Source organism: Acetobacter musti, from assembly GCF_011516835.1.
In the GTDB taxonomy this organism is placed as follows: Bacteria; Pseudomonadota; Alphaproteobacteria; order Acetobacterales; family Acetobacteraceae; genus Acetobacter; species Acetobacter musti.
The window spans coordinates 55,759-113,429 of record NZ_WOTB01000013.1 but is presented as its reverse complement, the minus strand read 5'-3'; the positions used below and the strand labels follow the sequence as shown (position 1 = coordinate 113,429).

The following is a 57,671-nucleotide window of genomic DNA, read 5'->3' as shown; positions in this document are numbered from 1 at the left end:
GGCGCTGCTGTATCGTCTGGATGAGGCGCTGCGTTATGCGACGCAGCTGCCGGTGACGATTGCGGAAGATCCGCTGTCCTGCGTGGCGCTGGGCACGGGGCGGGCGCTTGAGGAGATGAAGCGGCTGCGCGACGTGCTGACAACGATGTATTAATGAAAAGAATCAATGCATTCTCTGAAATCCTTTGGCACAATGCGGGTGGTTTCCGCCTGAGACTTTTTGTCCGGTAATTTTTTCTCCGGGGCGTTTTGCCTGACTTCCGGGGCATGGGTATGAGGGCGGCATAGCCGGAGCTGCGGGGGGTTCCGGCGGGACGTGGATTCCCCGTTTTAAGGATGACGTCATGAGGATGGGCCAGGGCCCCGGAATGAGACGAGCGGCCTGGCGGGCCGCCGATTCCGGGCCGGTATCTGGCTGGTGTCCATCCGGGAAAGGGCTGGCTGGCCGGTATCGCGCTGGCCGCTCTTTCATTATCCGGTGTCTGGCCGGGGGACGTCCATCCGCGGTGGATCGTCCTCCCCTGCCCTTTCCGGCGCATTTCCCTGCCGGACCGGTTCATAATCTCTGTGGCTGTTCCGCTGAGGGGCGGATGGCGTGATTCCTGTTTCAATTCAGATCAGGCAGGCGCTGGAGCGGGTCTGGCTGCCGGTGATGCTGCTGCTTTCGATGGCGATGATTCTGCTCGGGTGGGCGAACCAGCGTCTGACGAATGCGGCGCGCATGGCCGTCGCGGATGTGCTGTCGCCGGTCTGGGCGGTGATTGCGGAGCCGGGCGAGCAGCTTTCCGCGGCGCTGTCGGAGCTGCGGGGGATCGGGCATCTGGCGCAGGAGAATGCGCGGCTGCGGACGGAGAACGAGACGCTGCGCGGCTGGTACGACGTGGCGGTGTCGCTGACCGAGGAAAATCAGACTCTCAAGACCAATCTGCACTGGATGCCCGATCCGGTGCCGTCTTTCGTGACCGGGCGGGTCGTGGGGGACGCGGGCGGGCTGTATTCGCATGCGGTGCTGATCGGGGCCGGGCCGCAGAGCGGGGTTCGGGTGGGCAATGTCGCGCTGGCGGCGGACGGGTTTGTCGGGCGGGTGACGGAAACAGGCGGTCATTCGGCGCGGATTCTGCTGATCGACGATGTGGCGAGCCGGATTCCGGTCACTCTTGAAACGAGTCATGGCACGGCGATTATGGCCGGCGACAATTCCACGATGCCGCGTCTGATGTATTATGCGCAGGACAATCATCCGATCGAGGGCGAGCGTGTGGTGACATCGGGGCAGGCCGAACTTCTGCCAGCGGGGCTGCCGGTGGGTACGGTGCATTATATCCGGGCCTCGACGCCGGTGGTGGCTCCTTATGCGCGGCTGGATCATCTGACGATCCTGCGGGTGTTCGACTTCGATTCCGGAACGATCGATTCGCCGGACGCGCCGGGCCGGGTGCCTGTGGCGCCGCTTCGCCAGCGGGGCGCGGCCACGGGGCAGGATAATCCGATGGACGGAATGACGCTGGGTGGTGTTGTGGACGGGCTCAGCGGGCGCGCGGCGGCCGGTGCGGCGCGGTCTTCGGCGGCCGGGCCTGTGGACGGGCCGGACGGTGAAAACGGTGTGACGACGGAGGGGCCGGCGGCTGCGGACGGACAGGCGAACGGGTGGGAAAGTGGGACCGGCACTGAGCCGGAGACAGGATCGGCGACGGGGGCGGCGACAGGATCGGGGGATGGCGACGACGGGAGGCAGCGTCAGAACGGGGCCGGGGCATCGGTGCCGGCTGGTGACGGCAGCGCGGCTCCCGCTGTGAATCAGGCTCGTCCGGGGCGTGGGTGAGAGAGTGCGCTGATGTCTGTCGATCCCTATTCCCACTGGCATCCGGACCAGTCTTCCGGTCCTGCGCTGGCGCAGCGGCTGGACCGGCTGGCGCGTCGTCTTCTGCCTGGCGGGGTGACGGCGCTGATGATTGTGATCCTGGCGGCTCCGAGCGGTATTCCGGGCGCGACGGCGCTGTTGCCGGGGCTGGTGATGTCGTCGGTGTTTTTCTGGTCCGTGTGGCGGCCGGCTTCGATGTCCGCTCCGGTGGTGTTTCTGATTGGTCTGCTGATGGATCTGATCGGGTTTGCGCCGCTCGGGGTGGATGCGTTTGTGCTGCTGCTTCTGCACGGGATTGCGGTGCATACGCGGTTTGGGCTGATGGGACTGAGTTTTCTGGCGATCTGGGTGGTTTTTTCGGTGCTCGCGGCGGCGGCGTGCTGGCTGCTCTGGCTGCTGATTTCGGTGTTGTCGCTGAATGCGATGCCCACGGCGCCGGCGGTGTTCGAGACGCTTCTGGCGGTGGGGATTTATCCGCCGATGGCGGCGGCCGGAAGCTGGCTGCACAGGCGGGTCTGGAATCCGGAGCCTCAGGCATGAGCGGGCGTATCGTGGGCGGACCTGTCGGGGCGGGACGTGGCGTGATCGGGCGTATCATGAGTGTGCGCGTTGTGGCCGGGCGTAATATGGCGGCGCGTATGATGGCCGGGGCGCGTCCGGGCGTTGTGGCGTCGGGATGGCGGGACAGGCCGCGGGCGGGGATGCGCGGCTGATGATGTTCCGGCGTAAAAAGGAGAAGATCCGGCGGCTGATGCCGGAGAAGGAGCAGAAGGACCCCGGTCGTGGCGTGTTCACGCGGCGGGCGCTGCTTCTGATGGTGGCGCAGACGGCGGCGCTGGGAACGCTGGGGAAGCGTCTGTATGATCTGCAGATCAGCGATGGCGATCATTTTGCGAAGCTGGCGGACCGGAACCGGACGAGCAAACGGCTGCTGGCGCCGCCGCGCGGGCTGATTGTCGACCGGTTCGGCGTGGTAGTGGCGGCGAACAGGACGAACTGGCGCGCGCTGCTGCTGCCGGAAGAGACGACGGACGTGCAGGGCACGATCGACCGTTTCTCGGCGCTGGTGCCGCTGGATGAGCGGGATCAGTCACGGCTGGGGCGTGAGATTCGGCACAAGCGGAAATTCGTGCCGGTGATGCTGCGTGAGTTTCTGTCCTGGGATGAGATGGCGCGGATCGAGCTGAATTCCCCTTCCCTGCCTGGCGTTCTGATCGATGTGGGCACGACGCGGTCCTATCCGTTCGGGCCGCTGCTGGCGCATTCGGTAGGGTATGTGGCGCCCTCGAACGAGCAGGATGTGGCGAAATCGACGCTGCTGGCGTTGCCGGGAATGCGGATCGGGCGCGCGGGGATCGAGCAGAGTCAGGATGCGCTGCTACGCGGGCAGGCCGGATCGGTGGAGATGGAGGTCAACTCCGTCGGGCGGGTGATGGCGGAGCTGGACCGGCAGGAGGGCACGCCGGGGGATGAGGTCGGGCTGACGCTCGATGTCGGGCTGCAGCAGACGATTCAGAACCGGATCGGGGATATGGCGGCCTCGGCGGTGGTGATGGACTGCCGCAACGGCGAGGTGCTGGCGATGTGCAGCACGCCGTCCTTCGATCCGTCGCTGTTCGACAGCGGCGTCAGTAAGGCGCAGTGGGCGGAATGGACGAACGACCAGCGGACGCCGCTGATCGACAAGACGGTGGCGGGTGTTTATCCGCCGGGCTCGACGTTCAAACCGGCGGTGGCGATGGCGGCGCTGAGCAGCGGGGCGATCACGCCGACGGACCGGTTTTTCTGTCCGGGTCATTTCGATATGGGCGGGGCGCGGTTCCATTGCTGGGCGAAGCACGGGCATGGCTCGATCGATCTGCATCTGGCGCTGAAATATTCCTGTGACGTTTATTTCTACGAGGTTGCGCACCGGATCGGGATGGACACGATCGCCGGGACGGCGCACGCGCTGGGGCTTGGGACCGAACTGGGGATCGAGCTGCCGCATCAGCGGCCCGGGCTGATTCCGACGCCGGAATGGCGGCAAAAGCATAAGCATCACTGGAATGGTGGTGACACGGTGGTGAGCGGCATCGGACAGGGTTTCGTGCAGGTGACGCCGTTGCAACTGGCGACCTATACCGCCCGCATTGCGACCGGGCGCGCGGTTCAGCCGCATCTGGTGCGGGCGGTGAACGGCGATATCGGCGGTCAGGTCGATCCGCAGCACTGGCCTGAGATGGCGATGGAAGCGAAATATTTTCAGGCGATCCGCGAGGGAATGTTCGCGGTGGTGAATGAGCAGCACGGGACGGCGCCCAAGGCGCGTCTGACCATTCCGGATGTGCAGATGGCGGGCAAGACGGGGTCGGCGCAGGTCCGGCGTGTTTCGCGGGCGATGCGTGAGAGCGGGCATTTCAATTCGGCCGAGCTGCCATGGGAATACCGGCCGCATGCGCTGTTTATCTGTTTCGCGCCCTATGATGCGCCGCGTTATGCGGTGTCGCTGGTGATCGAGCATGGCAATGCCGGCGCGGATGTGGCGGCGCCGCTGGCGCGGGATATTATGACGGACACGCTGCTACGCGATCCGGTCAATCACCGGACGCTGCCGGGACAGACGGTGGCGGATGCGGAGATGGCTCCGGGGATATAGACGGGAGGCTGCCCTGCGCCTGGAAAGAGGCGTGGCGACCTCTTTGGCTCTTCCGTGTGAATAAAGACGTTGTGTACTTTGCGGATACAGGCGAGGTGGCTTTAGCCCGAACCCTGCAAGGGGACACAGTTCCTTTGATCCCGCCCTGTTAAAATAAACGGGGGAAAGGCAGAGCCCTGTTTTGTCTCCTGTTTGCAAAAGACATAAACGTCTTAATAAAACGGGCGAAAGGGATTGCGGCTCTTTGCCGGTGTTCTTGCCAGTCTTCTGGACGATCTTCGGGGCAGAGGTCCGGAAGACGGCAGGGTCTGATTACCGCAGGGTTTGAGGGACGGGATTTTCTGAATGGGGGGACTGGCATTGGACTCGCGCAAGCCGTTGAGGCGTTTCCGCAAGCGGCTGCTGCGGGCCGAGCCGAGTTTCCGGATCCTGTCGAAGCTGTGGCGGGTGAGCTGGCTGTATGTGCTGCTGATCTGCGGGCTGGCCGGGGTTGGGTATGTCGCGCTGTATTCGGCGGGGGGCGGGTCGGCGAAACCGTTTGCCGGGCCGCAGGCGATGCGGTTCGGCTTCGGTCTGGTCATGATGATCACGGTGGCGATGCTGCCGCCGAAGGTTCTGGTCCGGATTGCGGTGCCGCTTTACGTGGTGTCGCTGGCGTTGCTGGTGGTGGTGCTGCGGGCGGGGCATGTCGGCAAGGGCGCGGAACGCTGGATCATGATCGGGGGGACGCAGGTTCAGCCCTCGGAATACGCCAAGGTGGCGCTGGCGCTGATGCTGGCGACATGGTTTTCGCGTGTGTCTTATGCGCGGATGAGGAATCCGCTCTGGCTGATTCCGCCGGCGGTGATGGTTCTGGTGCCGGTGGCGCTGGTGCTGAAGGAGCCCAATCTCGGGACAGCGGTGATTATCGGCGGGATCGGGGCTTCGGTTTTCTTCGCGGCGGGGATGCGGCTCTGGCTGATTGCGCTGCTGGCGCTGCCGGTGCCGATGCTGGCGAAGATTGCTTACGGGCACCTGCATGATTACCAGAAGGCGCGGATTACGACCTTTCTGCATCCGGAAAGCGATCCGCTTGGAGCGGGGTATAACATCATTCAGTCGAAGATCGCGCTGGGTTCTGGCGGGATGTGGGGACAGGGTTATCTGCACGGGACGCAGGGACAGCTGAACTTTCTGCCGGAGAAGCAGACGGACTTCATCTTCACGACCATTGCCGAGGAGTGGGGCTATGTTGGCGGGGCGGCGGTGATCGGGCTGCTGCTGGTGCTGATCCTGGGCGGGATGATGATGGCGATCCGCAGCCGCAACCGGTTCGGGCGGCTTCTGGCGCTGGGGATTTCGGTGAATTTCTTTCTCTACTGTCTGGTCAATCTGTCGATGGTGATGGGGGCCATTCCGGTGGGGGGTGTGCCGCTGCCGCTGGTGTCTTATGGCGGGTCGGCGATGCTGAATGTGATGCTGGGCTTCGGGCTGCTGATGTCGGTATGGGTGCATCGGAACTCGCGGTTTGGCGAGGAGCCGGACGAGCAGAACTGATGTCGGCCCGGGTTCTGCCGGAGGTTCTGCCGGAGACGTTGTCCGGAGTTTTACCGGTGACGCCGAAGGTTCTGCGGGCTTACCGGCTGAGTGCGTATCGCGCGGGCGGGCTGGACGTACGGATCGGGCGTCGTGTTTCGGGGGTGGCCGGACGCGGGGATATTGTGTTTGTCAGCGCGTGCAATCCGGGCGGACGGCGTTATCCGGACGGATGGAATGCGCGGATGATGGCGCGGCTTTATGAGCGGCTGCGGGGCGTTCCGTATGTCGGTGGCGAAGGACGGCTCGGGCGATGGGGAGAGCCGCTGGTGGCGACGTGGCTGCCGCTGGCGCGGGGGAAGCGGCTGGCGCGGCTGTTCCGGCAGAATGCGGTGGTGCTGGTGCGGCGGGGACAGGTTGCGCGGCTGGTGCTGACCGACTGAGCGGATTGTGCCGGCGGGAATAGCGGGCAAAAAATGGTGTTTATGTCTTTTGCAAAAAGGAGACAGAGGAGGGCTTTGCCCCGCCCCTGGAAGGGGTCTGGACCCCCTTCGTCCCATTTTAATTAATAAACCGGGATCAAAGGGACCCCGTCCCTTTGTGGGGTTCGCGGCAAAGCTCTGAGAAGCGACCTCGGCTGTATTTGCAAAGTCTATAAACGCGAAAAAAATGCCCCGTCCCGCAGCAGAATTCTGCCATGGGACGGGGCGTTCGGGCGGGCGGGGTTCTGCCGGAAGGCAGTCCGGATTCCTGTTCCGTCCGTGCCGGAGCGCTCAGGAGGGGGCGCTCAGATCGGCGGCGTCCGGCTGTAGTAATCGTTTATTCCTGCGCTGTAGCTGGGATTTGCCCAGTCGGGGACATCGTCAGCTGCGTAGGACGGAGAGTGCTGCAGTTGTTCGGGCGTGAGATCGACGACGTAACCGCCGCGTGTCGGATCGTAGGTCAGCGTTTCCCATGGAAGCGGATGGTATTTGTTTCCCATGCCGAGAAAACCTCCGAAGCTCATGACGGCGTAGGCGACGTGACCCTGCTGTTTGTCGACCATGAAGTTAGCGATGGTTCCCAGTCGTTCTCCGGAGCGGGAATAGACGGCTGTACCTTCGACCCTGTCGGAAGCGATCAGGGCTGTGGTTTCTCTGACGTTGGTTGTCATTGTGTCGGACATGATAATCTCCGCTGATATGACATAAGACGTTTATGGCGCGGGATCCGGCCTCCGGTTCTGAATCCCGGCTCGCAGATAATAACGCGGATCTCATACATTCGTGCATATTATTTATGTGTTATTTATTTAATCCGATCGCCATGAGGTGGCGCACGGATAGTGGAACGGTGGCGCGGCTGATCGGGTTTTATCCTGTATGGCGCTTGCTGATTCCGGATCGCCTCGCTTCTGCCGGCTGGTCCTGATATCGGCGGGGTCGGTAAGGCAGACGGGCCGTTTTCCGATACCGGCTTCCGTTGTGGCGCGGGTGAGAGTTCTGCGTTGCGGGCACTGGCGCTTTTCTGAAAAGATCGTGCCGGTACCCGGTCCCGGTACTGTTTTGATGCGGGATGAGATGGTGGGGATTTATTCCGGATTTCTGCTGTGCTGAAAAGGTTGGATTGAAGCGGGGTGGTTCTTCTGGTGGGACCGGGTCAGAGATGGGCTGCGGTGCTGGTGTTGCTGATCGGGCTGTCATGCGCCTCCGGGCGGGATTCCGGGGGAAATTTCCTGATTATGACAGAGTGTGTGAAAAACAGGCACGAGATGAACGTCCGGATTGCGGACAGGCAGTTTTTGACGTGGACGGGGGATGCGGGCAGATACCGGTCTCGTGGTATCGGGGAGTGAGGATATGGAGACCGGGATGATCAAAAAATTGGTGGTTACGGGTATGGTTTGTCTGTTTTTGCCCGCCTGTGCGGGGGATGCGGCCGGGTCGGGGCCTGCATCGGGCGGGAAGTCATCTCCAGTGATCGGGATGCCAAACCCGGCTTCGGTGTATTGCGTGAAGATCGGGGGGACGCTGGAGATCCGCAGGGAAGCGGACGGGAGCCGGGGATATTGTCATCTTCCGGACGGGCGTGTCGTTGAGGAATGGGCGCTTTACCGGAGTTCCGTGAAAGCGCCGGGTGGCTGACGGGCGGACTGAGGGAAAATGAACGTTGCGGGCGGGTCAGGTTCCGCCTGCGGCGGCGAAGGTGTAGGTTCCGCCTTTTTCGATGGCGCGTCTGTAAGCCGGTCTGGCGTGGATGCGGTGCAGAAAGGCGATGACGTGCGGCAGTTTTTTTACCTCTTCTGACCGGGCGGCGGCGGCTTCGAGCGGGAAGCTCATCTGAATGTCCGCGGCGGTGAATTCCGGGCCGGCGAACCATTCGTCGGTGGTGAGGCTTTGTTCCCAGTAATGCGTGTGTCTGGCGACTTCCGGGTTGATCAGGCTGTGCTGGACGCCTTTTGAGATCAGCCTGGCGAAAGGGCGCAGCGGAAATGGCACGCGGGACGGGAGCAGGCCGAAGATCAGCTTCATGACGAGCGGAGGCATGGCGGAGCCTTCGGCGTAATGCAGCCAATAGATAAACCGGCGGTATTCGGGAGTGCCGGCGGCTGGCCGCAGACGGCCGTTGCCGTAATGGTCGAGAATATATTCGATGATGGCTCCGCTTTCGGCGAGTGTGACGTCGCCGTCAGTGATGACGGGGGATTTTCCGAGCGGGTGGATTTTACGCAGCGATTCCGGTGCGAGCATGGTTTTGGGATCGCGTTTATAGAACCGTATCTCATAAGGCAGGCCGAGTTCTTCGAGCAGCCACAGCACACGCTGCGAGCGGGAATTGTCGAGGTGGTGCACGACGATCATTTCTGGTGTCCTTCCCGGCGGCGTCTCTGACACCGCGTTACCGGGCTAACGTTTGCGGATGGCTTTCGTTTTCCCGGTCGGGTGCCGGGCGCGGCGCGGACGGATGATGTGATTCCGGAACGGGCAGATTACTGACGGGAGCGTCGGGCTCAGTCGCATGTATTTTCCGGTGTGCGGTATCCGGATGCTGTGCGGTCATTCGTCTTTTGTTACGGGCCTGCTGTAACTGGCGGTGATAGTCTGGCGTTCGGGCCTTATGGAGGACGCCATGCCAAAAGTTTTTACGCTTTGTCTGCTGATCGGAGCCATGACGGTGTTGTCGGCCTGTTCCGGGCGGCATTATCATCATCGGATGCATGACGGGTCGGGATGGGGTGGGCCTGGACAGGCTCATTATATGAACAGCCCGTCAAATCCGGGCTGGCAGTATCGCGGGGGACGCGGGCCTATGGGGCCGGTGCCTGAGTAAAGTGTCGGCAGGGGCATCCTGACAGGGTGATGCCGGACATGGTTGCGTCTGGTGGGGCTGGCTCGTTCCCGTTGGGAAGCATGAGAGGCGAAGGTGAGGATGTCGGACGCGGGGTTGGCGAAGAGTTCCTTCGATACGATTACAATCGTGCCTTACAGGGAGGCGTGGGCGGCAGAGTACCGGGATCTTGTCGCCGGGCTGCGGGCGGCGTTTCCGGCGGGCACACGATTTCATCATATCGGATCGACTTCGGTGCCGGGTCTGGCGGCGAAGGACATTATCGATATTCAGGCGACTGTCGCGTCTCTTGACGATATCGATCTGTCTGTTCTCTCGTCTCTGAATTATATCGAACGGCCGGGGTTGTCGGACCATTCGCCGGCGGGCCGGGATATTCCGGAGGCGGAGCTAAAGAAACGGTTTTTCCGCGGGCTTACGCGGCGGGTCAATCTGCATGTCAGGGTCGGCGGCGCTTTCAATCAGCGCTATCCGGTATTGTGCCGGGACTATCTGCGGGCTCATCCGGTGACGGCGGCATCCTATCAGGTCATCAAGGAGCGGCTGTCGGGCTGGTTTCCGACGGATGCTAATCGGTATTACGACATCAAGGACCCGATGTTCGACATCATCATGGACGGGGCGGAGATATGGGCCGCTGCGACGGGCTGGACTGTTCCTGAAGGTGATTCCGGGAGCTGAGGCGCGGGGTGTTGTGGCTCTTTTTACAAAATCGGGAAATTCCTTCCGGGTAACGGCGGATATTGTTGTCCGATTCCGGTTATATTGAGAGTGTGTCATCCCGGATCAGAAAGACTGCCGGTGAGATCAGGTGTATGCGGTGGCTTTTCGGGGCTTTGCCCCGAACCCCGCAAAGGGACACAGTCCCTTTGATCCCGGTTTGTTAAAATAAAGGGGTGAGAAAGGGAGCGTGCGAAGCACGCCTGCGTGTGATAACCTCTTTCGGGTGCAGAGCAGAGCCCTGCTTTATCTCCTGTTTGCAGAACCAGACTCAAAGAGTCTTTAACGATAAATCTTTAATAAAAAACAATAAAAGTTTCCGGGGACCACTTTTTTCAAAACGGCGGCTTCTTCTGAAGCTTTTCGAAAAAGCTTCACCAAAACTTTCTTATAATTTACATGCGATTTCACGAGAATGCTTCTGATACAGTCTCTTATATCGATGTGTCTGCATGGCCGTTTATATCGGCGATGTTCCGATACTCATCGGTCCACTGTTTTCCGGAAACTTAAAACATTCAGGGCCGGATGGGTCTGTAATACGGTGCGTGACCGGCAGAAATCTGCTGTGGTAATTTATTGCGGTTCTGTCGGAAGGATTTTGATGCCGCTCCCTGGGGACGAAGCGTGTCTTCCTGGATGCTGAGCTGTGAATGACGGATGAGAAAACGAGGTGTCATGGCGTCAGTCCATGTTTCCATCGGGCGTTTTTATCAGGCGTTTCCGGTGGATGTCAGGCATCGGATGCGCCGGACAGGGAATGCCGGAAGCGTGCGACGCACACTTCCGGCTGAGCCTGGATCAGGATTTATGGCTTGCGTGGCCGCCCTTGCGTCCTGCTTCGGCAGCTGTCTCGTGGTCATCGGCGAAGTTGCCGCCTTTTTGTTTTTCCCCGTTTTTTGCCGAAGCGGAGGCTGATCCTGAATGGCTTGCCTGACCGCCTTTACGGCCAGCTTCGGAAGCTCTTTCGTGATCTTCGGCGAAGTTGCCGCCGTTATGCTTCTCCTCTCCATGTGTAGAGGCGGATGCTGTGCCTGAATGGCTTGCATGACCACCCTTGCGACCGGCTTCGGAGGCTTTTTCACGATCTTCCGCAAAATTACCCGGATTATGGCTGGAACTTTTTCCGGTATGGGTGTCTGCGGCGTAAACCGGAGTATGGCGATTTTCAGCATTGTAAAACATGTAAAAACTCCTGATTTCCTACGGTCTGGAAATATGCCCTGTTTTTAATAATGTTTCAGAAACTGGCACTTCCATGAACCGGTGTGCCCTAAAGGACTCCTGTGATGGAAAGTTCCATGTTTTCTCTGGAATCTTTCTATTCACACTCTCGTGATGCGATGCCCTGAAGAGGGATACGGTCCGCATGTGTGCAGGGCTTCGCCTGCGGTACCGGTAATGAGAAAACAAGCCGTAGTATCTGTGGGGCAGTAATTCGCTGCGATTATGGAGTCCGGGATGAGGCGGTGGGAATGCTGCCGTTATGGGCGGAGGCGAAAGGAAGAGATAAGGCGACGATGTATGGAGTTAAGGCGGGAGGCGCGGAGCGCGGGGACCAGCGTTTCGTGTGGCCTGGTCTGCTTCTGTAATTTCCAGTATATTTCTGAATGGCGGCTGTTTTGTGCTGTTGCCGGGAGTTATTCCCGGCAACAGATGGCGGTTTTCGCCAGACGAGCCGTGACCAGACGGGTGATGATCAGTAATCCTGATTTGTCGGGCGGAAGAGAATTTCGTTGATATCGACATCGTCCGGCTGGCTTATGGCGAAGGAGACGGCGCGGGCGAAGGAGCTGGCCGGGATCGCACATTTTTTGTAAAGATCCTCGACGAATTTCGCTGTATCCGGATCGGCGACGCTGGCGGGCAGTTCCGAGATCACGGCGCCGGGCGAGATGACGGTCGTGCGGATATTATAGGGTTTGACCTCCTGGCGCAGGCCTTCGGAGAGGACGCGGACGGCGGTCTTTGTCGCGGAATAGACGGCGCTGCCGGGGCTGACCTTATGTCCGGCGACGGAGGAGACGTTGATGATCTGGCCGCTTTTCTGCGTTTTCATATGCGGCAGGGCGGCGGCGATGCCGTAGAGCGTTCCCTTGAGGTTGACGTCGATTGTTCTGCTCCAGTCGTCGATTTTCAGTTTTTCGAGCGGCGACAGAGGCATGAGGCCTGCATTGTTGATGATGACATCAATGCGGCCATGGAGGCTGATGGCCTGATCGACCAGCCTGCGGAGATCGTCGGGTTTTGTGACATCGGTTCTGACGGCTGATCCTTCGGGAAGGCCGATATCTTTTGCGATGGCTTCGAGTTTTTCCAGGCGACGGGCGCCGATGACGGGTTTTGCGCCCTGACTGGCGAGGTGGCGGGTTGCGGCTTCGCCGAGGCCACTGCTGGCGCCGGTGATGACGATGACTTTGCCTGTGATGTTTTCGGTCATGAGGTCTGGTCCTTATTCCCGTTGAGAGGGCCGCGTGTATGTGGGGAACGCGGCTTGCCGGCCGGGAGAAGAGTATCGCGGCGATAATGCCGGCTGACTTCTCCCCTATGACAGAGTCCGGCGCTGCGTGATGATGAAAGCCCGTTTTTTGGTCGGGATAAAGTGAAAGCAGCCATGTCGGGAGGTGGAAGCGCCGGAGCAGGGCCTGTCGTGGGAGTATGGGGAGCGGGGGCACTGCTGCGTTATGATGACCGGTTATCTGCTCACCTCAGTCAGCTTCAAAAAGCACTTCACAATCAGTATCTGAAAAAAAACAATAAAAGTTTTTGGGTGCCGCCTTTTTTCAAAAAAGCGGTATTCCCGGAGTCTTCCCGAAAAAACCTCACCGGAAATGTCTTTATAACTGACAGAAGGTTTCACGAGAAGGATTTTGAAACAGTCTTTTATAGCGGAAGCGATTTTTTCGATATTGGCAGGTGGCGCTCCGGTTGTAGCCGTGCGTGCGGCGAAAGGTCGGGCGAGGCGAGTCCATATTCCGGACGGGCATTGCGGCGGGGAAAATAATGCGCGTGGCCGTGGCGTCCCGTTTGGGATCGAACGTGAGCCGGCAGAGCATATACTGGAAGATGCTGCCGTTCAGTGACAGGTTTTGCTGAACCGTCGGGACCGTCGCCGGGTAACATGATGATCGGGGATGGCTCTTTGTCGCTGATATGGACGACGGCGCGGCCGGCCTTTCGGCGGTTGACCTGAACGGGTCAGATGTCGGGCCGATTACACTCGCGTTCGGGCGCATCAGAAATGTCGCTTTCTGCGTGCCGTCCTGTCGGCGGTGGAAACTGGCCTGGTTACAGATACAGACCGGGTTTGTAGGCGACGAAACTTCTTTGCGATGATTTCAGCGTTCTTCTGACGGATGTTTCGCAGGGTGTTTCCGTTCTCGTCAGGCCATCCCTGCTCTGCCTCTTGCTTGCCAGTCCCCTTACGCTGTCACGCTCCTTATCCTCAATTCCCCTGTCGCAGATCATGGCTTTGTCAGTTCGTTCTGTCTCCTGTCCTGCCTTCATTCGGAGAAGGCTTTGCGGAGGGCGGCGCCGGCGAGGCGGAGGACGCGTTTTCCTTTCCACATGACGGGATAGAAGTTCAGGAAGGCGTGGACGGTACCGGGGACGCAGAGATAGGTGACGGGGACTCCGGCTTTGCGGAGATCGTCGGCGTAGAGGGCGGCTTCGTCGCGCAGGGGATCGAACTCGGCGGTGACGATGAGGGCGGGGGCGAGGTCTTTCAGATCCGGGTGCAGGCCGGGGGAGAAGATGGGGCTGGCGACGTCGGCGACGGTTCTGACGTATTGCAGGGCGTACCATTCGAGCATGCCCATTGTCAGGAAGTAGCCCCGGGCGAAGGCTTTTCTGGACGGGAACGTCATCTCGCCGTGGGTGGCGGGGTAGATCAGGACCTGGAAGGCGAGATCGGCGGGGAATGGTTTTGTGGCCGGGGTGCCGGGCTGGTTTTCAGAGCTGTACTGGTTTTCATCGGCGTTCTGGTTTTCACGGGCGCGCCGGTTTTCGTCGCGGACGTGCTGGGCGAGCGCGGCGGAGAGAGTGCCGCCGGCGCTGTCACCGGCCACGGCGACTTTGCCGCCCCAGCGCCAGGCCTCGATGGCGAGCCAGTTCAGTGCGGCGAGGGAGTCGTTGAAGGCGTCCGGAAATTTGTTTTCCGGGGCGAGGCGGTAATCGAAGGAGAGGATTGCGGCGCCGGAGGCGCGGGCGAGGCGGCAGCAGATTCCGTGGTGGGAATTGAGGCCGCAATGCACGTAGCCGCCGCCGTGGAGGAAGAGGACGGCTCCCCTCACCTTTCCATAAGGAATGTAGAGTCTGGCGGGGCGGAGTTCGGTGGCGCCGGGGACGCGGAGATTGATGACGCGGCGGACCGGCAGGGCGGAGAGGCCCATCGGGAAGGAAGGGCGGTTGGCGGCTTTGCGAAGCCGGGCGAGAGTTTCGAGGTGATCGGGTTCGGCGGGTCTGTGCAGCAGGTGTTTCGCGCCGCTGTGTGTGGCGCGGGTGGAACGGCGATTCATAAAAGAGAGAAAGAGTCGGGTGATGAAATCCGGGCGCGGGTTTTCGGGCGGGGCAGCCGGTGGCGTTTCGGGTGTGGCGGGGCTGACGTTCTGATGCATTCCGGGGCAGGCTTTGCTCGCTGGACTGGTCGGTCCGCCCGGCAGGTCGGGTGGAACCGGCCAAACGGGGGATCAGGCGGAACCGGGTGAGGCGCCGGGTCTGGCCCTGTGGATGGGCCGGGGTGGATAGAATGGTCATGGTGGCAGGATGCGGGGGTGTCGCCAATGCCGGGGTCTGAATACCGGATCTGATGACAGAACCTGACGGCAGGATGCGGTGCCACGGGATGTAACGACAGGATGTCATGACGGAACGTAATGACGGGATGTGCCGGCAGGCCGGAATGAGGAATGCCAGACGACATGAGTGGGCTTGACGGTCGGGACTGCGTGGAGCAGGTTCCGCGCCTGCCAGACGGTCGGACGACCGCTGTTGCCTTCGGGTAATGGAGGAAAGTCCGGGCTCCACGGGAGAACGGTGCCGGCTAACGGCCGGCGAGGGTGACCTCAGGGAAAGTGCCACAGAAAACAGACCGCCTTCCGGGTCCGTTCGCGGGCTGGAGGTAAGGGTGAAACGGTGCGGTAAGAGCGCACCGCGCTTCCGGTAACGGCGGCGGCAGGGCAAACCCCACCGGGAGCAAGACCGAATAGGGATGACGGGCAGCGCGGCGACGCGGCTGCCAGGGGCTCTCCCGCCCTGTCGTCCGGGTTGGTCGCGTGAGGCACGTTGCGAGACGTGTCCCAGAGGAATGGTCGTCACGGCCCCGTTTTCGGGCCGACAGAACCCGGCTTACAGACCGTCTGGCAGACAGTCTGACTATGACGATCCTGGTGCGATGGTTTGGGTAACAGTCTTGCGGAAAATCCCGGAGAGTGTTGCGGACGTTTGCTCTGGAGGTGATCCGGACGGCGCTGCGGTGTGATTTTCCAGACTGATTTTCCATGCTGTGATTTCCGGGCCGTGATTTCCGGGCCGTGGTTCCGGACTGTGTTTTCTGCGCTGTGTTTTCCGGGCGGTATTTTCGGAGTTGTGGTTTCGGGACTGCGTCTTCCGGACTTTATTTTTTGAATTCCGTTTTCGGGGGCGTGTTTTCGGGGTCACGCTTTCCGGTCACGTTTTTCGGGTGTCGTTCGGGGGATTTTGTTTTCGGGACTGCGGTGCTCGCGGGTGGTATGGCGGCTTTGTTTCAGGAGGCTGAACCGTATGCCGGGTGCGTCCTTTGGGCGTTCTTGCAGGCGGCGGAATTTCCAGAATGATCTTCTGCTGAAATTCTTTCCTTTAGCGGAATTATTACCTGCGGTGCTGGCGCGGCGTTTCGTTACGGGTGTGGCGACATGTCGGGGGTGACGCCCGGGATGTGCGTCTGAGATATGCGTCCGGTGTCTGGGCCGGGTGATCACAGTAAATGTTTCGGGAATGGCCTGTCTCAAAAACGGGACGGAATCTGGCGGTCTTTCGCCATTCGAATACCATAAAAGAACAGAACAGGAACGAACTGGAGAACGTTTGTTCTATTTACAATTAATATACGAATAGAGCTTGCAATCACATAAAGACCATAAATGTGTGGTTTTTCCCGGTTTTCTGCCATTTTTTATTACAGTTTCATTTGACGTCCCATAAAATCCCATGATATCCCATTTGACAGACATCACAGCCCATGAACGACCCGGATCGTCTTCAATATGAAGGACCAGCCTCTCTGTGAGCGTGTTTCTCGGCACACACCAGAATCGGATCGACGCCAAAGGGCGTGTTTCGATTCCGGCCGGGTTTCGCACGGTCCTGAGGGCAAAGGCGGTCGAGGGTGAGTCGCTGATGGTGCTTCGTCCGTCCCACACACAGCCCTGCATCGAGGCGTGGCCTTCGTCGGTTTTCTCGTCGCTGGCACAACCTCTCGATCGTCTCGATATGTTTTCGGACGAGCATGACGATCTTGCCGCCGCGCTGTATGCGGATGCGTATCCGGTCGATTCGGACCGCGAGGGGCGGATCATCATTCCGGACTTCCTGCGCGAGCATGCGGGAATCAGCGATTCCGTCGCTTTCATGGGGCTGGGGAAGATCTTTCAGATCTGGGAACCTGGCGCTGCGGAACAGCGTCGGTCCGAAGCGCGACTCCGGTCGCGGCGGGTGAAGCTGCCGGGCAACCGTCCTGGCGCGGATGGTGGCGAGCGGTCCGGGGGTGACGCGTGAATGCGATGACGCCTCAGCCGCCTGTTGCGGCTCCGGATCATGATCCCGGCCATGTTCCGGTGATGCGGGATGAGGTTGTCCGGATTCTCGCGCCTGCTGACGGCGAAGTTTACGTTGACGGGACGTTTGGCGGCGGTGGGTACACCAATGCGGTTCTGGCTGCGGCGGACTGCCGGGTGTGGGGCATTGACCGGGACCCGGACGCGATTGCGCGCGGGGAGGTTCTCGCGGCGCGGTGGGGCAGCGATGCGCGGGGTCTGCCGCGCCTTGCTCTGCTGCAGGGCGGCTTTGGAAAAATGCGGGATATGCTTGAGGCGGTCGGTGTTTCGTCCGTTGACGGCGTGATGCTGGATCTTGGCGTGTCCTCTTTTCAGATCGACGAGGCGGAGCGCGGATTTTCATTTCGCATGGACGGGCCGCTGGATATGCGGATGGAAAAGGCCGGGCGGTCGGCGGCGGATGTGGTGAATACGGCATCCGAGGCGGAGCTGGCTGACATTTTTCATTACTATGGCGAGGAACGTCATGCCCGCCGGGTGGCGAAGACGCTGGTGGCGGCGCGGGTGGAAGAGCCGTTTCGCACGACCGGGCAGCTTGCGGCGGCGATCCGGGCGGTTGTGCCGTCGGATCGTTCCGGCATTGACGCGGCGACGCGCAGTTTTCAGGGACTGCGGATTGCGGTGAATGACGAACTGGGCGAGATCGAACGCGGGCTGGCGCAGGCGCTGGAGCTGCTTGCGCCGGGCGGGCGTCTTGTTGTGGTGTCGTTTCATTCTCTTGAGGATCGCATTGTGAAACGTGCGATGGCGGCGGCAGCCGGTCAGGAACCTGGACCCTCCCGGCATGATCCGCGCTCGGTGGCGCGTGGCCGGGACGAGGCGCCGTTCCGGTTGATGTTCCGCAAGGCGATGCGTCCGACGGAAGCGGAGTGCCGGCGCAATCCGCGTGCCCGCAGCGCGAAGCTGCGCGCGATTGCCCGCACGGCAGGTTCTCAGCGCGCGGATACCGGCGCGACGGTTTCTCAGCGCGCGGGTGCTCGCGCGACGATTTCTCAGAATGAGTCCGGCAGTGATTTCAGTAAAGCAGGGCGTGGAGCGGATGCCGGCGCTCCCCCTGCCACGTCTTCCCGTGAAGGATCAGCCTGATGTTCAGATATATCACTCTTGGGAGTGCCGTGCTTGCCGGTTTGTCCGGGCTGTATCTTTATACGGAGAAGCACCGGACGACGGTTCTGGACCAGCAGATTTCGGGAATTGTTTCTGAGACGCAGCATATCCGTCAGCAGACGGCGATGCTGCAGACGCAGTGGGCGCTGCTGAATCAGCCGGACCGGCTTTCGCATCTGGTGGCGCGGTTCGATCCGCAGATTCAGCCGATGGCGCCGAAGCAGTTCGTGCGGATGGCGGATCTGGGGCAGCATCTGCCGGCGCCGGGATCGATCCATGCGCCGAACCCGCGTGAGACGATCCGGGCGACGCTGGCAGCGGCTGACGTGAAAGAGGTTCCGGCGGCGCCTGCATCCGCCGGATCTGAGCGGGTGACGTCCGGGCAGATGGTGGCTGAGCGGTCGCAGCCTGTGGTGGTTGCGAGGAACGATGTCGAGGCGCCGAAGCCGCGTGTGGCGGAAGTTCGTCCGGCTGAGAGTCGCCCCGCTATGGTGCTGGCTTCCGCTCAGGGGACTGCTGCTTCGGGTCAGGTCCGGCATGAACTGGCGAAACCTGTTCGTCATGCGCCTGCAACAGATGATCTGGAGGTGGCTCTGGGTGAGAAGCCGGCGACGCCGGAGCGTCATGCCGCGACGCGGACGCTGGTGGCGGATGCGACTCCCGCCCGTCATGCCGTGACGGTTTCCGACAGTGACCGCCCTGCCCTGCATTCGGGCATGACGCGGGTTGCCGCTTATCAGCCGCGCGCCGCGACCGTGCGGACGGCGTCTCCGGTGACGGTGGCCTCCTGGCATCCGGCTGCGGCGGCGCCGCGCTATGTGGAGGCGCGGGCGACGTATGGCGGGTCTCTGCTCGGACGGTCGGCGATCGGCGGAGGGCTGCCGCCGCCGATGCCGGTGCCGAACTGAGGCCTGCGCTGATGAGTCTCGAACTGACGAGACGAATCTGCTACGGGCTCCCCGCCCCTGCCTTCCGTGCCGGGTGGGCCGGCGCGAATTTGCTGCTGTAGTTTTGCCGGCATGGCTCTGCCGTGTGGTTTCGCCATGTCGCTTTGTATGAACCTTTCGTCCTGCCCCTCCCCCGACGGGCGGGACTGATCTTCGGGTGACGATCCCGAGCCTTCGAGGAGACGCCGCCCCTCATGACTCGCCAGACACCTCCCCCTGACCTGCAGAATCTTGCCGCGGGGCATCTGCCCCGTGATGTTCATGTGACGGGCAATGAGATGCGCGAGCGGGCGCATCTGGAGCGGATGCATGTGCGGCTTCTGGCGGTTGCGACGGGATTTGGCGTTCTGTTCGGAGCTGTGGCGCTGCGGCTGAGCTTTGCGACGATTTTTTCGCCGATGGCGCCGGAGCAGCGGCAGATTGCGCCGCAGGTTCCTGAAATTCCGAAGATCGATCCGAAGGGGTCTCTCGCCAGCGCGCTGAATCTGCCGCAGGTGCATCGGGCGATGATTGTGGACCGCAACGGGCAGGCGTTGGCGGTGTCGCTGCCTGTGGCGCAGGTTTACGCCAATCCGCGCGAGCTGATGGACCCGGAGGACGTGGCGAAGAAGCTGAAATCCGTGCTGCCGCAGCTTGATGAGGCGGAGACGGTGAAGCGGCTGTCGTCGCAGAAACAGTTTGCCTATCTGGCGCGCAACATCACGTTGCAGCAGGAACTGGCGATCAACAATTTCGGTATTCCGGGCATTTATTTCGAGGCGGGTGAGCGGCGGCATTATCCGCTGGGGATCGTGGCGTCCCAGATCCTGGGCGGGGTGGATATTGACGATCACGGGATTGCCGGTGTCGAGCGGTATTTCGACAAGCGTCTGAACAGCGACAAGATCCCGCTGAAGCTGTCGCTGGATGTGCGGGTGCAGGCGGTGGTGCGCGAGGAGCTGGCGAAGGCGAAGGACGAGTTTCAGGCGATCGGGGCGTGTGCGATCGTGATGGATGTGCGCACGGGCGAGCTGGTGGCGATGGTCAGTCTGCCTGATTATGACGCCAATGATTTTGCCCATGCCTCGCCGGATGCGCGGTTCAACCGGGCGGTGACGGGCATGTATGAGCCTGGCTCGACCTTCAAGCTCCAGACGGCGGCGATGGCGCTGCAGCTTGGCGTGGCGCATCCGTGGGACCGGTTTTCCTCCATTCCGATCCGGGTGGGGCGGTTCACGATCGCGGATATGAAATCCGATCATTTCACGCCTTGGCTGACGCTGACGGAAGTGATGGCCTATTCGTCCAACCCGGCGGCGGCGCATATGGCGCTGGATGTCGGCGGGGCGCGGCAGCGGGACTGGCTGCGGAACATGGGCTTCTTCGCGCCGGTGCCGGTGGAGCTGCCGGAAGCGGGGCGGCCGATCGTGCCGGCACAGCGCAACTGGGGCATTTCGACGGTCATGACGGTCGGGTTCGGGCATGGCGTGGCCGAGCCGCCGCTGGCGATCGTGCGTGGCACGGCGGCAACGGTGAATGGCGGCGTGCTGGTGAAGCCGACGCTGCTGGACCGGGACGATCCTTCGGATGAGGCCTCGACCGCCGCGGAGGCGGGGACTGGGAACGGGGGCGCTTCTCTGATGCGGGTGTCGGATGAGGGCAGCGATGCCGGTCAGGTGGCCGGTGCTGGCGTTTCTGGCGACGTTTCCGGCGGAATTTCTGACGGGGCGGGTGAGACGGCGCGGGTGGTGACGCCGGAAGGGACGCAGGTTCTCTCGCCGGAGACGTCGGCTCTGCTGCGGCGCATTCTGCGGCTCGACGTGACGCTGGGCACCGGCAAGACGGCGGAATCGCCTGGCTATTTCGTCGGCGGAAAGACGGGCACGGCGGAGAAGATCGGACCGCATGGCGGGTATCTGAAGCATGTGAACATTGCCGCGTTCACCAGCATTTTTCCGATGAACAACCCGCGCTATGCGGTTTATGTGATGCTCGACAGTCCGAAGGCGACGCCGGCGACGCATGGCTGGACGACGGCGGCGTGGAATGCGGCGCCGACGGTCTCGAAGATCATCACTCGTATCGGGCCGATGCTGCAGATTTTCCCGGACACGGAACATGCGGCGCAGATCGACGCGTCTCTGGCCATTCCGCTGCGTCCGGCGGTGCCGCGCGGCTACCGGCCGCTTGGTCCGGGGAACGATCCGGGCGATCCGCACAGGCTGGTCGAGGAAGAGAAGCAGCAGAAGAAGCGTGCGGCGGAAGCGGCGCGCGAGGGTGGCCGCGCGGCTGTGATGCCGGCCTCGGCGGAGCTGCCGTTGCGGAAACCGGATGCGGTGCGGAGAGGATGAGCATGAAACTGTCCTCTCTTTTGGCGGCGGCCGGTCTGTCTCTTCCTGACGGGATCACGAACGATCCTGATATTGTTTCGGTGACGGCTGACAGTCGCGCGGTGACGCCGGGCACGCTGTTTGTGGCGGTGCCGGGGGTGAAGCAGGATGGGCGCGATTTTATTCCGGCGGCGGTTCAGGCCGGGGCGGCGGCGGTGCTTGCGCCGGAGGGAACGAAGCCGTTCGACGGAGTGCCGATGGTGACGGTCGGGGAGCCGCGCCGGGCTCTGGCGCTGATGGCGGCGGTGCTGGCCGGGCCTCAGCCGGAGCGGATCGTCGCGGTGACGGGCACGAACGGCAAGACGAGCACGGTCGATTTTCTGCGTCAGATCTGGACGGGCATGGGCCGGCAGGCGGCGAGTTTCGGGACGCTGGGGCTGATTGCGCCGGAGGATGTGCTCTCGGCGCTGCCGTTTGAGATTCCGGCGCTGACGACGCCCGATCCGGTGACGCTGGCGCGGGGGCTTGCGGCGCTGCGCGGGGCGGGTGTGACGGATGTGGCGCTGGAGGCGTCGTCACACGGGCTGGATCAGCGGCGGCTGGACGGGGTGCGGATCACGGCGGCGGGGTTCACCAATCTGACGCGAGATCATCTCGATTATCATGGCGATATCGACGCGTACCGCACGGCGAAGATGCGGCTGTTTGAGATGCTGCTTCCGGATGACGGTTTTGCTGCTGCGAATGCGGATATGGACCGGGACACGCTGGAGGTGCTGCGGGAGATCACGCAGCGGCGCGGCCTGGAGCTGCGGCTGACGGGTGAGAAGGGCGATGCGGTCCGACTGGTGGCGCAGAAATTCCTGCCGGAAGGTCAGCGGCTGATGCTGGAGGCCTGGGGAAAGCCGTTCGATGTGACGATTGCCCTGCCTGGCCGGTTTCAGGCGGACAACGTGATGCTGGCGGCGGCGCTGGCGGCGGCTGATCGTGACGATATGGCCGCGGTGATAGCGCGGCTGCCGCATCTTCAGGGCGTGCGGGGACGGATGGAGCGGGCGGCGCTGCTGCCGTCCGGTGCGGCGGTTTATGTCGATTACGCGCATACGCCGGACGCGCTGGCGCGAGTGCTGGACAGTCTGCGGCCGCATGCGAAGGGGCGGCTGATTGTGGTGTTCGGAGCAGGCGGCGACCGCGACCGGGGCAAGCGGCCGCTGATGGCGCATGAGGCTGCGCTGCGGGCGGATGCTGTGATTGTGACGGACGACAATCCGCGCAGTGAGGACCCGGCGGCGATCCGGAAGGATGTTCTGCTCGGGGCGCCGGAAGCGACAGAGATCGGGGACCGGCGGGAGGCGATTGCAGCCGGGATCGGGATGCTGGATGCGGGGGATGTTCTGCTTGTGGCCGGGAAAGGCCATGAACAGGGGCAGACGATCGCGGGTGTGGTGCATCCGTTCGACGATGTCAGCGTGGTGCAGAGTCTGGTGGCGTCCGCATGAGCGTGCTGTGGAGCGGGCCAGAGCTGGCTGAGGCGACCGGGGGGCATTTCGGATGCGGCTCGGACGGGGCGGGCATTGTTGTGACAGGCGTGTCGATCGACACACGGACGTTGCAGCCCGGTGATCTGTTCATTGCGCTGGCCGGGGAAAATTCGGACGGGCATGTGCATGCCGCGGTGGCGCTGGAGGCGGGTGCGGCGGCGGTGCTGGTGCATCGGGAACAGGAGACGGGAGACGATGCGCGGCTGCTGCATGTGGCCGATACTCTGGACGGTCTGTGGGCGCTCGGCCGGGCGGCACAGGCGCGGTTTGGCGGGCGCGTGGTGGCGGTGACGGGCAGCGTCGGCAAGACCACGACGAAAGAGATGCTGCGGGTGGCGCTGAGTGCGCTTGGCGAGACGCATGCGGCGGTGGCGTCCTACAACAATCACTGGGGTGTGCCGCTGACACTGGCGCGGCTTCCGCGCGGGGCGGCGTTCTGTGTCAGCGAGATCGGGATGAATCATCCGGGCGAGATCGCGCCGCTGGCGGAGCTGGTGCGGCCGGATGTGGGCGTGATTACGACGATCGGCTCGGCGCATCTGGGGCATATGGGCTCGCGGGAGGCGATCGCGCGGGAGAAGGCGTCGCTGATCGAAGCGCTGGCGCCGGGGGCGGTCGCTGTTGTGCCGGATGATGCGACCGGGCAGCTGGTGTTCGCGGATGCGGCCCGCCGCGCGGGGGTGACGCTCTGGCATTCCGGTTTTGCGCCGGGCAGCGAGGTGCGGCTGACGGATCTGGAGCTGTCGGGCGAAGGCAGCCGGTTTGTCGTGCATGTCGCGGGATTTGCGGTGCCGGTGACGATCCGGGCGCCGGGGGAGCATCTGGCGCGCAACGCGGCGCTGGCGATGGGGGTTGCGGGTGCCCTGGGGACAGGGTCATCTGCGCCCGAATCCGATCTTGCGAAGGCGGCTGAGGCGCTTTCGGAATTTGTTCCGGGCGCGGGGCGCGGGGCGGCGGTGCCGGTCTGCGGTGGCCGGGCACTGCTGCTGGATGAGAGTTACAACGCTTCGGTTCTGGCGATCCGGGCGGCGCTGGGCGTGCTGAGGCTGATGCCGGCGCGGCGACGGATCGTGGTGCTGGGGGATATTCTTGAGCTGGGCGGGTTCGCCAGTGATGAGCATCTGTCGCTTGTGGAGCCGGTCTCCGATGTGGCGGATCTGGTGTTCTGCTGTGGTCCGCACATGAAGGAACTGTTCGACGCCCTGCCCTCCCCGATCCGGGGCGCCTGGACGGCGGATTCCGCGGCGCTGGCGCCGCTGGTGTGCAGGAGCATCGCGAAGGGTGATGTGGTGCTGGTGAAGGGGAGTCTGGGGAGCCGTATGAAACTGGTTGTCGATGCGCTGAAAGGCGATATGCCGAAGTCGGGGCGCGCCTGATGCTTTACTCGCTGGTCACGCATCATGTTCACGGTCACATCAGCTTTTTCAATCTGTTCCGCTACATCACCTTCCGGGCGGGCGGCGCGTGCCTGACGGCGCTGGTGATCGCGCTGGTGCTGGGCAATCCGGTGATCCGGGAGCTGAAACGCATTCAGCGCGAGGGGCAGCCGATCCGCTCACTGGGGCCTGAGCGGCACATTCTGGAGAAGGCGGGCACGCCGACGATGGGCGGCATTCTGATTCTGATCGCGCTGTTTGCTTCCACCCTGCTCTGGGCGGATCTGCAGGACGGTTTCGTCTGGGCGGTTCTGTTCGTGACGGGGTCGTTCGGCGCGGTGGGTTTTGCGGATGATTATCTGAAGCTGTCGCGGCGGAACACGGATGGCGTGTCCAAGACGGCGCGGCTGACGGCGGAGTTCGGGACCTCGCTGATCGCGGGGTGGTGGCTCCAGCACATGATGCCGCCGGATCTGAGCAATCAGCTGGCTTTTCCGTTTGTGAAAGATCTGCTGCTGCCGCTGGGGTTTGCCTATCCGATCTTTGCGATGATCACGATTGCCGGGTTCGGCAATGCGGTGAACTTCACGGACGGGCTGGACGGGCTGGCGACGGTTCCGGTGGTGATCGCGGCGTTTGTGTTCGCGCTGATTTCCTATCTGGTCGGCAACCATGTGTTTGCGGATTATCTGCAGCTTCATGCCGTGCCGGGCACGGGTGAGCTGGCGGTGTTCTGCGCGGCGCTGGTTGGTGCGGGGCTTGGTTTCCTGTGGTTCAACGCGCCTCCGGCGGCGGTGTTCATGGGCGATACGGGCTCTCTGTCGCTGGGTGGCGCGCTTGGCGCGGTGGCGGTGGCGGTCAAGCATGAGCTGGTGCTGTGCATTGTCGGCGGTCTGTTTGTGGTCGAGACGCTGTCGGTCATCATTCAGGTGTTCTGGTACAAGCGGACGAAGAAGCGGGTGTTCCTGATGGCGCCGCTGCACCATCACTTCGAGAAGAAAGGGTGGCAGGAACCGAAGATCGTCATCCGGTTCTGGATCGTCTCGGTCGTGCTGGGGCTGTGCGGCCTGGCGACGCTGAAGCTGCGGTGAAGGGAATGGTCTCATGCTGACATTCGCGCCTGATCTTTTTGCCGGACGCCGCTTTGTGGTGCTCGGCCTGGGTCGGAACGGCACGCCGGCCGCGAAGGCGCTGGCGGCGATGGGCGCGGATGTTCAGGCATGGGATGATGGCGAGGCGGCGCGGGAGACGCTGCTGCGGGAGGCTGGTTCTGTTACCGGTTCTGTTTCCGGGTCGCTGACAGTGGCGCCGGTGGAGAGTCTGGCGGGTGTGGATGCGCTGGTGATGTCGCCGGGCATTCCGCATGTGCTGCCGAAAGCGCATCCGGTGGCGGCGATGGCGCGGGAGGCCGGTGTGCCGGTTCTGTCGGATGCCGATCTGCTGTTTCAGGCGGTGCGGAAAGCGGGATCGAAGGCACGGTTCGCGGGGATTACCGGCACGAACGGCAAGTCCACGACGACGGCGCTGCTGGCGCATCTGCTGCGCTGCGGCGGGGTGCCGGTGGCGGAGGGGGGCAATCTGGGGCCGGCTTCGCTGTCGCTGCCGCTGCTGCCGGATGATGGCGTGTATGTACTGGAGATGTCGTCCTACATGCTGGAGCGGCTGGACGCGCTGCATTTCGATGTGGCGTGCCTGCTCAATCTGACGCCGGATCATCTGGACCGGCATGGCGACATGGCGGGCTATGCGGCTGCTAAGACGCGGATTTTCGACCGGATGGAGCCGGGTGATCTGGCGGTCATCGGTAACGGGGATTCCTGGTGCCGGGAGATTGCGGTGCTGGTTGCGGCGCGCGGTGTGCCGGTGGTGACGGTTTCCGGCGTGGACGAAACGGCGGATTTTCACCCGGAGAACGAAGCGGTTGTGGACCGGGCGGGCGTTGTGGCGCGGCCTAGGGCGTCGCTGCCGGGGGCGCATAATGCGGAGAATGCCTGCGCGGCGCTGGCGATGGCGCTGAAGCTGGGCGTGGCGCGGGATGTGCTGGCGGAAGGGATCGGGTCGTTTGGCGGTCTGGCGCACCGGCAGAAGCTGGTGGCGACGCTGGATGGCGTGGCGTTTGTCGATGACAGCAAGGCGACGAATGCAGACGCGGCCTCCCGCGCGCTGGGGTGTTACGACCGGATCGTATGGATTGCGGGCGGGATGGCGAAAGCGGGCGGGATTGCGGATCTCGTGCCGTATTTTCCGCGGATTACGGAAGCGTTTCTGATCGGGCGGGATGCGCCCCTGCTGGCGGAGACGCTGGCGGCGCATGGGGTTGCGTACCGGATCGCGGGCGATCTGGAGCATGCGGTGCCGGAGGCGTACCGGGCGGCGCGGGCGCAGGGAGCGGAGGTGGTTCTGCTGTCGCCGGCCTGCGCGAGTTTTGACCAGTTTCCAGGATTTGAGGCGCGTGGCCTGCGTTTTGCCGCATTGGCAGGCGAACTTCTGAGTGACGCGGCGCAGGACAGGACACAGGATAAGACGGGCGGATCGGAGCGGGCGGGATAATGACCAGATTTTCACGGATCGACAATTCAGGTCTGGGGCGCTGGTGGCGCAGCGTTGACCATGTGACTCTGGCCTGTGTCGGAATCCTGATCGGGTTTGGCTATATCCTGATGCTGGCGGCCAGTCCGTCCGTTGCGGTGCGTATCGGCGCGTCGCGCAACATGTTCATTTTCAAGCAGGTGGTGTTCCTGGCGCTGGCTGGCGGGATTGTGGTCGGCGTGTCGATGCTGACGCGCAAAGGGATTGTGCGGCTCGGTTTTATCGGCAGCGCGGTGGCGATTGCGGCGACGGCGCTGACGCTGGTGCATGGGGTGGAGATCAAGGGAGCGCGGCGCTGGATCGCGCTGCCGATGATGTCCGTGCAGCCCTCCGAGTTTCTCAAGCCGTGTTTCGCGGTGCTGACGGCGTGGCTGCTGTCCGAGCGGCGGGTGCGGAAGTATTTTCCGGGGATGCTGCTGGCCTGCGGCTGTTTCGCGGTCATTCTGGTGCTTCTGAAATCGCAGCCGGATATCGGGATGCTGACGGTCGTGACGACGGTGTTCATGGCGCAGCTTTTCGTGGACGGGCTGAATCTGATCCTTGTCGCGGGCTGTGTGGGACTGATGGTGGCGGCGGGAATTTCAGCCTATTTTCTGTTTCCGCATGTGCATTCGCGCGTCGAGCGGTTTCTGCATCCGAATGTGGGAGACCATTACCAGATCGACACGGCGTTGCGGGCGTTCGGCAATGGCGGGCTGATGGGGCGTGGTCCTGGCGAGGGGCGCGTGAAGGACCTGCTGCCGGACGCTCATGCGGACTTTGTTTTCGCGGTGGCGGGCGAGGAATATGGCATGCTGATCTGCATGTTCATTATAGCCGTGTTCGCGACGATCGTGGTGCGGGCATTGCTGCGGCTGCTGCGTGAGGACGATCCGTTTCTCATTCTGGCGACGTCGGGTCTGGTGACGGGCTTCGGGCTGCAGGCGTTTGTGAACATGGCGTCCACGCTGCATCTGATTCCAACGAAGGGCATGACGCTGCCGTTTATTTCCTATGGCGGTTCATCGGCGATGTCGGTGGCGCTGACGATCGGGATGGTTCTGGCGCTGACGCGGCAGCGGATCGGGCAGAGCCGGCTGAGCCGGTCTCTGCCGCAGCCTGTTGGCACATGGAAGGCGGCGGCGTGAGCGACGTGATGACGAAAGCGGACGGGCCGGTTGTGATCGCCGCCGGGGGGACGGGCGGGCATTTCTTTCCGGCCGAGGCGCTGGCGGATGCTCTGGTGGCGCGCGGGTATCGTGTGGCGCTGATGACGGATGCGCGGGCCGGCAGACGGACGAGCGGTGTGTTCGCGACGGCGGATCAGTTCGTGCTGCCGGGTGCGGGCGTGGCCGGACGCGGGCCGGTGCGGGCGCTGAAGGGTGGTCTGGCGCTGCTGCGCGGGGCACGGCAGGCTCGGACGATCATGGCGAAGATCCGGCCTTCGGCGGTGGTGGGATTTGGCGGCTATCCGTCGGTCCCTCCCCTGCTTGGCGCGCGGCTGCTGCCGGCCTCGGTACGACCGGCAATCGTGCTGCATGAGGGCAATGCGGTTCTGGGCAAGGCGAATGCGTTTCTGGCGCGGTTCGCGGACGGGATCGGCACGTCTTTCGCGACGGTCGCGGGGCTGCCTGCCGGGGCGCGGGTGCGGCTGACGGGGATGCCGGTGCGGCCGGCGATCGCGGCGATGGCGGGTGAGGGCTATGAGCCGCCCGGGGAGCCGCCGGATGGACTGATCCGGCTGCTGGTCTGGGGCGGATCTCTGGGCGCGCGGGTGTTTTCGGACGTGGTTCCTGAGGCGCTGTCGCTGCTGCCGCTGGAGATCCGCGAGCGCGTGACGGTGACGCAGCAGGTCCGGGCCGAGGATCTGGAGCGGGTGCGCACGGCGTATGCGGCGTATGGCATCGCGTCGCGGCTGGAGCCGTTCTTCTCCGATGTGGCGTCGCTGATGCGGGAGGCGCATCTGGTGATCGGGCGGGCCGGCGGGTCTTCGGTGGCGGAGCTGGAGGTCGCGGGGCGGCCATCGGTTCTGGTGCCGCTGCCGGTGGCGGCGAGCGATGAGCAGACGGCGAACGCGCGGGCGCTGGAAGGCGTCGGGGCGGCGTGGCTGATGCGTCAGGACACGTTCACACCGGATGCGCTGTCGGCGCTGCTGGCCATGATGCTCACCGATACCGGCGTGCTGACGGCGGCGGCGGATGCGGCGGCGGAGCTGGCGCGTCCGGATGCGGCGGAGCGTCTGGCCGATCTTGTCGAGGCGAATCTGCCGGGTGGCGGCTTGCGCGGCGCGGCGTCCGGGGCTTATTCCGGCGCACCTTCCGGCGCCGGGAATGGTTCCGGAACCGGTCCGGGAGAGGACCGTCCGGCCACATCATCTTCATCTTTTCCCTTCATTGATTCATCTACGCCCGAGGAGGCCCGTCCATGAGAGCCCTGCCGCTGACCATCGGCACCATTCATTTCGTCGGCATCGGCGGCATCGGCATGTCGGGTATTGCCGAGGTGCTGCATCTGCTTGGTTACACGGTGCAGGGGTCCGACCTGTCCGAGAATGCGAATGTGCGGCGTCTGCGGGCGGCGGGCGTTCATGTGACGATCGGGCACGACGCGGAAAACCTGGGCGCGGCGCAGGTTGTTGTGATTTCCACGGCGGTGAGCCGGGACAATCCGGAAGTGGTGGCGGCGCGGAGCCGTCTGATCCCGGTTGTGCGGCGGGCGGAGATGCTGGCGGAGCTGATGCGTCTGCGCTGGTCGGTCGCGGTGGGCGGCACGCATGGCAAGACGACGACGACGAGCCTGATCGCGGCGGTTCTGGAAGCCGGCAAGCTGGACCCGACGGTGATCAATGGCGGGATCATTGAGGCGTATGGCACCAACACGCGCATGGGCAAGGGCGAGTGGATGGTGGTTGAGGCCGATGAGAGCGACGGGTCGTTCCTGCGGCTGCCGTCGGTGATTTCGGTCGTGACCAACATGGACCCGGAGCATCTGGATCACTGGGGTTCGCAGGAGGCGATGGAGGCGGCGTATGACCAGTTCGTCTCCAATGTTCCGTTCTATGGTTTTGCAGTGCTGTGCATCGATCATCCGGCCGTGCAGCAGATGATTCCGCGTCTTTCGGACCACCGGATCGTGACTTACGGGTTCTCGCCGCAGGCGGATATCCGGGCGGAGAAAGTGATCACGGACAAGCTGGGCGCGACGTTCGAGGTGCAGATCACGGACCGGACGCGGCGGCGGACGCGCCGGGCGGGGCCGTTCCGGCTGCCGATGCTGGGCAATCACAACGTTCAGAACGCGCTGGCGGCGATTGCCGTTGCGACCGAGATGGACATTGACGATGCGACGATCCGGTCCGGTCTCGCAGCGTTCAAAGGGGTCAAACGGCGCTTTACCCGGACAGGCGAAGCGGGCGGCGTGACGGTAATCGACGATTACGGGCATCATCCGGTGGAGATCGCGGCGGTGCTGAAGGCGGCGCGGCAGGCCGGGGCGCGGAAGGTGATCGCGGTGGTACAGCCGCATCGTTACTCACGGCTTCAGACGCTGTTTAATGATTTCTGCACCTGCATGAACGACGCGGATTCCGTGATCGTGGCCGATGTGTATGCGGCGGGCGAGCAGCCGATCGAGGGTGTGGACCGTGACTGGCTGGTGGACGGGCTGCGTGAGCGCGGGCACCGTTCGGTGGTGCCGCTGACGGACCCGGCGCATCTGCCGGAGATGATCAATGCCATGGCGAAACCGGGCGACTATGTGGTGTGTCTGGGCGCGGGCACGATTACGAACTGGGCGCAGGCGCTGCCGGGTGAGCTGATTGCGCTGCAGTCCGGCCAGAAGGCTGGCTGCGCGGCATGAGCGCACGGCGGGCCGGAGCGAAAGGTGTGAGCGTAGAGGAGACGGCGTCTGTGGTCTCCGATGCAGGCTCGCCGGGGCACGGGCTCGCCGCGATGCTGGGCGATGTGCGTGGGCGGGTTTCGGTGAATCAGCCGCTGGGGCCGCGGACCTGGTTCCGGGTTGGCGGCCCGGCGGAATGTCTGTTTCAGCCGGCGGACGCAGAGGATCTGGCCGGGGCGCTGGGACGTTTTTCACCTGAGCTGCCGGTGATGGTTCTGGGCGCGTGTTCGAATGTGATCATTCGCGATGGCGGCGTGCCGGGGCTGGTGATCCGGCTGGGCGGTGCGTTCGCGAAGATTGAGACGGAGGAGAACGGCGTCGTTGTCGGCGGCGCGGCGCTGGATGCGACCGTGGCGGAGACGGCGGCGGCGGCGGGACTTGGCGGGCTCGAGTTTCTGGCGGGGATTCCCGGCTCCATTGGTGGCGCGGTGCGGATGAACGCCGGGGCGTATGGCTCCGACATGGCGGCGGTTCTGGACTGGGCGGAGATTGTGTCCCGCGACGGATCGCTGATCCGTCTGCCGGCGTCCTCGCTGCGGTTTGGCTACCGGCGGTCGGCGCTGCCGGACGGGGCGGTTGTGGTGCGGGCGCGGCTACGGGCGGTGCCTGCCAATCCGGCGGAAGTGGCGCAGCGTATCGCGGGCATCCGGGCGGCGCGGGAGGGCTCGCAGCCGGTCCGGGCGCGGACGGGGGGGTCGACGTTTCGCAATCCCGATCCGGAGGTGACGCCGCTGAAGGCGTGGCAGCTTGTGGATGCGGCGGGATGTCGCGGGCTGACGGTCGGCGGAGCGCAGGTGAGCGAGAAGCACTGCAACTTTCTGATCAACACTGGCACAGCGACGGCGGCGGATCTGGAAACGCTGGGCGAGACGGTGCGGCGGCGGGTTCTGGAGACGTCCGGCGTGACGCTGCACTGGGAGATCAAGCGCATCGGGCTGCCTGTGGCTGATGTGACGGGAAACGGGGCTGAGGAGCCGGTGGCATGAGCATTTCGCGACGGGTGACGGTTCTGATGGGCGGCGCTTCGGCGGAGCGGGAGGTGAGTCTGTCCTCCGGCGCGGGTGTGGTCGAGGCGCTGCGGGCGGCGGGGCATGAGGCTCAGGGGCTGGATGTGACGCGTGATTTGTCGGCGCTGGTCGCGGGGCTGGCGGAGCAGAAGCCGGAGGTGGTGTTCAACGCGCTGCATGGGCGCTTCGGTGAGGATGGCGCGGTTCAGGGCGTGCTGGAATGGCTTGGTCTGCCCTACACGCATTCCGGCATCCGGGCCTCGGCGACGGCGATGGACAAGGCGGCTTCGCGGGCAGTGTTTCTGGCGGCGGGGCTGCCGGTTGCCGAAGGGCGAACGATTGCGATCGGTGAGCTGGCGGCGGGCAATCCGCTTCCTGTTCCGTATGTGGTGAAGCCGCTGGATGAGGGTTCGTCAGTGGGAGTGTCTATCGTGCGGGACGGATCGAACCAGCGGGGGCGGATTGTCGAGACGTGGCGGTTCGGGCCGGCGGCGCTGGTGGAGGAGTTCATTCCGGGGCGTGAGATTACGGTGGGTGTGCTCGATGGCGACGCGGCGGGGCCGCATGCGCTGACGGTGACGGACATCACACCGGATGCGGCCAGTGGTCACGATTTCTATGACTATGACGCGAAATATGGCGATGGCGGCAGTCGACATGCGTTGCCGGCGGCGATTCATCCGGAGGCGTTCGAACGGGCCTGCGAAATCGCGGTCGCGGCGCATGCGGCTCTTGGATGTTCCGGGGCGTCGCGGTCGGATTTCCGTTATGACGATACGATGTGCGGCGACGGGCCGGGGCGGCTGGTGCTGCTGGAGGTCAATACGCAGCCGGGGATGACACCGACTTCGCTGCTGCCGGAGCAGGCGGCGTATTGCGGTGTGTCGTATGAGGAGCTTTGTGACTGGCTGGTGCGGGATGCGCTGAACCGGGCGGAGACGGCGCGCCGATGAAAGTGCCGCCACAGAGAGTGCTGCGGGTGAGAGTGCTCTGGTGAGCAGAGCCCCCTCCCCTCGTGACGAGCCGCCCGGACGCACGCGCTTCCGGCAGACGAGCCGGGCGGACAGGCCGTCCCGGTTCATGCTGTTTGTGCGCCGGCACAAGCATATGCTGCGGCTTCTGGGGGGGGTGGCTGTTTTTGCCGGTGGTGGCTGGATTTTTCTGAAGCTGCATGGGGCGCAGACGATCCTGGCGCCGTTGCGGCAGAAGATTGAGTCGGAAATTCCGCTGAAGGTGACGGCGATCCGGATCGAGGGGCAGAACCTTACGAGTCTTGATTCGATCAGGACGGCGCTGGGGATTTCCGTTGGTGACCCGATGCTGGAGTTTGATGTGGCGGCGGCACGGAAGCGGCTGGATGATCTGCCGTTTGTCGATCATGCGAGTGTTGAGCGGCATCTTTCCGGTCTGCTTGTCGTGCGTCTGGCGGAGCGTCCGCCTTTCGCCGTGTGGCAGCATAATGGCCATTTCGTTCTGATCGATCGTGGCGGCAACCCGGTTCCCGACAAGGGGATGACGGGCAAGGATGCGCGGGCTTTCATGCAGCTGCCACTGGTGGTTGGTGAGGGCGCGGATCATGCGGCGGCGGATCTTCTGGATGCGGTGGCGAAAGTTCCGGATGTCAGTTCGCGGATGACGGCGGCCACACTGGTTGGCGGACGGCGCTGGACGATCACGCTGAAGGACGGGACGATTGTGTATCTGCCGGAGGCGGCGGAGGTTGCGGCGCTGAACCGTCTGGCTTCGCTGCAGAAGCGGTTCGGGCTGCTGGACCGGCCGGTGGAGATCATTGATCTGCGGCTTCCGGACCGCATGACCATTCGCGAGCGTCCGGTGACATCCGATGCTGAAACAGCGAATGATCAGAAGCAGGATGCCGGATCGGGCGTTGCCGTGGTGCCGGAGGGTGCGGGCGCCGCGACGGACGGGACGCGTGTGGTGCCGCGTCGGGATGATCCCGGATCTGCTCAGGGGGCTGAGCGGGGATCCGGGCGTGGGGCTGGCCGGGGAGCTGGCGGCCGGGATTCAGACAGTCGCGATTCAGGCGGGCAGGATTCAGGCGGTCAGAGCTCCGGCAATCAGGGTTTCGGTAATCAGGGCTCTGGTAATGAGGGTGGTGGAAATGCGGTGCGGGAGCGGCCACGGTCCGGGACGCCGCGGGAGCAGGACGGGGGTGCGCAGATGAAAGAAGGAGTTATGCCGGCATGAAAGATCTGGTGATTACGGGTTCTCCTTCGTCGCTTTCGCCGACGGTTGTTTCTGCAGCCGGGCGGGGGCGTGTCACGGGGCGCGGTCTGATCGAGCCGCCGGAGACCAGGCCGGAACCGCGCGCGTGGCGGAACGGGATTGTTGGTGTTCTGGACATCGGTTCGACGAAGATCACCTGTCTGATCGGCAAAGGTGAGCCGAACGGGATGCTGCGTGTGCTCGGGCATGGCTGGCTGCGGTCGAGCGGTGTGAAGAGTGGCGCCATTGTCGATCTGAAGGCGGCGGAGGCGATTATCCGGCATGTGGTCGGGCATGCGGAGCGCGAGGCGGAGCGGTCTCTCGACAAGGTCATTGTCAATCTGTCCTGCGGGCAGCCGGAGAGCCGTCTGTTCAATGTTCACTGGCCGATTGGCGGGCGCGAGATCACGGAGGCGGATATCCGCCGGATCGTGACGGAAGGGCGTATGAAGGCGCAGTCCGAGGGGCGGGCGGTGATTCACACGCTGCCGCTGGATTTCGCGGTTGATGAGACGGATGGCGTCACTGATCCGCGCGGGCATCTTTGCGATCAGCTGCGGGCGCGGCTGCATGTGATCGATGCGTCGGCGACGGCGCTGCGGACGCTGGACTCGCTGCTCGGGCGGGCGGAGCTGCGGCTGGACGGGCTGGTTTCGGCGCCGCTGGCTTCCGGTCTGGCGGTGACGGACGCGGATCAGCGTCTGGTCGGCACGACGGTGGTGGATATGGGCGGCGGCACGACGTCGCTTGCGGTGTTTGCTGATGGTCAGCTTCTGCATACGGCGCAGATCAATATTGGCGGCGAGCATGTTACGCGGGATATTGCGCGTGGTCTGGGGACGTCTACGGATAATGCCGAACGCCTGAAGACGATGCATGGTCATGCGGATCTGTCCGCTGACACGGATGACGGCGTGACCATACGGATCGAGCGGGCTGGCAGCGGCACGCCGAGTTTCGAGGCGATACCGCGGGCGATGCTTGGTGACATAATCAGGCCACGAATTGAGGAAACATTCGAACTGGTCAGGGATCGTCTTGACGGTGCCGGGCTGGGCCGTCTGGCTGGCGGACGGGTCATTCTCACGGGTGGCGCGTCGATGCTGGACGGAGTGGGTTCGGTTGCGGCGCGGGTGCTCGGCCGGCCTGTGCGGCTGGGGCGTCCGGCCGGCGTGATCGGGCTGCCGGAACAGTGCGCGGCAGCGGGTTTCGCGACGACGGTAGGTCTTCTGACCTGGGCGGCGTCTGCGGAACGTCCTTTTGGCGATATTGAGTTTGCTGAAGAGCCTCCAACGGGCATTTTGAATAAATTAGTCTCTTTCATTCGTGCCCGTGTCTAATATGATAGTGAAATCTTGATAATTTTGATTCACGGAGTGTATCCGTGAGGACCGCCATCCTCAGACCCAATCCAGGAAAGCGTACATGACCCTCAACCTGACAGTCCCGCCACAGACTCATGCTGATTTCACCCCGAAGATCACGGTGATCGGGGTTGGTGGCGGCGGCACGAATGCCGTCGACAACATGATCCAGGCGGACCTGAAAGGTGTTGAGTTCGTTGTTGCCAATACGGATGCGCAGCAGCTGATGCACAGCCGGGCAGACCGGCGCATTCAGCTTGGTCCGCATCTGACGCAGGGGCTTGGCGCGGGGGCGAAGCCGGAGATCGGCCGGGCTGCGGCAGAGGAAGCGGGCGATGAGCTGGCGCGGCATCTGGATGGCGCGCACATGGTATTCGTGACGGCGGGCATGGGCGGCGGCACCGGGACGGGCGCGGCGCCGATCGTCGCGCGGATGGCGCGTGAGCGGGGCATTCTGACGGTTGGTGTTGTGACGAAGCCTTTCAGCTTCGAGGGACCGCGCCGGGCGCGGGCGGCTGAAGAGGGCATTGCCGAACTTCAGCAGTATGTCGATACGCTGATCGTTATTCCCAATCAGAACCTTTTCCGGATGGCCAATGAGCGCACCACCTATAAGGATGCGTTCCGGATGGCTGATAACGTCCTTTACATGGGCGTGCGCGGCGTGACCGATCTGATGATGGCGCCGGGTCTGGTCAATCTCGATTTCGCTGATATCCGCACTGTCATGGCCGAGATGGGCAAGGCGATGATGGGCACGGGCGAGGCTGAGGGCGAGGATCGCGCGCGGCTGGCGGCTGAGGCGGCGATTTCCAACCCGCTGCTGGAAGACACCTCCATGGGCGGGGCGCGCGGTCTGCTGATCAACATTACGGGCGGCGACGACATGACGCTGTTTGAGGTGGATCAGGCGGCGAACCGTATCCGCGAGGAAGTGGCCGAGGATGCGAACATTATTTTCGGTTCGGCGGTCGATCCGGATCTGAACGGCAAGATCCGGGTGTCGGTCGTGGCGACGGGCATCGACATTCCGTCGGCGCGTCCGCATCTGGCGGTCGACAATGTCGAGCCGATGCAGGCGACGGGCACGGATGGCGGTTACGGGATGCAGCCGGGTGCCGAGCAGCATCATACGGCAGGTCAGCCGGCTCCGCATCATGGCGCGCCTGTCTTTGGCGGGCAGCATGGTGGTGCGCAGCCGGGGCGCCATCCTTCGGCCGGTGAGACTGTAACGGGCTTTGGCGCGCCGCAGCAGCCGGTTCGTCAGACGCCGAATTTCAACATGGACCCGCATGCGCCGGCGGCTCCGGCACCGGCTCAGGGCGGTCCGGCGCGGAACGCCTCGCCTCGCGCCGGTCTGTTCACGGATGCGACGCGTCCGGCGGCCCAGCGCCCGCCCGAGCCGGCGCCGCAGCAGCCGCGCAGTCTGTTCGGGATGATGACCGGCGTTCTGCGTCGTCCGTCCGAGCCGCGTCAGGAGCAGCCTACGGCCCGGCCGAACCCGGCGCCGCAGGTCACTCCCGCGCCGCGTCCGCAGGAGGCTCCGACGGTGCGTCCGGCTCAGGCGGACGATGGCGGTCTGGATATTCCGGCGTTCATGCGCCGTCCTTCCTGAGACGCTGGTCTGATGGTGGTCGTGTGAGAGTATCCGGTGCCGGCGTTTCGGCCGGAAGTTGCTGGTCAGGGAATTACTGGCCTGGGGATTACCGGCCTGACATGACCAGCGTGAAAATGCTGTTTCGATTCGAGCCGTAATGATAATTCGGGTCGGTTATCTTAAAGCCGGAGCAGGTTCTGTTCCGGCTTTCTGTTATCCGGCGTGACCCTCCGTATCGGAATGTTCCGGTTTTTCACGGTTTGTGAAGTATCCCAACGAACTTATGGTGTGTTCTCCCGTTAAACCGCCACATTTTCAGGAAAAGTAACATCGGTCCCAGGCGAAACAAGACGCAATAAACATTGACTGGAACCGGACCTGACCGGTGGTATTAAGAATAATGAACAAGTTTTAAGCCAGCATGGTCGACACACTGCAGGATTTAAGAGAAAGAAAAATGGAAAGCCTCAGTCTCGATCCGGTGATGACTGCAGACACGACAGAGGAGGCGTTTCTGTCGACTGCCAGCTCCTTCAGAACTCTTGCGACAGAAGCGTTTTCTTCCCGGACCGCCGAGCCGGCCGTGGCCGGGCAGAGGACGCTGAGGTCTTCCATTTCCTGTGTCGGGATCGGTCTGCATACCGGCGCGGCGATCAGGCTCTCCATCCGGCCGGCGCCTGCGGATACCGGGATTGTCTTTCAGCGGACGGACATTGCCGCCTCCCCGCTTCCGGCGCGCTACGACAGTGTTGTAGAGACGCGGCTGAGCACGGTGATTGGCGAATCGCCTCAGAGCGGCAACCGGGTTGCGACGATCGAGCACATGATGTCCGCACTGCATGGTCGCGGCATTGATAATGCGCTGATTCTGGTGGACGGGCCGGAGCTGCCGGTGCTTGACGGTTCCTCGGCCGATTTCCTGTTTCTGCTCGATTGTGCCGGAACGACGGAGAGCGATGAGCCGCGTCGCGAGATCGAGATTCTGAAGACGGTGCGGGTTGCGAATGGCGATGCGTTCGCGGTGCTGCGGCCGCACGCCCGTTCCGGGTTGTCTCTGGAGATGACCATCGATTTCCCGGCGGCCGCGATCGGGCGGCAGAAGCTCTCCCTTGATCTCGATGAAAGCGCGTTTCGCCATGATCTGGCGTTCTCGCGCACCTTTACCGAGCGGGGCGAGATTGACGCTCTGCATCGCGCGGGGCTGGCGCTGGGCGGATCGCTTGATAACGCGATTGTCGTGGATGGTGTGAATGTGCTGAATCCGACGGGTCTGCGGGCGCGCGATGAGTTTGTGCGCCACAAGCTTCTGGATGCGGTTGGGGATCTGTACCTGGCCGGAGCACGTCTGCGGGGCAGATTTATCGGTCATAAATCCGGGCATCATCTGAACAATCAGCTTTTGCGAACGCTCTTTGCCGACCGGTCCGCCTGGCGCTGGGCGCAGAAGCGCGCTTCGGGATCGCTTCAGCCGCGCCGGGTGGCGGCCTGACACCGTCGCTGGTCTGTGTCGCGGGTTTACGGGTTTATCCGCTGAAAACGGCTGCCGGAGGGGTGTTTGCCTTCGGGCATGGGTGACAGCTTTTCATGGGCCGTATCCGCGTGCCGGAACAGATTACCAAAACAGATTATGTGCGCCTTTCCGGCGCGGCAATCCGTGCTATAAGGCGGAACCTTTATTACCATGTCTGAACAGTGAGTTGATACGTGCCGCAGCCAATCTCGCGCATTTCGTCCAGCATGTCGTCGAGACTGGCTTCGACTGCCGCCTGCGCCACGCTTATGTTTCTGTCCGGCTGTTCTCTGTTCGGCGACAAAGAGAAGCCGCAGGTGCCGCAGCTGGCCTCTGCTGACGCGTTCTATAACAACGGAATCGACGCGCTGCGGAGCCGGCGTTACACGCTGGCGGCGGCGGAGTTCGAGACGCTTCAGCAGAACTATCCGTATTCGGGCTACACGGCCAGCGCGCAGCTCATGGAGGGCTATGCGTATTATCTGCAGAGCAAATATCCTGAGTCGGCGCAGCAGCTCGAGCGCTTTATCGAGCTGCATCCGACCAGCGGCGACGCGCCTTATGCGTTCTATCTTCTTGCGCTGTGCTACTATGAGCAGATCGGGGATGTCCGGCGCGATCAGCAGATGACGTCGGAGGCGATGTCACGCCTTCAGGACGTGATCGCGCGTTTCCCGCAGTCGAAATATGCCCGTGACGCCCAGCTCAAGATCGATCTCTGCCGCGACCATCTGGCGGGCAAGGAGATGCTGGTCGGGCGGTATTATCAGCAGCAGCGTTCTTATCAGGGGGCGATCGGGCGCTATCAGCGCGTGGTGCAGGATTTCCAGACCACCAACCATGTGGCTGAGGCGCTTGAGCGGCTGGTCGAGGTGTATCTCGATCTTGGTCTGACGGAAGAAGCGCGGCGGACGGGAACGGTGCTTGCGTATAACTATCCGGGCAGCAAGTGGTATCGTTATGCCTATAACGATCTGAAATATTATCATCTGCTCCAGGCGGGCACGCCGGTGCCGGGCACGACGAAGGGTCCAGCGGGCGCACCATCCCAGGAAGAAACGCTGTCTCCTGCGCAGTCCGCGGCGCGTGGCGTTGGCCGGGCCGATGCACCGCCATCCCTTTCGGCGGCTCCGGTACAGCCTGTGAACGCACAGTCTCTCCCGCAGCAGAATGACGGGTCCACTCTGACCAGCAATGTCGCGCATCAGGGCACAGCGCAGGGGACGAACGGACGCCCGCGCTGAGGACCGGATGCTGAGTCTGGCCTGTTGTCATAACGGTCCGTCTGGCGGATGTCGGATGTGGCGGTGGTCAGATCTGGCATGGGTCTGTGGTGGCCGGAATGACAGCAAAGGAACTGGCGCACGGCTGACCCTGGCCGGAGCGGGTTTCTGTGATGGTTGACGGGATGGTGCGACGGAACGATCCATCGGGTTTACTGCTCCGGGCGGCATGCTGCATGGGGCAGTGCTTTTTTGTCGCCGGGCGGAACGGGTTTTCGCCATGCTGAGTTTTCTCTCCATTCGTGATGTTGTGCTGATCGAAACGCTGGATCTGGCGTTTCATGCCGGGCTGACGGCGCTGACCGGTGAGACGGGCGCGGGCAAGTCGATCCTGCTGGACAGTCTTGGTCTGGCGCTGGGTGAGCGGGCCAATGCCGGGCTGATCCGCGCGGGAGCGGATGAAGCACGGGTGACGGCGAGCTTCGAGGTGGCGGCGGATCATCCGGTGCATACGATTCTTGCCGAGCTCGACATTCCCTATGAGACGGGCGAGCCGCTGATTCTGCGGCGCGTGGTGAATGGTGACGGGCGGTCGCGGGCCTGGGTCAGCGATCAGCCGGTGGGAGTCGGGCTGCTGCGGCGGATTGCGGCGACTCTGGTGGAGATTCAGGGGCAGCATGAGCAGATGGGGCTGGCGGACCCGGCCACGCATCGGGATCTGCTGGATGCATTTGGCGTGCGCCCTGCCCTGCGGAGTGAGGTGACGCGGTGTTTCGCCGCCTGGCGGGAGGCGCGGACGACGCTGGAGGCGGCGCGGCGGGAGATGGCCGAGGCGGCGCGCGAGGAGGAATGGCTGCGGCACAGTGTCGATGAGCTGTCGTCTCTGGCGCCTCAGCCGGATGAGGAGCTGTTTCTGGCGGAGCAGCGGCTGGCTTTGCAGCGGAATGAACGTCGGGGCGAGGCAGTGGCGGCGTCGCTGGCGGAGCTGACGCCGCGGGACCGGCGCAATCAAGGTCCGGCGGCGGCGCTGCGGGCGGCGACGCGGGCGCTGCACAAACTGTTGCCGGCGCCGGGACATGAGCCGGCGGCGGGCGGCAATGAGCGCGATCCGCAGCAGATTCTGGCGAATGAGGCGCTGAATGCGCTGGAGGTGGCGGAGACGGCGCTGGCGGATGCGGAGAGTCTGCTGAGTCGTCTGGTGGCGGAGCAGGATGCCGATCCGCAGCTTCTGGAGCAGACGGAGGAGCGGCTGTTCGCGTTGCGGGCGGCGGCGCGGAAATACGAGACGACGGTGACGGATCTGCCGGATCTGCTGAAGCGGCTTGTGGAGCGGCTGGATGCGCTGGAGACCGGGACGGCGCGGATCGAAGTGCTGGAAGCGGCGCTCCGGGAGGCGCGGGCGGCGTTTGAAAAGGCCGGCGCGGCGCTGACGGAGGCGCGCACGAAGGCGTCCCGGAAGCTGGAAGCGGCGGTGATGGCGGAGCTGAAGCCGCTGAAGCTGGAGCGGGCGCGGTTTGTCTCCGCGCTGACTTCGCTGCCGGCGGAGCAGTGGAGCGCGGCGGGGATGGAGCAGGTGACGTTCCTGCTCGCGGCCAATCCGGGACAGCCTCCGGGGCCGCTGGGGAAAGTGGCGTCGGGTGGCGAACTTTCACGGCTGATGCTGGCGATCCGGCTGGTGCTGGCGGGACGTTCGGCGATCGGGACGCTGGTGTTTGACGAGATCGATTCCGGGGTCGGTGGCGCGACGGCGGCGGCGATCGGTGAGCGGCTGCATCGTCTGGCGCGGGACATGCAGGTGCTGGCGGTGACGCATTCGCCGCAGGTGGCGGCGGCGGCGGATCATCATCTGCGGATCGGCAAGATCGTGCGGGGCGGCCAGACGCAGACGAGCGCGGCTCCCCTCCCCTCGGACGCGCGGCGTGAGGAGATTGCGCGGATGCTGGCTGGCGATGTGGTGACGGATGCGGCGCGGGCGGCGGCGGCGAGCCTGCTGGAACCCCGCTCATGAGCGTGGAAACGACACAGATTCCGGTTGAGGCGCTGACGGAAGAGCAGGCCAGCGCGGAGCTGGCGCGGCTGGCGGCGCTGATCGCGCGGCTGAATGTTGCATATCATCAGAAGGACGCGCCGGAGGTTTCGGACGCGGAGTTCGATGCGTTGCGGCGGCGGAACGAGGAAATCGAGACGCGGTTTCCGACGCTGATCCGCGAGGACAGTCCTTCGGTTCAGGTGGGTGCAGCGCCGGACGGGGCGTTTGGCAAACACCGGCATCTGGTGCCGATGCTGTCGCTCGACAACGTGTTCGATGCCGCGGAGTTTGAGGTTTTCGTCGGCAGGGCCGTCAGGTTTCTCGGACTGAGCGAGGAGCAGGCGGCGGCGCTTCAGTTTGTCGGTGAGCCAAAGATCGACGGGCTTTCGATCAGTCTGACCTATGAAAAGGGTCGCTTTGTGCGCGGGACGACGCGGGGCGACGGGACGATTGGCGAGGATGTGACGGCGAACCTGAAGACGCTGCGGGATCTGCCGTTGCGGCTGAAGGGCGAGGCTCCGGAGCTGATCGAGATCCGGGGTGAGGTGTTTATCGGCAAGGCGGCGTTTCTGGCGATCAATGAGACGCAGAACGCGGCCGGGGAAAGACCGTTTGCCAATCCGCGCAATGCGGCGGCGGGGTCTCTGCGGCAGCTCGATCCGAAGGTGACGGCGAAGCGGCCGTTATCGCTGTTCGCCTATGCGATGGGGGCGTCTTCCGCGCCGGTGGCGACGTCGCACTGGGAGTATCTGGAGCGGCTGAAGGCATGGGGGTTCACGGTTAATCCGCTGTCCACTCTGCTGGCGGGCAAGGCGGAGGCGGAGCCGTTTTTCGAGCGGATGGTGCGTGAGCGGGCGACGCTGGATTATGATATTGATGGTGTAGTCTACAAGATTGACGATCTTGCGCTGCAGGATCGGCTTGGATTTGCCGGGCGGGCGCCGCGCTGGGCGGTGGCGTGGAAGTTCCCCGCCGAGCAGGCGGTCACGCGGTTGCTGTCGATCGAGATTCAGGTCGGGCGCACAGGGGCGCTGACACCGGTGGCGCATCTGGAGCCGGTGAATGTCGGCGGGGTGCTGGTGGCACGGGCGACGCTGCACAATGAGGATGAGATTGCGCGCAAGGATGTACGGGTCGGCGATCTGGTGCAGGTGCAGCGGGCCGGCGATGTGATTCCGCAGATCCTGGGTGTGGTGCCGGAACCGGGCCGGGAGCGGGCGGCGCCGTTTGTGATGCCGGATCACTGTCCGGTCTGCGGCGCGATGGCGAAGCGGCCTGAGGGCGAGGCGGTGCGGCGGTGTGAGGGTGGCCTCACCTGCCCGGCGCAGGTGGTGGAGCGTCTGATTCATTTTGTCTCACGCACGGCTTTTGACATTGACGGGCTGGGTGAGCGGAGCATTCGCGAATTTCATGACGCGAGACTGGTGCGGGCGCCGGGAGATATTTTCCGGCTGCCGGAGCATGAGGCGGAGATTGCGACGCGTGAGGGCTGGGGAAAGACCTCGGCGCGCAAGCTTGTAAAAGCGATAGAAGAGCGCAGGATAATTCCGTTTTCGCGGTTCATTTACGCGCTGGGCATCCGGCGGGTGGGTGAGAGCAATGCGAAGCTGCTGGCGCGGCATTACGGTTCGTATGCGAACTGGGCGGCGCAGATGCGGGCGGCGGCGGTGATCGGGTCCGAGGCGCGTCAGGAACTTGGGGAGATTACCGGCATTGGCGGGGCGATCGCTGATGAGATCGTGGCGTTTTTTGCCGAGCCGCATAACCGCGCGACGCTGGACGATCTGCTGGGGCAGATCACGGTTGAGGATGAACAGGCTGGCGGCGACGGGAAGCTTTCGGGAAAAGTGATTGTCTTTACGGGAAGTCTCTCAACGATGACGCGGCCTGAGGCGAAGGCGGTGGCGGAGCGTCTTGGCGCGAAAGTGACTGACAGCGTCTCGAAGAAAACGGATCTTGTTGTTCTGGGCGAAGATGCCGGGTCGAAGGCGAAAAAGGCTGCGGAACTGGGGATCGATACGCTGGACGAGGCCGGGTGGCGGGAACTGGCGGGTCTGCCTGCAGTGTGACAGACGATGACAGGGTGGACAGCGCGCTGATGTCTGGCCGGCTGAACACGCCAGCGGGGTGTCCGGCCGGCGGAACTGGCGGAAAGTGACAGGTTTTTCACGGAAAATCCGAATTGCAGGCGGGGTGTTTCCCTGCCATGATGCTGGCCCCGGGAGCCGGTCGACTGAATAATAATAAATCCCCGCGGATTGCCTCCAGGCCTGCATTTCCTTCCCGGGACGACCGGAAATGCGGATTTCGGAAGCTCCGCGCTCGGAGAGTACTGGTCATGACGAAATGGGTTTACAGCTTCGGTGGCGGCCTGAATGAGGGCGGCGCCGGAATGCGCAATCTGCTTGGTGGCAAGGGAGCCAATCTGGCGGAGATGGCTTCGATCGGACTGCCTGTGCCTCCGGGATTTACCATCACGACGGAGGTCTGTTCCGCGTTCTATGAAAACGGGAACAACTATCCGCAGGGTCTGGCCGAAGAGGTGGCGGGGGCGCTGCACCGTGTCGAGGAGGTGATGGGGCTGACCTTCGGCGATGCGAATGCGCCGCTGCTGGTTTCGGTCCGCTCGGGCGCGCGCGTGTCGATGCCGGGCATGATGGATACGGTTCTGAATCTCGGGCTGAACGACCAGACCGTCGAGGGGCTGGCGCGCTCTTCCGGTGACGAGCGGTTTGCCTGGGACAGCTATCGCCGGTTCATCCAGATGTATGGCTCGGTGGTGATGGGGGTTCCGCATCATCGCTTCGAGGATCTTCTGGAGCAGGCCAAGCGTGGTCTTGGCGTGCATGACGATACGGCGGTAACGGCTGCTGACTGGCGCGAGATTGTCGAGGGTTACAAGGAAATCGTGCAGCGGGAGACGGGCAAGCCCTTCCCGACCGATCCGCAGGCGCAGCTCTGGGGTGCGATCGGCGCTGTGTTCGGTTCGTGGATGAATCCGCGGGCGAACACCTATCGCAAGCTGCATGAGATTCCGGCGAGCTGGGGCACGGCGGTCAACGTGCAGTCGATGGTTTTCGGCAATATGGGCGATGACTGTGCGACGGGCGTGTGTTTCACGCGCGATCCGTCCACGGGCGAGAACGTGTTCTACGGCGAATATCTGGTGAACGCGCAGGGTGAGGACGTGGTGGCGGGCATCCGCACGCCGCAGCCGATGGCGGCTGAGAAGGCGACGCCGGATCAGTCTCCGATGGAGAAGATTCTTCCGAAAGCCTATGGCGAGCTGATGCGCGTGCGCGAACTGCTGGAGAAGCAGTATCGCGACATGCAGGATATCGAGTTCACGGTACAGCGCAACACGCTGTTCATGCTGCAGACCCGTACGGGCAAGCGGACGGCGGCGGCGGCGCTGAAGATCGCCATCGATATGGCGCGTGAGGGGCTGATCACGCAGGAGGAAGCGATCCAGCGCGTTCCGCCGACCTCGCTCGATCAGCTGCTGCATCCGACGCTCGATCCGAAAGCGGAGAAGACGCAGATCGCGCGCGGGCTGCCGGCATCGCCGGGCGCTGCGGCGGGTGCGATTGTCTTCACGGCGGAAGAGGTTGAGGACCGGGCGGCTCAGGGCGAGGATGTGATTCTTGTCCGTATCGAGACCTCGCCGGAGGACGTGCACGGAATGCATGCGGCGCGCGGTGTTCTGACGACGCGTGGTGGCATGACGTCTCATGCGGCGGTTGTGGCGCGTGGCATGGGTCGTGTCTGTGTGGCCGGCGCGGGCAGCATCCATGTCGACTACAAGGCACAGACGCTGACGGCGAACGGTGTGACGCTGAAGGCGGGTGACTGGATCACCCTCGATGGCGGCACGGGTGCTGTCTATGTCGGCAAAGTGGCGACGATCCCCCCTACCCTTTCCGGCGATTTCGGCACGCTGATGGGCTGGGCCGATGATGTGCGTCGTCTGCGGGTGCGCGCCAATGCGGAGACGCCGGACGATGCCGAGACGGCGCGGAAATTCGGGGCCGAGGGCATTGGTCTGAGCCGGACAGAGCACATGTTCTTTGGGCCGGACCGGATCGGACATGTGCGTCAGATGATCATGGCGGACGATCCGGAAGCCCGGAAGAAGGCGATCGGGGCGTTGCTGCCATTCCAGCGGGACGATTTCGCTTCGATTTTCCGCATCATGCGCGGGCTGCCGGTGACGATCCGTCTGCTTGATCCGCCGCTGCATGAGTTCCTTCCGCATGGTGAGGCGGAGCTGGCGGAGGTGGCCGGGGCGCTGGGTCAGAGCATTGAGTCGCTGCGGGCGCGGCGTTCGGCGCTGTCTGAGGCGAACCCGATGCTGGGTCATCGCGGGTGCCGTCTCGGGATTTCCTATCCCGAGATCTACGCGATGCAGGTCCGGGCGATCATGGAGGCGGCGATTGCGGTGTCCCGTGAGGCGGGCGAGTCGATTGTTCCGGAGATCATGATTCCGCTGGTTGGCATGAAAACGGAGCTTGAGGTCACGCGCAAGGCGGCCGAGGCGGTTGTTGCGGCGGTGTTTGCCGAGCAGGGCACGACGCTGGACTATATGATCGGCACGATGATCGAGCTGCCGCGTGCGGCGATTACGGCGGGACAGATCGCGGAGGTGGCGGACTTCTTCTCGTTCGGCACCAACGATCTGACGCAGACGACGCTGGGTCTTTCGCGAGACGATGCGGGATCGTTCCTGCCTTATTATGTCGATCACGGGCTGCTGCCGAAGGACCCGTTTGTCTCCATTGACCGTGAGGGCGTGGGGGCGCTGGTTCAGATGGGCGCCGAGGGTGGCCGGAAGACGAAGCCGAAGCTGAAGCTGGGCGTGTGCGGCGAGCATGGCGGCGATCCGGATTCGATCGCGTTCTTCGAGAGTGTCGGGCTGGACTATGTATCCTGTTCGCCGTTCCGCGTGCCGGTGGCGCGTCTGGCGGCGGCCCAGGCGGTTCTGGCAAAGAAGAAGCAGGCGGGCATTCCGGCGTGATCTGATCGCGCGGTCCGGTTTTCGGGCGGGAGGAGGTTGCTTTCGGGCGGCTTCCTCCCGTTTTTTATGTCTGGATATTTGCAGACAGAGGACAAGGCAGGGCTCTGCCCCGCACCTGGAAGGGGTCGCGGTCCCCTCGTCCGTTTTGATTTAATAAACCGGGATCAAAGGGACTGCGGCCCTTTTGTGGGGTTCGGGGCAAAGCCCTGAGGAGAGCGGTCACAGTCTCCGGCGGACAGCGGAAAGGAGCCGTTTGAGTCGTTTTGCGCGGCGTTTGGAGGCGGGACCGTGGGTTTCGTTTTCGGCTGAGTATTCCGACAGATTCCAGGTTTTCAGCAGGGTCTGGAATTTTCGTTTTCTGTCGGGATCGAGGCTGTCGGCACGCGCTCTGTTCAGCGTGAAGAAGGCGTCTCCGAGGATGAGGTCTCCGTCGAAAGCATTAACCGGATCGAAACGGCGCAGGACGAAGCCGAAACGGCGGAGATAGTCGATGAGTTCGTGCAGAAGTTTTGTGTTCCGGTAGATCGGGGTCAGCCAGGCCTCGACCTCTATTCCCAGACACTGATCGAGGAGACCTCCGAAGCCCAGCAGAATCTCATATTCATAGCCTTCGACGTCGAGTTTGATGACATCGGGAGCGGGAACCTCTCCCTGGCTGTATAACGTGTCGTATCGGTCGCATCGGACCTGCGCGGTGCCTGTTGCCTCGTAGAGAGGAGCGATCGAATAGCCGGCCAGCATATCGGGGTCGGCTTTCAGCAACGATGTGCAGCCGTAATGCCGTCCGATTGTGAGTTCGAACTCTCCGGCCCGTGATGACAGGCCTCGTTCGATCACGAGGGCGCCGGGGATGTGAGACAGCGATCCCCGCAACTGCTCTGCCTCGATGGCGTTCGGCTCGAACAGGACCGGTCTGATCAGGCCGGGCTGTTTCGCCCATTTTTCCTGCAGGCCGCCGGACGCGCCGACATCGACAATGACGATCCGATGATCCGCTGAAGAAATGACTTCACTCATGCTCTGCATTCTCCACAACATCCGGTACGTTTACCTGAGCTGAAGCTGTGATCCGGAACAGCTGGGCAGCCCCGTTCTGCCGTAGCACCGTCTGCTTCCCAGAACTTCAAAAGAAGTCCGGTACGGAATGGTTCATTGCCGGCCTCTTCATGGTTTTCGATCCGATCGGGGATGCCGTAAGATTTTATTTGCGGCTGCATAATTTTTTCGGACCGGATGGCGTTCCGCACTATTGCAGACACTCTGATCCGGCTGTCCCGTTGTCAGGATGGAGCATTCCGCCATAATCAGACTTTATTTATCGGACGGTGCGGACATGACGACGAAGCCGGGAATTATTCTTCATCTGGTGTCGGGAGGGATCGGGCAGACGCTGGACTCTCTGGCGCGGGCCTGTGTGCCGCATTTTCCGGAGAATGAGTTTGAGGTCCGGCACTGGAATCTAGTGCGGACGCGGACGCAGCTGCGGCGGGTGATGGCGGGGATTGCGGCGGAGCGCGGGCCGGTTCTGTCATCGCTCACGGATCATGAGTTGCAGAAAGATCTGGAGGATGGCTGTGCGCGGGTCGGGGTTCAACTGCTGGATGTGATGAACAGCACGCTGGCGCTGCTGGAGCGTGTGACGGGAACGCAGCCATCCGGGCACGCCGGCGGTCAGTATGTGATGGATGAGAATTATTTCCGTCGCATCGATGCCATGCATTATGTGATCGAGCATGATGACGGGCAGCAGACACGTGAGCTGCGTGAGGCGGACGTGATTCTTGTCGGGGTGTCACGGGCCTCGAAGACGCCGACATGTTTTTATCTGGCGAACAGGGGCATCAAGGCGGCGAATGTGCCGCTGGTGCCGGACACGCCTCTGCCGCCGGAGCTGTTTGAGGCGCGGGTACCGGTGATCGGGCTGACGATCGATCCGGATGCTCTGGTGGAAATTCGCCGTACACGACTCAGTTCGATGGTTGCGGTCCGTCCGGGGGATAAATCGGCGCTGCATGAGACAAGCTATGTCGATCCGGAGGAGGTCCGGGTGGAGCTTCTCTGGGCGCGCAGGCTCTGTGCGCGGCACGGGTGGCCGGTCGTGGATGTGACGCGGCGCTCGATTGAGGAGACGAGTGCCGCGATTCTGGAGATTCTGGAGCATCCGGGGCCGACGAGGCTGCCGGGCTGAAACGCACTTGCAGGGCGCGCAGATTACATCATGCGGGCGTTCCGCTGCGGTTACTGGACGATAATGCGGTAAACGCGCGACGTGCTCCGGCCCATCGGTCCGGTGATCCGCAGGGTGGTGAAGACGGTTCCCTGGAACCCGGGAGGCGGGGTGTAGATCGCGGCGGTGCCGGGACGTTTCTTCACGTTACAGGCGTAACGCTGGCTGTCTGAAGAGGGGTAGGACGGGTAGTACAGGCCGTTTTCGATCGTGACCTGACCCTGTTGCGGCGGGTTTTCGACCTGGATGACGGCGCTTCCGGCGGAGGAGCAGTCCGGCTCCAGGACCACGACTGACTGGAGCGGCACGGAGCGTCCTCCGATGGAGGAGACATCGACAAACTGTCCGGTGGAGGCGACGCTCTGGTTGGCGGCGACGACCTGGAAGCGTTGCGGCATGCAGGCGGCGAGCGCGAGGCAGGCGAGGAGAACGGGCCCGAAGCGCAGGGTTTGCGGCAACAAGGACGGTCGGTTCATGGTCAGGCCCTGTCGGTGAGGTGCGTTAAGATTGAGATGCGGCTGAAGCCGGGCCTATTTTAGGGAATGCCGCAGGAAATGCCACAGCGGCGTGTGCGACAATACGATAATTATCAGTCCGATACCAATTGCGACACGGCCGAGGATAAAGGTTCCGACCTGGCGGAGGTCGCGGGCCGTGGCCATTTCCACGAACGGGTCCTCAGGCGCTTCGCCGTTTTGCGTCAGAATTTCATCTGCCTGACGATTACGCCGTTCGGCCTCCGCGGGTGGCAGACCGGCGCGCAGGAACAGCTCGGTACGGTAGACGTCCAGTTCGGTGGTGCGGTAGCGCCCCGGTGCGAACGGGATCGGTCCGCAACGGGCAATTTCGAGCAGGCGCAGTCTGAGAGTGCCGACACCGAGATAGCGGGCGGCTTCTTCACGGGTGAGCACGCGTTTTCCGGGAAACGCGAAGACCGTCGTTTCGGAATTCTGTGTGTCTGGTGTGGGAAGGGGGCCAGCCATGGCGTCAGGGTCCGTGAAAGCGGGCACAGTGTCAATTTATGTCTGCGTGAGGCTGGGATGTCCGGGCTTTCTGCCCGGTCTGCATGATCGGAACCGGTGGGGTGCGGCGGATGGTTCCGCTCTGTAAAGCCTGTTTTCAGAACGGGGTTTCTGCAGAAGCGCAGGAAACGGATCGGCGCTGACCGGGGAGGTCATGGTTCAGGAGGTTTTCTGATGGATCAGTCGGGTGCCGTATGAATCGAGGAAGGTCGCGGGGCCGGGAACCTGCCGCCCTTCCGGGCGGCAGGCGGAAGTATTTACAGACCGGCGAGGAGTCTGGAGCGGGCGCGGGTGGGGCCGATCATGGGGAGAAGATCGCGGAGTTCCGGTCCCTGTTCCTCGCCGGTGAGAGCGAGACGGAGCGGGTGGAACAGGGCCTTGCCGCTGCGGCCGGTGGCGGCTTTCAGGGCGGTGGTCCAGTCTTTCCAGGTGGTGTCGGACCAGGGAACCTGCGGGAGCAGTTCCGAGGCCCTGGCGAGAAACTCCCCTTCCCCGTCCTGCACGGGCGGGACGATATCGTCATGGGTGACGGTCCACCAGTGAGCGGCTTCGGAGAACAACTCGATGTTGCCGCGGATGGCGAGCCAGAAGGCTTCCGTGGTGCCGGGCGGGAGGCGGCCCTGCACGTCGCTGAACGGTGTTGTCGCGAGGACGCGGCGGTTCAGGGCGAGGAGCTGGCGCATGTCGAAGCGGGCGGAGGATTTCGAGATGTGCGACAGGTCGTATGTCTGTGCGAGCGTGTCGAAATCGAGTGGTTCGGGGTCGTCCGAGCTGCCGAGGCGGGCGAGATAGGAGACGAGGGCTTTCGCCTCGATGCCGTCCTGGCGGAGGGTTTTGAGCGAGAGGGCATCGAAGCGCTTGGAAAGCTTGCCACCGCCTTCGTCGAGCAGAAGCGGCAGATGCGCGAACGCGAAGCGGTTCGGTTTCGCGCCGAGGGCTTCGGCGATGTCGAGTTGCACGCCGGTATTAGTGATGTGGTCTTCACCGCGGATGATATTGGTGATGCCGGTTTCGAGGTCATCGACGACGGAGGCGAGCGTGTAGAGCACGGTGCCGTCGGCGCGGACGAGGACGGGATCGGAGATTGCGGTCAGTTTGACGGAGCAGGCGCCCATGACGGCGTCGGTCCAGGATTTGCTGCCGTCGGAGAGGCGGAAACGCCAGTAGGGCACCTTGCCGTTGGCCTCGGCCTGGGCGCGCTGCTCGGGGGTCATTTTCAGCATGGCGCGATCATAGAGAGGCGGCTTGCGCTGTTTAATCCGCAGTTCGCGCTTCATGGCCAGTTCCTGCTCCGATTCAAAGCAGGGGTAGAGGCGGCCGGTGCGTTTCAGGGCCTGGATGGCGAGGGCGTAACGCTCCAGGCGTTCGGTCTGGCGAAAGGTTTCGTCCCAGCGGATGCCGAGCCATTCGAGATCGGTGCGGATGGCTTCGGCATAGATTTCTTTCGAGCGGCCGGTATCGGTATCGTCGATACGGAGCTGGAAGGTCGCTTTATGGCGACGGGCGAACAAGGCGTTGGCGATCGCCTGGCGGGCGTTGCCGACGTGAAGCATTCCGGTGGGGCTGGGCGCGAAACGTAATTTCATGCGCGGGTTTATGCCGGTCTGCGGCGGAAAATGCCAGAGGGATGGCGCACTGGTGCCAGAGGATGCCGGATGATGGTCATGACGATACCATCGGGGATGCTGCGGTGTCTGCGAGACTGAGCGGGCCGGGGGTCATGCGGGGAAGGTGGTGCACGGAGACTGCTGGAACGGCGCGCATTAAGCGGTCGTTAATATGGACATTGTAGCAGATTCCGGTGGGACTGGCGGACCGGATACCGGCCCTGCGGTTTTTCTCTGACCAGGCTGCTCCGGGATATTCGGGAGCGCGTCTCATTGTCTTTATCCCGATCCGGGTTTGTTCCGTTCCGGGCTTTTTCTGGCTGGTTTTCTCCGGCTTTCGGTTTCGGGAGAGTGACGGCGGATGAGTTCTGTCCGTAGACCATAAGACGCTGGCGGAGATTTTTATCCGATCTGCGCGGCGGCGCTGCCATGGTTGCGGTTTTCGCGATCCTGCCAATGTTGCTCGCGGTCGGTCTGGCGGTGGATTACGGCCGGGCTGTGCAGATGCGCGGCAAGCTGAACGGTATGGCGGATGCGGCCACGCTTGCGACGGTCAGCCCTGCCAGAATCACCGAATCCGAACAGCAGGCGCAGACCGACGCGGAAACCCTGTTCCGGTCTTTTGCGTCCACGGTTTCGGGCGTGACCGTCGGGTCGGTTTCGGTCACGGTGAGTTCGACGGACAGCGAGACGGCCACGGTCAAACGGGTGGTGACGCTCACCTACACGGCGTCTGTCCCGTGCCTGATCGGCGGTCTCGTCGGCGTGTCATCCATTACGCTGAGCGGCATGAGTCAGGCGACCGGATCGGCTCCAGCGAATATCGATTTCTATCTCCTTGTGGACACGTCGCCGTCCATGGCTTTTCCGGCCACGTCCGACGGCATGTCCGCGATGCTGACGGCGACACGGGGACAGAGTTCGGGTGCAGGCTGCGCGTTTGCCTGTCACCAGACCAGCACTTCGAAGACGAATCCTGGCTATACGGCGCTCAGTCCGGCCACGGGGAAATATATCGATAACTACCAGGTCGCTCTCAATCTGGGGATTTCACTCCGGATTGATGTGATCCGTTCCGCGGTGACGGATCTGATTCAGACAGCCAGCGAAAGTGGTGGCGCTGATGCCGCGACCTACCGGCTGGCGATTTCGACCTTTGATTATACTTTCCGGTCTCTGTCGACCGTTTCCGACAACGCGACCGTGCTGACGCAGGCGGCGAACCAGATTGAGCTTCTGCCTGTCTGCACGAATAACAGCCGCGTCTGCGGTGTTTCGGACAGCGATATGGACACGAATTTCACCCAGGCGTTCACGGGGGAAGCCGAAATTCTTCCGGCGGTTTCCGGTGGCGGGGCGAACAGCCAGGGGGATACCCCTCAGGCTGTGCTGTTCCTGCTGACGGATGGCATGCGTGATGAAAACGTCTCCGGCAGCCGGAAGCTCGGGGTCATCCCCTCAGCACTTTGTGACGATCTGAAAACAAACCGGAATATCCGGATCGCGGTGCTTTATACGCAGTATCTGGTCGACGATCTGGAGAGCAACGCCTGGTCCGTGACGAACGTCGTGCCGAAGCTGACACCGACGGACACGATCGGGGCGGCGCTGGAATCCTGTGCTTCGCCGGGGCTTTTCTATCAGGTTTCGACCAATGACGATGTATCCGCTGCCCTGCAGACGCTGTTCCGGCGCACTCTGGCAACGGCGCATCTTTCACAGTAATCTGATGCCTTCCCGGAAAGAGGCCTGGAAAGAAGATCGCGGAGGCGGGGCCGGAGACGGGTGGCGCGGGAGTATTTCCGGGCATTGACGCGCTGTGCGGTGGTCGTTACCGGGGCAGAGCATCAGGTCAGTGAGGACAGTGTCATGACGGCTCCGGCGGCAACTCCCCTGTCGCTGCGCATCCGTGCCGCGGGGGAGGTGCCCGGCGACACGGTTGACAGTGCGGGTAATCTTATTCTGTCGACTCAGACCGTCGCCGCGCTTTCGGCGATAGCGGTGCCGCTGGACGTGAAGGCCAGGACGCCTGTTGTCCGGCAGGGTGATGAAGCGGAGTTCGTCTTTCTGATCCGCTCCGGTGTGATAAAGGCTGAGCATCAGCTTGAAGACGGGCGCACGCAGATCGTGGCGTTTCACTGGCCCGGAGACCTGTTCGGGCTGGCGGATCATGACCTCTATCTCAACTCTGCCGATGCGCTGACGGACTGCGATCTCATCCGGTTTTCACGCCCGGCCCTGAAAGCCCTGTTTCTGACGGAGCCTGGTCTGCAGGGTGATTTCCTGGTGGAGGCCATCGCCCATCTTCGCCTGTCCCAGCGTCACCTTCTTCTGGTGACGCATCAGCGTGTCGCCAAGCGGCTGGCGGGGTTTCTGATCGAGTGCAGCCAGAAGCCGGAATGTTATGACACACAGACCGGGGTGCTGTCCCTGATCATGGACCGGACGGATATTGCGGCCTATCTCAACACGACGGTGGAGAGCGTAAGCCGGATGATCGGGGCGCTGGAAGAGCGGAAGCTGATCACACGGGTGGATGCGCGGCATGTGCGCCTTGATCTGCCGGGGCTGAAGGCGTTGCTGACGCGCTGAGGCCGGTTTTTGCCGGACGGGACAGCGTATCATATCCGCATTGATCCTGTTTCGATAAACCGCTGATGCCAGCAGAGGGATTCTGTCAGAAGATGCGGGGTTTCGCCGCCGTAAACGCCGGTTTCGGCGCGTATGAGATAGTCTTTCAGCATCGGTCTGTACTCCGGATGGGCGCAGCGCTCGATGATCAGTCTGGCCCTCTGCCGGGCCGGGAGGCCGCGCAGGTCGGCCAGCCCCTGTTCGGTCACCATGATCTGAACATCCTGACTGATGTGATCGACATGCGCTGTCATTGGCACGATGGCTGAGATGGCGCTGTTCTTCGCGGTCGACGGGGCCATGAATATGGACAGATGAGAACTGCGGGCGAAGTCTCCGGAGCCGCCGATGCCATTCTGCACACGCGAGCCCATGACGCGGGTGGAATTTACGTTTCCGTAGATGTCGGCTTCGATCATCGTGTTCATGGTGACGCAGCCGAGACGACGGATGATTTCGGGGTTATTGCTGATTTCCTGCGGGCGCAGAATGAGTTTTTCCCGCAGGGTCTCCATGTCCCGGTTGAGGATTTCGGCGGCGTCGCGACTGACGGAAAAGGCGGAGCCGGAGACGGCGCGCATTTTTCCGGAATGGATCATGGCGAGCATGCCATCCTGAATCACCTCAGTATAGGCGAAGAGATTTTCGAACGGACTGTCGACGAAAGCGGCCATGACGGCATTGGCGACATTGCCGACGCCGGATTGCAGCGGCGGCAGAGAGGCCGGCAGCCGGCCGTGGGCGGTCTCGTGGCGGAAGAACTCCATCAGATGGCCTGCGATCTGGCGGGCGCTGTCGTCGGTATCGCGAAAAGAGGCGTTCTGATCGGGCTCGTTTGTCAGAACGATCGCGGCGATTTTGTCGGGATCGACGCGAAAGACCGTCTCGCCGATGCGGTCATCCGGGCGGCGGATGGGGATCGGGAGGCGCTCTTCGGGGTGGAGATCGCCGCCCCAGATGTCGTGCAGACCGTGGATGGCGGGGTTATGCCAGGAATTGACCTCGATGATGACTTTTTCGGCCAGGTCGAGCCAGGTTTTGTTGTTGCCGACGGCGAGGGTCGGGACGATGCCGCCGTCTTCCAGGATGGCGGCGGCTTCTATGACGGCGATATCGACCTTTCCGAAAAAGCCGGCCCTGACCCAGGGTGCGACCTTGCTGAGATGCAGATCGACATAGGCGGTCTCTCCGGCGTTGATTTTCGCGCGCATGGTGGCGTCGCCGTTATAGGGCATGCGGAAGCTGACGCCGCTGGCGCGGGCCAGGGCGCCGTCCAGATCCGGGCTTGTCGATGCGCCCGTGAAAAGGCGGATCGCGAAAGGGTGGCCCTGCGCATGCGCTTCTTCGATCCGGGCGGCGAGAGCGCGGGGCACGGCTTTCGGAGTTCCGGACGGGGTGAAGCCACCGCTGCCGATCGTCATGCCGTTTCCGATCAGTGGTGCGGCGTCTTCCGCGCTGCAGATTTTGCGCCGCAGCGCCGGGGGGCGGACCCGATCCTGTTCCATAGCGGATTGTCTTTCCTGGTCTTATTCTTTTCGGAGTCTTATTCTTTTCTGTTGAAAGCAGGATCAGTCTTCGCGTTCGATGGCGATGGCGATGGCGGTCGCCTCCCCTCCCCCGATACACAGGGCGGCGACACCGCGCTTCTGGCTGCGCCGGCGCAGGGCGTGCAGCAACGTGACGACCAGGCGGGCTCCGGTTGCGCCGATGGGATGACCCAGCGCGCAGGCTCCGCCATTGACGTTCAGCCGGTCGGCCGGGATGTCCAGATCGCGGGCGGCTGCCATGGCGACGACGGCGAAGGCTTCGTTGATCTCGAACAGATCGACATCCCCGGTGCGCCACCCTGCCCTGTCGAGGACTTTTTTTATCGCCGGGATGGGCGCCGTGGTGAACCAGGCAGGTTCCTGAGAATGCGTAGCGCAGGCTTCGATTGTCGCGAGGATGGGAAGGCCTTTGGCACGGGCGTGGGAGCGGCGGGTCAGCACGAGGGCGGCGGCGCCGTCTGCGATGGCTGACGCACTGGCGGCGGTGATGGTGCCGTCTTTCCTGAAAGCCGGTTTCAGCGCCGGGATCTTGTCAGGCGAGATTTTCGGGGGATTTTCATCGGTGGTGATCCGGATATCGCCCTTGCGCGATGCGATCGTCACGGGTTCGATCTCGTCCGTGAACGCGCCATTTTCCGCCGCATTGCGGGCGCTGGCGAGGGTGCGGGCGGCGTAGGCGTCCTGATCAGCACGGCTGAAACTGTAGGCTTCAGCGGTGGCTTCTCCGAAATCGCCCATCGAGCGGCCGGTTTCGTAGGCGTCTTCCAGACCGTCGCGCAGCATATGGTCGATGACGGTATTATGGCCCATGCGATAACCGGTACGGGCTTTCGGCAACAGATAGGGGGCACCGGACATGGATTCCATGCCGCCTGCGACGGCGAGCGTCGCGGAGCCGGCGAGAAGGGCGTCGTGCGCGGTAAAAACCGCCATCATGCCGGAACCGCAGACCTTGTTGATGGTGGCGGCGCCGGTGCTTTGCGGCAGGCCGGCGGCGATCGATGCCTGACGGGCGGGGTTCTGGCCAATGCCGGCGCTGAGCACGCAGCCCATGGTGACGCTGTCGACGGTATCCGGTGCGATGCCTCCGCGTCTGAGGGCGCCGGTGATGGCTGTGGCGCCGAGCATCGGGGCAGTGGCGTCCGCCAGGTCACCGAGAAAGCGGCCCAGCGGAGTGCGGGCGGCTGCGACAATAACGACAGGGTCTTCGTGTTTCATGAGTCTCTCGCAGTCTGGTGAACCGGATCGGCGGCGTGTCAACCGAGGGCTTTTTCAAATTCGGGAACGATCTGGAACAGATCTCCGACGAGGCCGTAATCCGCGATCTGGAAGATCGGGGCGTCTTCGTCCTTGTTGATGGCGACGATGATTTTCGAATCCTTCATGCCTGCCAGATGCTGGATCGCGCCGGAGATTCCGAGTGCGATATAGAGATCGGGCGCGACGACTTTGCCGGTCTGCCCGACCTGGAGATCGTTCGGGGCGTATCCCGCGTCCACGGCGGCGCGGGACGCGCCGATGGCGGCGTTGAGACGTTCCGCGAGCGGGCCGAGCGTGTCGCGAAAACGATCGGCCGAGCCGAGAGCGCGTCCGCCTGAGATGACGATTTTCGCTGAAGACAGGTCGGGACGGTCGCTTTTCGTGACGATCTCTTCCTCGAACCGGGCGCGCCAGGAGGCCTGGGGCACGGCGACAGTTTTTATTTCTGCCGGAGTATCGCCTGCTTCCGCCGGGTTGAAAGCAGAGGTCCGGATCGTCAGAATTCTGATTTTATCGGATGTTTTCACGGTTTCGACCGCGTTTCCGGCGTAGATCGGCCGCTCGAACGTATCCGGAGCGACGATGCGGGTGACATCGGAGATCTGCATCACGTCGAGGCGGGCGGCGATGCGGGGGAAGACGTCCTTGCCGGTGGCGGTGGCCGGAGCGACGATGGTGTCATAGTCACCGGCGTGTTCAAGGATGGTGGCGGCGACGGGTTCGGCCAGGCCGTGTGCGAGGGCGGGATCGTCGGCGACGAGGACGGTGCTCACGCCGCTGAGTTTCGCG

Annotated in this window: 46 protein-coding genes, 1 other RNA gene and 1 pseudogene (2 of these 48 only partly in view); 36 read left to right on the top strand and 12 right to left on the bottom strand. The window is 63.3% G+C overall.

What is annotated here, in order from left to right; all coding sequences use genetic code 11:
- From GOB93_RS11305 to GOB93_RS11275, 7 genes are all read left to right on the top strand, one after another.
- Nucleotides 1-154, top strand: the 3' end of a protein-coding gene (locus tag GOB93_RS11305; RefSeq protein WP_173583596.1) for a rod shape-determining protein. Its footprint begins 893 nt before the window's first position; 154 of the gene's 1,047 nt are visible here — the last part of the coding sequence; its start codon lies off the left edge, out of view; it ends in the stop codon at nt 152-154.
- Between the two features lie 441 nt (nt 155-595).
- A complete protein-coding gene (gene mreC / locus GOB93_RS11300; protein WP_173583595.1) occupies nt 596-1,822 on the top strand; it encodes a rod shape-determining protein MreC in 1,227 nt (408 codons plus the stop codon).
- A gap of 12 nt (nt 1,823-1,834) precedes the next feature.
- The gene (locus tag GOB93_RS11295; RefSeq protein WP_173583594.1) at nt 1,835-2,401 is read left to right on the top strand and encodes a rod shape-determining protein MreD; all 567 of its coding nucleotides are present in this window, start codon (nt 1,835-1,837) and stop codon (nt 2,399-2,401) included.
- Entirely contained in the window at nt 2,398-2,574 is a 177-nt protein-coding gene (locus GOB93_RS11290; protein ID WP_173583593.1) for a hypothetical protein, read from the top strand. Before GOB93_RS11295 ends, GOB93_RS11290 begins: the two co-directional genes overlap by 4 nt.
- Nucleotides 2,574-4,499 carry a penicillin-binding protein 2 gene (mrdA, locus tag GOB93_RS11285; protein ID WP_173583624.1) on the top strand — a complete coding sequence of 642 codons (1,926 nt, stop codon included), beginning with the start codon at nt 2,574-2,576 and terminating at the stop codon, nt 4,497-4,499. The genes GOB93_RS11290 and mrdA overlap by 1 nt, the downstream gene beginning before the upstream one ends.
- A 345-nt stretch (nt 4,500-4,844) precedes the next feature.
- Nucleotides 4,845-6,035, top strand: coding sequence for a rod shape-determining protein RodA (rodA, locus tag GOB93_RS11280; RefSeq protein WP_173583592.1), 1,191 nt, complete (start codon nt 4,845-4,847; stop codon nt 6,033-6,035).
- Complete coding sequence (locus GOB93_RS11275; protein ID WP_242010714.1) at nt 6,035-6,457, top strand: DUF3293 domain-containing protein; 423 nt, start codon at nt 6,035-6,037, stop codon at nt 6,455-6,457. Before rodA ends, GOB93_RS11275 begins: the two co-directional genes overlap by 1 nt.
- Nucleotides 6,458-6,801: 344 nt before the next feature.
- On the opposite strand, the gene GOB93_RS11270 is transcribed toward GOB93_RS11275, so the two are convergent.
- A complete protein-coding gene (locus GOB93_RS11270; RefSeq protein ID WP_173583591.1) occupies nt 6,802-7,179 on the bottom strand; it encodes a PRC-barrel domain-containing protein in 378 nt (125 codons plus the stop codon).
- Between the two features lie 685 nt (nt 7,180-7,864).
- On the opposite strand from GOB93_RS11270, the gene GOB93_RS11265 reads away from it, so the two are divergent.
- Entirely contained in the window at nt 7,865-8,137 is a 273-nt protein-coding gene (locus GOB93_RS11265; protein WP_242010713.1) for a putative hemolysin, read from the top strand.
- Nucleotides 8,138-8,173: 36 nt separating this feature from the next.
- On the opposite strand, the gene GOB93_RS11260 is transcribed toward GOB93_RS11265, so the two are convergent.
- A complete protein-coding gene (locus GOB93_RS11260; RefSeq protein WP_173583590.1) occupies nt 8,174-8,854 on the bottom strand; it encodes a glutathione S-transferase in 681 nt (226 codons plus the stop codon).
- Between the two features lie 268 nt (nt 8,855-9,122).
- On the opposite strand from GOB93_RS11260, the gene GOB93_RS11255 reads away from it, so the two are divergent.
- Both GOB93_RS11255 and GOB93_RS11250 read left to right on the top strand, forming a co-directional pair.
- Nucleotides 9,123-9,323, top strand: coding sequence for a hypothetical protein (locus GOB93_RS11255; protein ID WP_173583589.1), 201 nt, complete (start codon nt 9,123-9,125; stop codon nt 9,321-9,323).
- 114 nt (nt 9,324-9,437) lie between these two features.
- Nucleotides 9,438-10,022: a GrpB family protein gene (locus GOB93_RS11250; RefSeq protein WP_198912691.1), complete on the top strand. Its 585-nt coding sequence runs from the start codon at nt 9,438-9,440 to the stop codon at nt 10,020-10,022.
- 840 nt (nt 10,023-10,862) lie between these two features.
- On the opposite strand, the gene GOB93_RS11245 is transcribed toward GOB93_RS11250, so the two are convergent.
- On the bottom strand, nt 10,863-11,246 hold the full coding sequence (locus tag GOB93_RS11245; protein WP_173583587.1) for a con-10 family general stress protein: 384 nt from the start codon (nt 11,244-11,246) through the stop codon (nt 10,863-10,865).
- 514 nt (nt 11,247-11,760) lie between these two features.
- The gene (locus GOB93_RS11240; protein WP_173583586.1) at nt 11,761-12,501 is read right to left on the bottom strand and encodes an SDR family oxidoreductase; all 741 of its coding nucleotides are present in this window, start codon (nt 12,499-12,501) and stop codon (nt 11,761-11,763) included.
- Between the two features lie 162 nt (nt 12,502-12,663).
- On the opposite strand from GOB93_RS11240, the gene GOB93_RS11235 reads away from it, so the two are divergent.
- Nucleotides 12,664-13,065 carry a hypothetical protein gene (locus tag GOB93_RS11235; RefSeq protein ID WP_173583585.1) on the top strand — a complete coding sequence of 134 codons (402 nt, stop codon included), beginning with the start codon at nt 12,664-12,666 and terminating at the stop codon, nt 13,063-13,065.
- 499 nt (nt 13,066-13,564) lie between these two features.
- Here GOB93_RS11235 and GOB93_RS11230 read toward each other — a convergent pair whose 3' ends face one another.
- The gene (locus GOB93_RS11230; protein ID WP_173583584.1) at nt 13,565-14,677 is read right to left on the bottom strand and encodes an alpha/beta hydrolase; all 1,113 of its coding nucleotides are present in this window, start codon (nt 14,675-14,677) and stop codon (nt 13,565-13,567) included.
- Nucleotides 14,678-15,028: 351 nt separating this feature from the next.
- Here GOB93_RS11230 and rnpB point away from each other — a divergent pair.
- The 22 genes and pseudogenes from rnpB to ppdK all read left to right on the top strand — a co-directional run bounded on the left by rnpB (nt 15,029) and on the right by ppdK (nt 46,588).
- Nucleotides 15,029-15,426: RNase P RNA component class A (gene rnpB / locus GOB93_RS11225), an RNA gene on the top strand.
- An 896-nt stretch (nt 15,427-16,322) separates the two neighbouring features.
- On the top strand, nt 16,323-16,814 hold the full coding sequence (gene mraZ / locus GOB93_RS11220; RefSeq protein ID WP_173583583.1) for a division/cell wall cluster transcriptional repressor MraZ: 492 nt from the start codon (nt 16,323-16,325) through the stop codon (nt 16,812-16,814).
- Nucleotides 16,815-16,819: 5 nt separating this feature from the next.
- Nucleotides 16,820-17,800, top strand: a pseudogene (rsmH, locus tag GOB93_RS11215) (16S rRNA (cytosine(1402)-N(4))-methyltransferase RsmH); the annotation flags it as partial.
- Between the two features lie 158 nt (nt 17,801-17,958).
- Entirely contained in the window at nt 17,959-18,888 is a 930-nt protein-coding gene (ftsL, locus tag GOB93_RS11210; RefSeq protein ID WP_173583581.1) for a cell division protein FtsL, read from the top strand.
- Nucleotides 18,889-19,205: 317 nt separating this feature from the next.
- Nucleotides 19,206-21,257 carry a peptidoglycan D,D-transpeptidase FtsI family protein gene (locus GOB93_RS11205; RefSeq protein WP_242010722.1) on the top strand — a complete coding sequence of 684 codons (2,052 nt, stop codon included), beginning with the start codon at nt 19,206-19,208 and terminating at the stop codon, nt 21,255-21,257.
- On the top strand, nt 21,254-22,735 hold the full coding sequence (locus GOB93_RS11200) for a UDP-N-acetylmuramoyl-L-alanyl-D-glutamate--2,6-diaminopimelate ligase (protein WP_173583580.1): 1,482 nt from the start codon (nt 21,254-21,256) through the stop codon (nt 22,733-22,735). Before GOB93_RS11205 ends, GOB93_RS11200 begins: the two co-directional genes overlap by 4 nt.
- Nucleotides 22,732-24,153, top strand: coding sequence for a UDP-N-acetylmuramoyl-tripeptide--D-alanyl-D-alanine ligase (locus GOB93_RS11195; protein ID WP_173583579.1), 1,422 nt, complete (start codon nt 22,732-22,734; stop codon nt 24,151-24,153). Before GOB93_RS11200 ends, GOB93_RS11195 begins: the two co-directional genes overlap by 4 nt.
- Nucleotides 24,153-25,244: a phospho-N-acetylmuramoyl-pentapeptide-transferase gene (mraY, locus tag GOB93_RS11190; protein ID WP_173583578.1), complete on the top strand. Its 1,092-nt coding sequence runs from the start codon at nt 24,153-24,155 to the stop codon at nt 25,242-25,244. Before GOB93_RS11195 ends, mraY begins: the two co-directional genes overlap by 1 nt.
- 13 nt (nt 25,245-25,257) lie before the next feature.
- Nucleotides 25,258-26,703, top strand: a complete 1,446-nt coding sequence (gene murD, locus GOB93_RS11185; protein ID WP_173583577.1) for a UDP-N-acetylmuramoyl-L-alanine--D-glutamate ligase — start codon at nt 25,258-25,260, stop codon at nt 26,701-26,703.
- Complete coding sequence (locus tag GOB93_RS11180; protein ID WP_173583576.1) at nt 26,703-27,869, top strand: FtsW/RodA/SpoVE family cell cycle protein; 1,167 nt, start codon at nt 26,703-26,705, stop codon at nt 27,867-27,869. The genes murD and GOB93_RS11180 overlap by 1 nt, the downstream gene beginning before the upstream one ends.
- 8 nt (nt 27,870-27,877) lie before the next feature.
- Nucleotides 27,878-29,149 carry an undecaprenyldiphospho-muramoylpentapeptide beta-N-acetylglucosaminyltransferase gene (gene murG / locus GOB93_RS11175; RefSeq protein ID WP_173583620.1) on the top strand — a complete coding sequence of 424 codons (1,272 nt, stop codon included), beginning with the start codon at nt 27,878-27,880 and terminating at the stop codon, nt 29,147-29,149.
- Nucleotides 29,146-30,579 carry a UDP-N-acetylmuramate--L-alanine ligase gene (murC, locus tag GOB93_RS11170; RefSeq protein ID WP_173583575.1) on the top strand — a complete coding sequence of 478 codons (1,434 nt, stop codon included), beginning with the start codon at nt 29,146-29,148 and terminating at the stop codon, nt 30,577-30,579. Before murG ends, murC begins: the two co-directional genes overlap by 4 nt.
- A gap of 92 nt (nt 30,580-30,671) precedes the next feature.
- Nucleotides 30,672-31,604 (top strand): UDP-N-acetylmuramate dehydrogenase, encoded by a 933-nt coding sequence (gene murB, locus GOB93_RS11165; RefSeq protein WP_173583619.1) that lies wholly within the window; start codon nt 30,672-30,674, stop codon nt 31,602-31,604.
- Nucleotides 31,601-32,578 carry a D-alanine--D-alanine ligase gene (locus GOB93_RS11160; protein WP_173583574.1) on the top strand — a complete coding sequence of 326 codons (978 nt, stop codon included), beginning with the start codon at nt 31,601-31,603 and terminating at the stop codon, nt 32,576-32,578. The genes murB and GOB93_RS11160 overlap by 4 nt, the downstream gene beginning before the upstream one ends.
- Before the next feature lie 40 nt (nt 32,579-32,618).
- Complete coding sequence (locus GOB93_RS11155; RefSeq protein WP_338422358.1) at nt 32,619-33,833, top strand: cell division protein FtsQ/DivIB; 1,215 nt, start codon at nt 32,619-32,621, stop codon at nt 33,831-33,833.
- Complete coding sequence (gene ftsA / locus GOB93_RS11150; protein WP_173583573.1) at nt 33,830-35,191, top strand: cell division protein FtsA; 1,362 nt, start codon at nt 33,830-33,832, stop codon at nt 35,189-35,191. The genes GOB93_RS11155 and ftsA overlap by 4 nt, the downstream gene beginning before the upstream one ends.
- 85 nt (nt 35,192-35,276) lie before the next feature.
- Nucleotides 35,277-36,830, top strand: a complete 1,554-nt coding sequence (ftsZ, locus tag GOB93_RS11145; protein ID WP_173583572.1) for a cell division protein FtsZ — start codon at nt 35,277-35,279, stop codon at nt 36,828-36,830.
- A 439-nt stretch (nt 36,831-37,269) separates the two neighbouring features.
- On the top strand, nt 37,270-38,301 hold the full coding sequence (lpxC, locus tag GOB93_RS11140; protein ID WP_242010712.1) for a UDP-3-O-acyl-N-acetylglucosamine deacetylase: 1,032 nt from the start codon (nt 37,270-37,272) through the stop codon (nt 38,299-38,301).
- Nucleotides 38,302-38,549: 248 nt separating this feature from the next.
- Complete coding sequence (locus GOB93_RS11135) at nt 38,550-39,566, top strand: outer membrane protein assembly factor BamD (RefSeq protein ID WP_173583616.1); 1,017 nt, start codon at nt 38,550-38,552, stop codon at nt 39,564-39,566.
- A 259-nt stretch (nt 39,567-39,825) separates the two neighbouring features.
- Entirely contained in the window at nt 39,826-41,553 is a 1,728-nt protein-coding gene (gene recN, locus GOB93_RS11130; RefSeq protein ID WP_173583571.1) for a DNA repair protein RecN, read from the top strand.
- The gene (ligA, locus tag GOB93_RS11125; RefSeq protein WP_173583570.1) at nt 41,550-43,643 is read left to right on the top strand and encodes an NAD-dependent DNA ligase LigA; all 2,094 of its coding nucleotides are present in this window, start codon (nt 41,550-41,552) and stop codon (nt 43,641-43,643) included. The genes recN and ligA overlap by 4 nt, the downstream gene beginning before the upstream one ends.
- Nucleotides 43,644-43,912: 269 nt before the next feature.
- Nucleotides 43,913-46,588: a pyruvate, phosphate dikinase gene (gene ppdK / locus GOB93_RS11120; protein ID WP_173583569.1), complete on the top strand. Its 2,676-nt coding sequence runs from the start codon at nt 43,913-43,915 to the stop codon at nt 46,586-46,588.
- A gap of 219 nt (nt 46,589-46,807) precedes the next feature.
- On the opposite strand, the gene GOB93_RS11115 is transcribed toward ppdK, so the two are convergent.
- Nucleotides 46,808-47,605: an FkbM family methyltransferase gene (locus tag GOB93_RS11115; RefSeq protein ID WP_173583568.1), complete on the bottom strand. Its 798-nt coding sequence runs from the start codon at nt 47,603-47,605 to the stop codon at nt 46,808-46,810.
- 316 nt (nt 47,606-47,921) lie between these two features.
- Here GOB93_RS11115 and GOB93_RS11110 point away from each other — a divergent pair, with 316 nt between their 5' ends.
- Complete coding sequence (locus tag GOB93_RS11110) at nt 47,922-48,776, top strand: pyruvate, water dikinase regulatory protein (protein ID WP_173583567.1); 855 nt, start codon at nt 47,922-47,924, stop codon at nt 48,774-48,776.
- 50 nt (nt 48,777-48,826) lie between these two features.
- Here the strand turns inward: GOB93_RS11110 and GOB93_RS11105 are convergent, their stop codons facing one another.
- The 3 genes from GOB93_RS11105 to gltX form a co-directional block, all read right to left on the bottom strand.
- Nucleotides 48,827-49,291 (bottom strand): hypothetical protein, encoded by a 465-nt coding sequence (locus GOB93_RS11105; protein WP_173583566.1) that lies wholly within the window; start codon nt 49,289-49,291, stop codon nt 48,827-48,829.
- 54 nt (nt 49,292-49,345) lie between these two features.
- On the bottom strand, nt 49,346-49,798 hold the full coding sequence (locus GOB93_RS11100; RefSeq protein WP_173583565.1) for a hypothetical protein: 453 nt from the start codon (nt 49,796-49,798) through the stop codon (nt 49,346-49,348).
- Nucleotides 49,799-50,094: 296 nt separating this feature from the next.
- Nucleotides 50,095-51,423 (bottom strand): glutamate--tRNA ligase, encoded by a 1,329-nt coding sequence (gene gltX, locus GOB93_RS11095; RefSeq protein WP_173583564.1) that lies wholly within the window; start codon nt 51,421-51,423, stop codon nt 50,095-50,097.
- A gap of 450 nt (nt 51,424-51,873) precedes the next feature.
- Here gltX and GOB93_RS11090 point away from each other — a divergent pair, with 450 nt between their 5' ends.
- Together GOB93_RS11090 and GOB93_RS11085 are read left to right on the top strand one after the other, a co-directional pair.
- Entirely contained in the window at nt 51,874-53,169 is a 1,296-nt protein-coding gene (locus tag GOB93_RS11090; RefSeq protein WP_173583563.1) for a Tad domain-containing protein, read from the top strand.
- A 60-nt stretch (nt 53,170-53,229) separates the two neighbouring features.
- Nucleotides 53,230-54,036 carry a Crp/Fnr family transcriptional regulator gene (locus tag GOB93_RS11085; RefSeq protein WP_338422357.1) on the top strand — a complete coding sequence of 269 codons (807 nt, stop codon included), beginning with the start codon at nt 53,230-53,232 and terminating at the stop codon, nt 54,034-54,036.
- 29 nt (nt 54,037-54,065) lie between these two features.
- Here GOB93_RS11085 and GOB93_RS11080 read toward each other — a convergent pair whose 3' ends face one another.
- The 3 genes from GOB93_RS11080 to GOB93_RS11070 all read right to left on the bottom strand — a co-directional run.
- Entirely contained in the window at nt 54,066-55,580 is a 1,515-nt protein-coding gene (locus GOB93_RS11080) for a succinate CoA transferase (RefSeq protein ID WP_173583562.1), read from the bottom strand.
- Between the two features lie 63 nt (nt 55,581-55,643).
- Nucleotides 55,644-56,840, bottom strand: coding sequence for an acetyl-CoA C-acyltransferase (locus tag GOB93_RS11075; RefSeq protein WP_173583561.1), 1,197 nt, complete (start codon nt 56,838-56,840; stop codon nt 55,644-55,646).
- Between the two features lie 38 nt (nt 56,841-56,878).
- A protein-coding gene (locus GOB93_RS11070; protein ID WP_173583560.1) for an electron transfer flavoprotein subunit alpha/FixB family protein crosses the window boundary here: on the bottom strand, nt 56,879-57,671 show its 3' portion. Its footprint extends 143 nt past the window's final position; the window shows 793 of its 936 coding nt (coding positions 144-936); the start codon falls outside the window, past its right edge; its stop codon occupies nt 56,879-56,881.

Bases quoted from the DNA above. Each gene is read 5' to 3' on its own strand.
- GOB93_RS11295 (WP_173583594.1), top strand. From the start codon at position 1,835: ATGTCTGTCGATCCCTATTCCCACTGGCATCCGGACCAGTCTTCCGGT.
- GOB93_RS11290 (WP_173583593.1), top strand. From the start codon at position 2,398: ATGAGCGGGCGTATCGTGGGCGGACCTGTCGGGGCGGGACGTGGCGTG.
- mrdA (WP_173583624.1), top strand. From the start codon at position 2,574: ATGATGTTCCGGCGTAAAAAGGAGAAGATCCGGCGGCTGATGCCGGAG.
- rodA (WP_173583592.1), top strand. From the start codon at position 4,845: ATGGGGGGACTGGCATTGGACTCGCGCAAGCCGTTGAGGCGTTTCCGC.
- GOB93_RS11275 (WP_242010714.1), top strand. From the start codon at position 6,035: ATGTCGGCCCGGGTTCTGCCGGAGGTTCTGCCGGAGACGTTGTCCGGA.
- GOB93_RS11270 (WP_173583591.1), bottom strand. From the start codon at position 7,179: ATGTCCGACACAATGACAACCAACGTCAGAGAAACCACAGCCCTGATC.
- GOB93_RS11265 (WP_242010713.1), top strand. From the start codon at position 7,865: ATGATCAAAAAATTGGTGGTTACGGGTATGGTTTGTCTGTTTTTGCCC.
- GOB93_RS11260 (WP_173583590.1), bottom strand. From the start codon at position 8,854: ATGATCGTCGTGCACCACCTCGACAATTCCCGCTCGCAGCGTGTGCTG.
- GOB93_RS11255 (WP_173583589.1), top strand. From the start codon at position 9,123: ATGCCAAAAGTTTTTACGCTTTGTCTGCTGATCGGAGCCATGACGGTG.
- GOB93_RS11245 (WP_173583587.1), bottom strand. From the start codon at position 11,246: ATGTTTTACAATGCTGAAAATCGCCATACTCCGGTTTACGCCGCAGAC.
- GOB93_RS11240 (WP_173583586.1), bottom strand. From the start codon at position 12,501: ATGACCGAAAACATCACAGGCAAAGTCATCGTCATCACCGGCGCCAGC.
- GOB93_RS11230 (WP_173583584.1), bottom strand. From the start codon at position 14,677: ATGCATCAGAACGTCAGCCCCGCCACACCCGAAACGCCACCGGCTGCC.
- ftsL (WP_173583581.1), top strand. From the start codon at position 17,959: ATGTTCAGATATATCACTCTTGGGAGTGCCGTGCTTGCCGGTTTGTCC.
- GOB93_RS11205 (WP_242010722.1), top strand. From the start codon at position 19,206: ATGCGCGAGCGGGCGCATCTGGAGCGGATGCATGTGCGGCTTCTGGCG.
- GOB93_RS11200 (WP_173583580.1), top strand. From the start codon at position 21,254: ATGAGCATGAAACTGTCCTCTCTTTTGGCGGCGGCCGGTCTGTCTCTT.
- GOB93_RS11195 (WP_173583579.1), top strand. From the start codon at position 22,732: ATGAGCGTGCTGTGGAGCGGGCCAGAGCTGGCTGAGGCGACCGGGGGG.
- mraY (WP_173583578.1), top strand. From the start codon at position 24,153: ATGCTTTACTCGCTGGTCACGCATCATGTTCACGGTCACATCAGCTTT.
- murD (WP_173583577.1), top strand. From the start codon at position 25,258: ATGCTGACATTCGCGCCTGATCTTTTTGCCGGACGCCGCTTTGTGGTG.
- GOB93_RS11180 (WP_173583576.1), top strand. From the start codon at position 26,703: ATGACCAGATTTTCACGGATCGACAATTCAGGTCTGGGGCGCTGGTGG.
- murG (WP_173583620.1), top strand. From the start codon at position 27,878: ATGACGAAAGCGGACGGGCCGGTTGTGATCGCCGCCGGGGGGACGGGC.
- murC (WP_173583575.1), top strand. From the start codon at position 29,146: ATGAGAGCCCTGCCGCTGACCATCGGCACCATTCATTTCGTCGGCATC.
- murB (WP_173583619.1), top strand. From the start codon at position 30,672: ATGCTGGGCGATGTGCGTGGGCGGGTTTCGGTGAATCAGCCGCTGGGG.
- GOB93_RS11160 (WP_173583574.1), top strand. From the start codon at position 31,601: ATGAGCATTTCGCGACGGGTGACGGTTCTGATGGGCGGCGCTTCGGCG.
- ftsA (WP_173583573.1), top strand. From the start codon at position 33,830: ATGAAAGATCTGGTGATTACGGGTTCTCCTTCGTCGCTTTCGCCGACG.
- ftsZ (WP_173583572.1), top strand. From the start codon at position 35,277: ATGACCCTCAACCTGACAGTCCCGCCACAGACTCATGCTGATTTCACC.
- lpxC (WP_242010712.1), top strand. From the start codon at position 37,270: ATGGAAAGCCTCAGTCTCGATCCGGTGATGACTGCAGACACGACAGAG.
- GOB93_RS11135 (WP_173583616.1), top strand. From the start codon at position 38,550: ATGTCGTCGAGACTGGCTTCGACTGCCGCCTGCGCCACGCTTATGTTT.
- recN (WP_173583571.1), top strand. From the start codon at position 39,826: ATGCTGAGTTTTCTCTCCATTCGTGATGTTGTGCTGATCGAAACGCTG.
- ligA (WP_173583570.1), top strand. From the start codon at position 41,550: ATGAGCGTGGAAACGACACAGATTCCGGTTGAGGCGCTGACGGAAGAG.
- ppdK (WP_173583569.1), top strand. From the start codon at position 43,913: ATGACGAAATGGGTTTACAGCTTCGGTGGCGGCCTGAATGAGGGCGGC.
- GOB93_RS11115 (WP_173583568.1), bottom strand. From the start codon at position 47,605: ATGAGTGAAGTCATTTCTTCAGCGGATCATCGGATCGTCATTGTCGAT.
- GOB93_RS11110 (WP_173583567.1), top strand. From the start codon at position 47,922: ATGACGACGAAGCCGGGAATTATTCTTCATCTGGTGTCGGGAGGGATC.
- GOB93_RS11105 (WP_173583566.1), bottom strand. From the start codon at position 49,291: ATGAACCGACCGTCCTTGTTGCCGCAAACCCTGCGCTTCGGGCCCGTT.
- GOB93_RS11100 (WP_173583565.1), bottom strand. From the start codon at position 49,798: ATGGCTGGCCCCCTTCCCACACCAGACACACAGAATTCCGAAACGACG.
- gltX (WP_173583564.1), bottom strand. From the start codon at position 51,423: ATGAAATTACGTTTCGCGCCCAGCCCCACCGGAATGCTTCACGTCGGC.
- GOB93_RS11090 (WP_173583563.1), top strand. From the start codon at position 51,874: ATGGTTGCGGTTTTCGCGATCCTGCCAATGTTGCTCGCGGTCGGTCTG.
- GOB93_RS11080 (WP_173583562.1), bottom strand. From the start codon at position 55,580: ATGGAACAGGATCGGGTCCGCCCCCCGGCGCTGCGGCGCAAAATCTGC.
- GOB93_RS11075 (WP_173583561.1), bottom strand. From the start codon at position 56,840: ATGAAACACGAAGACCCTGTCGTTATTGTCGCAGCCGCCCGCACTCCG.